This window comes from Bradyrhizobium sp. USDA 376 (genome assembly GCF_054063675.1).
Genome location: NZ_JBSSGN010000001.1, coordinates 7335388 through 7390081, shown reverse-complemented (window position 1 = coordinate 7390081; position 54694 = coordinate 7335388). Strand labels below are relative to the sequence as shown.

General features: G+C 64.0%; 56 protein-coding genes and 1 tRNA gene (2 of these 57 running past the window's edge). 29 read left to right on the top strand and 28 right to left on the bottom strand.

The window, feature by feature from the left end:
* The 5 genes from gmd to ACVJ19_RS34635 all read left to right on the top strand — a co-directional run.
* Window positions 1-633 carry the 3' portion of a GDP-mannose 4,6-dehydratase gene (gene gmd, locus ACVJ19_RS34655; RefSeq protein WP_453953540.1) on the top strand. 438 nt of this gene lie to the left of the window's left edge, so 633 of the gene's 1071 nt are visible here — the last part of the coding sequence; its start codon lies off the left edge, out of view; the stop codon is at window positions 631-633.
* Window positions 614-1558 (top strand): GDP-L-fucose synthase, encoded by a 945-nt coding sequence (gene fcl, locus ACVJ19_RS34650; protein WP_453953539.1) that lies wholly within the window; start codon window positions 614-616, stop codon window positions 1556-1558. The genes gmd and fcl overlap by 20 nt, the downstream gene beginning before the upstream one ends.
* A gap of 75 nt (window positions 1559-1633) precedes the next feature.
* On the top strand, window positions 1634-2086 hold the full coding sequence (locus tag ACVJ19_RS34645) for a DUF2231 domain-containing protein (protein ID WP_453953537.1): 453 nt from the start codon (window positions 1634-1636) through the stop codon (window positions 2084-2086).
* Window positions 2083-3417, top strand: a complete 1335-nt coding sequence (locus ACVJ19_RS34640) for a PQQ-dependent sugar dehydrogenase (RefSeq protein WP_456739485.1) — start codon at window positions 2083-2085, stop codon at window positions 3415-3417. Before ACVJ19_RS34645 ends, ACVJ19_RS34640 begins: the two co-directional genes overlap by 4 nt.
* 32 nt (window positions 3418-3449) lie before the next feature.
* On the top strand, window positions 3450-3653 hold the full coding sequence (locus tag ACVJ19_RS34635) for a hypothetical protein (RefSeq protein ID WP_453953536.1): 204 nt from the start codon (window positions 3450-3452) through the stop codon (window positions 3651-3653).
* Between the two features lie 5 nt (window positions 3654-3658).
* On the opposite strand, the gene ACVJ19_RS34630 is transcribed toward ACVJ19_RS34635, so the two are convergent.
* The gene (locus ACVJ19_RS34630) at window positions 3659-4594 is read right to left on the bottom strand and encodes a sugar kinase (protein ID WP_453953535.1); all 936 of its coding nucleotides are present in this window, start codon (window positions 4592-4594) and stop codon (window positions 3659-3661) included.
* On the bottom strand, window positions 4578-5624 hold the full coding sequence (locus tag ACVJ19_RS34625; RefSeq protein ID WP_453953534.1) for an SPFH domain-containing protein: 1047 nt from the start codon (window positions 5622-5624) through the stop codon (window positions 4578-4580). Before ACVJ19_RS34625 ends, ACVJ19_RS34630 begins: the two co-directional genes overlap by 17 nt.
* 112 nt (window positions 5625-5736) lie before the next feature.
* Between ACVJ19_RS34625 and ACVJ19_RS34620 the strand changes: the two genes are divergently transcribed.
* Window positions 5737-6489: an NUDIX hydrolase gene (locus ACVJ19_RS34620; RefSeq protein ID WP_453953533.1), complete on the top strand. Its 753-nt coding sequence runs from the start codon at window positions 5737-5739 to the stop codon at window positions 6487-6489.
* 219 nt (window positions 6490-6708) lie between these two features.
* Here ACVJ19_RS34620 and ACVJ19_RS34615 read toward each other — a convergent pair whose 3' ends face one another.
* The 3 genes from ACVJ19_RS34615 to ACVJ19_RS34605 form a co-directional block, all read right to left on the bottom strand.
* Window positions 6709-7221, bottom strand: a complete 513-nt coding sequence (locus ACVJ19_RS34615) for a methyltransferase family protein (RefSeq protein WP_453953532.1) — start codon at window positions 7219-7221, stop codon at window positions 6709-6711.
* Between the two features lie 277 nt (window positions 7222-7498).
* A complete protein-coding gene (locus tag ACVJ19_RS34610) occupies window positions 7499-8044 on the bottom strand; it encodes an RNA polymerase sigma factor (protein ID WP_453953530.1) in 546 nt (181 codons plus the stop codon).
* A 5-nt stretch (window positions 8045-8049) separates the two neighbouring features.
* Complete coding sequence (locus tag ACVJ19_RS34605; RefSeq protein WP_453953529.1) at window positions 8050-8256, bottom strand: YgaP family membrane protein; 207 nt, start codon at window positions 8254-8256, stop codon at window positions 8050-8052.
* 550 nt (window positions 8257-8806) lie between these two features.
* On the opposite strand from ACVJ19_RS34605, the gene ACVJ19_RS34600 reads away from it, so the two are divergent.
* The 6 genes from ACVJ19_RS34600 to ACVJ19_RS34575 all read left to right on the top strand — a co-directional run bounded on the left by ACVJ19_RS34600 (window position 8807) and on the right by ACVJ19_RS34575 (window position 14834).
* On the top strand, window positions 8807-10204 hold the full coding sequence (locus ACVJ19_RS34600; RefSeq protein ID WP_453953528.1) for an MFS transporter: 1398 nt from the start codon (window positions 8807-8809) through the stop codon (window positions 10202-10204).
* A 122-nt stretch (window positions 10205-10326) separates the two neighbouring features.
* Window positions 10327-11154: a 3-keto-5-aminohexanoate cleavage protein gene (locus tag ACVJ19_RS34595; protein ID WP_453953527.1), complete on the top strand. Its 828-nt coding sequence runs from the start codon at window positions 10327-10329 to the stop codon at window positions 11152-11154.
* A 130-nt stretch (window positions 11155-11284) separates the two neighbouring features.
* The gene (locus ACVJ19_RS34590) at window positions 11285-12490 is read left to right on the top strand and encodes an MFS transporter (RefSeq protein WP_453953525.1); all 1206 of its coding nucleotides are present in this window, start codon (window positions 11285-11287) and stop codon (window positions 12488-12490) included.
* A 173-nt stretch (window positions 12491-12663) separates the two neighbouring features.
* Window positions 12664-13893: a CaiB/BaiF CoA transferase family protein gene (locus ACVJ19_RS34585; protein WP_453953524.1), complete on the top strand. Its 1230-nt coding sequence runs from the start codon at window positions 12664-12666 to the stop codon at window positions 13891-13893.
* A 238-nt stretch (window positions 13894-14131) separates the two neighbouring features.
* On the top strand, window positions 14132-14347 hold the full coding sequence (locus tag ACVJ19_RS34580) for a hypothetical protein (RefSeq protein WP_063682708.1): 216 nt from the start codon (window positions 14132-14134) through the stop codon (window positions 14345-14347).
* Between the two features lie 94 nt (window positions 14348-14441).
* Window positions 14442-14834, top strand: coding sequence for a RidA family protein (locus ACVJ19_RS34575; protein WP_453953523.1), 393 nt, complete (start codon window positions 14442-14444; stop codon window positions 14832-14834).
* A 188-nt stretch (window positions 14835-15022) separates the two neighbouring features.
* Here ACVJ19_RS34575 and ACVJ19_RS34570 read toward each other — a convergent pair whose 3' ends face one another.
* Window positions 15023-15694 carry a TetR/AcrR family transcriptional regulator gene (locus tag ACVJ19_RS34570; protein WP_453953522.1) on the bottom strand — a complete coding sequence of 224 codons (672 nt, stop codon included), beginning with the start codon at window positions 15692-15694 and terminating at the stop codon, window positions 15023-15025.
* A 315-nt stretch (window positions 15695-16009) separates the two neighbouring features.
* Here ACVJ19_RS34570 and ACVJ19_RS34565 point away from each other — a divergent pair, with 315 nt between their 5' ends.
* The 3 genes from ACVJ19_RS34565 (at window position 16010) to ACVJ19_RS34555 (ending at window position 20058) form a co-directional block, all read left to right on the top strand.
* Window positions 16010-17245 carry an acyl-CoA dehydrogenase family protein gene (locus tag ACVJ19_RS34565; protein WP_453953521.1) on the top strand — a complete coding sequence of 412 codons (1236 nt, stop codon included), beginning with the start codon at window positions 16010-16012 and terminating at the stop codon, window positions 17243-17245.
* A gap of 140 nt (window positions 17246-17385) precedes the next feature.
* Window positions 17386-18444, top strand: a complete 1059-nt coding sequence (locus tag ACVJ19_RS34560; protein ID WP_453953520.1) for a phosphotransferase family protein — start codon at window positions 17386-17388, stop codon at window positions 18442-18444.
* A 363-nt stretch (window positions 18445-18807) separates the two neighbouring features.
* Complete coding sequence (locus ACVJ19_RS34555) at window positions 18808-20058, top strand: IS110 family RNA-guided transposase (protein WP_453948482.1); 1251 nt, start codon at window positions 18808-18810, stop codon at window positions 20056-20058.
* A gap of 210 nt (window positions 20059-20268) precedes the next feature.
* Here ACVJ19_RS34555 and argE read toward each other — a convergent pair whose 3' ends face one another.
* From argE to ACVJ19_RS34540, 3 genes are all read right to left on the bottom strand, one after another.
* On the bottom strand, window positions 20269-21447 hold the full coding sequence (argE, locus tag ACVJ19_RS34550) for an acetylornithine deacetylase (RefSeq protein ID WP_453953518.1): 1179 nt from the start codon (window positions 21445-21447) through the stop codon (window positions 20269-20271).
* A gap of 1211 nt (window positions 21448-22658) precedes the next feature.
* Window positions 22659-23762: an IS4 family transposase gene (locus ACVJ19_RS34545; protein ID WP_453947895.1), complete on the bottom strand. Its 1104-nt coding sequence runs from the start codon at window positions 23760-23762 to the stop codon at window positions 22659-22661.
* Window positions 23763-23925: 163 nt separating this feature from the next.
* A complete protein-coding gene (locus ACVJ19_RS34540; protein WP_453953517.1) occupies window positions 23926-24711 on the bottom strand; it encodes an SDR family NAD(P)-dependent oxidoreductase in 786 nt (261 codons plus the stop codon).
* A gap of 134 nt (window positions 24712-24845) precedes the next feature.
* Here ACVJ19_RS34540 and ACVJ19_RS34535 point away from each other — a divergent pair, with 134 nt between their 5' ends.
* A complete protein-coding gene (locus ACVJ19_RS34535) occupies window positions 24846-25544 on the top strand; it encodes a histidine phosphatase family protein (RefSeq protein WP_453953516.1) in 699 nt (232 codons plus the stop codon).
* Between the two features lie 122 nt (window positions 25545-25666).
* The gene (locus ACVJ19_RS34530) at window positions 25667-26434 is read left to right on the top strand and encodes an SDR family NAD(P)-dependent oxidoreductase (RefSeq protein WP_130369636.1); all 768 of its coding nucleotides are present in this window, start codon (window positions 25667-25669) and stop codon (window positions 26432-26434) included.
* Between the two features lie 199 nt (window positions 26435-26633).
* Here ACVJ19_RS34530 and ACVJ19_RS34525 read toward each other — a convergent pair whose 3' ends face one another.
* A complete protein-coding gene (locus tag ACVJ19_RS34525) occupies window positions 26634-27860 on the bottom strand; it encodes a serine hydrolase domain-containing protein (RefSeq protein WP_453953515.1) in 1227 nt (408 codons plus the stop codon).
* Window positions 27861-28008: 148 nt separating this feature from the next.
* Here ACVJ19_RS34525 and ACVJ19_RS34520 point away from each other — a divergent pair.
* Window positions 28009-28084: transfer RNA gene (locus ACVJ19_RS34520), tRNA-Trp, on the top strand.
* A 93-nt stretch (window positions 28085-28177) separates the two neighbouring features.
* On the opposite strand, the gene ACVJ19_RS34515 is transcribed toward ACVJ19_RS34520, so the two are convergent.
* Complete coding sequence (locus tag ACVJ19_RS34515; protein ID WP_453955266.1) at window positions 28178-28900, bottom strand: glycosyltransferase family 2 protein; 723 nt, start codon at window positions 28898-28900, stop codon at window positions 28178-28180.
* A gap of 102 nt (window positions 28901-29002) precedes the next feature.
* On the opposite strand from ACVJ19_RS34515, the gene ACVJ19_RS34510 reads away from it, so the two are divergent.
* Window positions 29003-29743 (top strand): hypothetical protein, encoded by a 741-nt coding sequence (locus ACVJ19_RS34510; RefSeq protein WP_453953514.1) that lies wholly within the window; start codon window positions 29003-29005, stop codon window positions 29741-29743.
* On the opposite strand, the gene ACVJ19_RS34505 is transcribed toward ACVJ19_RS34510, so the two are convergent.
* The 16 genes from ACVJ19_RS34505 to ACVJ19_RS34430 all read right to left on the bottom strand — a co-directional run bounded on the left by ACVJ19_RS34505 (window position 29733) and on the right by ACVJ19_RS34430 (window position 45259).
* Entirely contained in the window at window positions 29733-30767 is a 1035-nt protein-coding gene (locus ACVJ19_RS34505; RefSeq protein WP_453953513.1) for a Gfo/Idh/MocA family protein, read from the bottom strand. The two genes, ACVJ19_RS34510 and ACVJ19_RS34505, sit on opposite strands and share 11 nt — an antisense overlap.
* 3 nt (window positions 30768-30770) lie before the next feature.
* A complete protein-coding gene (locus tag ACVJ19_RS34500) occupies window positions 30771-31976 on the bottom strand; it encodes a class I SAM-dependent methyltransferase (protein WP_453953511.1) in 1206 nt (401 codons plus the stop codon).
* A complete protein-coding gene (locus ACVJ19_RS34495) occupies window positions 31969-33186 on the bottom strand; it encodes a class I SAM-dependent methyltransferase (RefSeq protein WP_453953510.1) in 1218 nt (405 codons plus the stop codon). Before ACVJ19_RS34495 ends, ACVJ19_RS34500 begins: the two co-directional genes overlap by 8 nt.
* 264 nt (window positions 33187-33450) lie before the next feature.
* The gene (locus ACVJ19_RS34490) at window positions 33451-34029 is read right to left on the bottom strand and encodes a WbuC family cupin fold metalloprotein (protein ID WP_453953509.1); all 579 of its coding nucleotides are present in this window, start codon (window positions 34027-34029) and stop codon (window positions 33451-33453) included.
* Window positions 34007-34672, bottom strand: coding sequence for a class I SAM-dependent methyltransferase (locus tag ACVJ19_RS34485; protein WP_453953508.1), 666 nt, complete (start codon window positions 34670-34672; stop codon window positions 34007-34009). Before ACVJ19_RS34485 ends, ACVJ19_RS34490 begins: the two co-directional genes overlap by 23 nt.
* Before the next feature lie 25 nt (window positions 34673-34697).
* On the bottom strand, window positions 34698-35090 hold the full coding sequence (locus ACVJ19_RS34480; RefSeq protein WP_453953507.1) for an LIC12192 family sporadic carbohydrate cluster protein: 393 nt from the start codon (window positions 35088-35090) through the stop codon (window positions 34698-34700).
* The gene (locus ACVJ19_RS34475; protein ID WP_453953506.1) at window positions 35083-35889 is read right to left on the bottom strand and encodes a sporadic carbohydrate cluster 2OG-Fe(II) oxygenase; all 807 of its coding nucleotides are present in this window, start codon (window positions 35887-35889) and stop codon (window positions 35083-35085) included. The genes ACVJ19_RS34480 and ACVJ19_RS34475 overlap by 8 nt, the downstream gene beginning before the upstream one ends.
* The gene (locus ACVJ19_RS34470; RefSeq protein WP_453953505.1) at window positions 35886-37004 is read right to left on the bottom strand and encodes a DegT/DnrJ/EryC1/StrS family aminotransferase; all 1119 of its coding nucleotides are present in this window, start codon (window positions 37002-37004) and stop codon (window positions 35886-35888) included. Before ACVJ19_RS34470 ends, ACVJ19_RS34475 begins: the two co-directional genes overlap by 4 nt.
* Window positions 36994-38100 carry a DegT/DnrJ/EryC1/StrS family aminotransferase gene (locus ACVJ19_RS34465; protein WP_453953504.1) on the bottom strand — a complete coding sequence of 369 codons (1107 nt, stop codon included), beginning with the start codon at window positions 38098-38100 and terminating at the stop codon, window positions 36994-36996. Before ACVJ19_RS34465 ends, ACVJ19_RS34470 begins: the two co-directional genes overlap by 11 nt.
* 8 nt (window positions 38101-38108) lie before the next feature.
* Window positions 38109-39068: a transketolase family protein gene (locus ACVJ19_RS34460; RefSeq protein ID WP_453953503.1), complete on the bottom strand. Its 960-nt coding sequence runs from the start codon at window positions 39066-39068 to the stop codon at window positions 38109-38111.
* Window positions 39069-39078: 10 nt separating this feature from the next.
* Window positions 39079-39927 carry a transketolase gene (locus tag ACVJ19_RS34455; RefSeq protein ID WP_453953502.1) on the bottom strand — a complete coding sequence of 283 codons (849 nt, stop codon included), beginning with the start codon at window positions 39925-39927 and terminating at the stop codon, window positions 39079-39081.
* Window positions 39902-40939, bottom strand: coding sequence for an aminoglycoside phosphotransferase family protein (locus ACVJ19_RS34450; RefSeq protein WP_453953501.1), 1038 nt, complete (start codon window positions 40937-40939; stop codon window positions 39902-39904). Before ACVJ19_RS34450 ends, ACVJ19_RS34455 begins: the two co-directional genes overlap by 26 nt.
* Window positions 40936-41547, bottom strand: coding sequence for a hypothetical protein (locus ACVJ19_RS34445; RefSeq protein WP_453953500.1), 612 nt, complete (start codon window positions 41545-41547; stop codon window positions 40936-40938). The genes ACVJ19_RS34450 and ACVJ19_RS34445 overlap by 4 nt, the downstream gene beginning before the upstream one ends.
* A gap of 5 nt (window positions 41548-41552) precedes the next feature.
* A complete protein-coding gene (locus tag ACVJ19_RS34440) occupies window positions 41553-42554 on the bottom strand; it encodes an NAD-dependent epimerase/dehydratase family protein (RefSeq protein ID WP_453953499.1) in 1002 nt (333 codons plus the stop codon).
* A 27-nt stretch (window positions 42555-42581) separates the two neighbouring features.
* Window positions 42582-44147, bottom strand: coding sequence for a PfkB family carbohydrate kinase (locus ACVJ19_RS34435; protein WP_453953498.1), 1566 nt, complete (start codon window positions 44145-44147; stop codon window positions 42582-42584).
* An 83-nt stretch (window positions 44148-44230) separates the two neighbouring features.
* On the bottom strand, window positions 44231-45259 hold the full coding sequence (locus ACVJ19_RS34430; RefSeq protein ID WP_453953497.1) for an SDR family oxidoreductase: 1029 nt from the start codon (window positions 45257-45259) through the stop codon (window positions 44231-44233).
* Window positions 45260-45421: 162 nt separating this feature from the next.
* Here ACVJ19_RS34430 and ACVJ19_RS34425 point away from each other — a divergent pair, with 162 nt between their 5' ends.
* The 7 genes from ACVJ19_RS34425 to ACVJ19_RS34395 all read left to right on the top strand — a co-directional run bounded on the left by ACVJ19_RS34425 (window position 45422) and on the right by ACVJ19_RS34395 (window position 50808).
* Window positions 45422-46009: an SIS domain-containing protein gene (locus ACVJ19_RS34425; RefSeq protein WP_453953496.1), complete on the top strand. Its 588-nt coding sequence runs from the start codon at window positions 45422-45424 to the stop codon at window positions 46007-46009.
* 134 nt (window positions 46010-46143) lie between these two features.
* Window positions 46144-47436 (top strand): methyltransferase domain-containing protein, encoded by a 1293-nt coding sequence (locus ACVJ19_RS34420; protein ID WP_453953495.1) that lies wholly within the window; start codon window positions 46144-46146, stop codon window positions 47434-47436.
* A 326-nt stretch (window positions 47437-47762) separates the two neighbouring features.
* The gene (gene secE, locus ACVJ19_RS34415) at window positions 47763-47954 is read left to right on the top strand and encodes a preprotein translocase subunit SecE (protein WP_007602984.1); all 192 of its coding nucleotides are present in this window, start codon (window positions 47763-47765) and stop codon (window positions 47952-47954) included.
* Complete coding sequence (gene nusG, locus ACVJ19_RS34410; protein WP_018647229.1) at window positions 47954-48508, top strand: transcription termination/antitermination protein NusG; 555 nt, start codon at window positions 47954-47956, stop codon at window positions 48506-48508. The genes secE and nusG overlap by 1 nt, the downstream gene beginning before the upstream one ends.
* Before the next feature lie 132 nt (window positions 48509-48640).
* The gene (gene rplK, locus ACVJ19_RS34405) at window positions 48641-49069 is read left to right on the top strand and encodes a 50S ribosomal protein L11 (RefSeq protein ID WP_011088164.1); all 429 of its coding nucleotides are present in this window, start codon (window positions 48641-48643) and stop codon (window positions 49067-49069) included.
* A 6-nt stretch (window positions 49070-49075) separates the two neighbouring features.
* Entirely contained in the window at window positions 49076-49768 is a 693-nt protein-coding gene (gene rplA / locus ACVJ19_RS34400) for a 50S ribosomal protein L1 (RefSeq protein ID WP_018647230.1), read from the top strand.
* An 89-nt stretch (window positions 49769-49857) separates the two neighbouring features.
* The gene (locus ACVJ19_RS34395; protein WP_453953494.1) at window positions 49858-50808 is read left to right on the top strand and encodes a 2-hydroxyacid dehydrogenase; all 951 of its coding nucleotides are present in this window, start codon (window positions 49858-49860) and stop codon (window positions 50806-50808) included.
* On the opposite strand, the gene ACVJ19_RS34390 is transcribed toward ACVJ19_RS34395, so the two are convergent.
* On the bottom strand, window positions 50805-52436 hold the full coding sequence (locus ACVJ19_RS34390; RefSeq protein WP_453953493.1) for a hypothetical protein: 1632 nt from the start codon (window positions 52434-52436) through the stop codon (window positions 50805-50807). The genes ACVJ19_RS34395 and ACVJ19_RS34390 overlap by 4 nt on opposite strands.
* 724 nt (window positions 52437-53160) lie before the next feature.
* Between ACVJ19_RS34390 and rplJ the strand changes: the two genes are divergently transcribed.
* The 3 genes from rplJ to rpoB form a co-directional block, all read left to right on the top strand.
* Window positions 53161-53679 carry a 50S ribosomal protein L10 gene (gene rplJ / locus ACVJ19_RS34385; protein ID WP_025037001.1) on the top strand — a complete coding sequence of 173 codons (519 nt, stop codon included), beginning with the start codon at window positions 53161-53163 and terminating at the stop codon, window positions 53677-53679.
* A gap of 54 nt (window positions 53680-53733) precedes the next feature.
* Window positions 53734-54111 (top strand): 50S ribosomal protein L7/L12, encoded by a 378-nt coding sequence (gene rplL / locus ACVJ19_RS34380; RefSeq protein WP_018647233.1) that lies wholly within the window; start codon window positions 53734-53736, stop codon window positions 54109-54111.
* Window positions 54112-54595: 484 nt separating this feature from the next.
* Window positions 54596-54694, top strand: the beginning of a protein-coding gene (gene rpoB / locus ACVJ19_RS34375; protein WP_453953492.1) for a DNA-directed RNA polymerase subunit beta. It continues 4020 nt past the right edge of the window; 99 of the gene's 4119 nt are visible here — the first part of the coding sequence; its start codon is at window positions 54596-54598; its stop codon lies beyond the right edge, outside the window.

The window sequence follows — 54694 nt, the reverse complement described above, 5'->3', positions numbered from 1 at the left end:
AAGGAGACGACGCCGTTCTATCCGCGCTCGCCTTACGGTGTCGCCAAACTCTACGGCTACTGGATCACGGTGAACTACCGCGAGGCCTACGGCATGTTCGCCAGCAACGGCATCCTGTTCAACCATGAGAGCCCGATCCGCGGCGAGACCTTCGTCACCCGCAAGATCACCCGTGGCGTGTCGCGCATCGAGGTCGGGCTCGAGGACACGCTCTATCTCGGCAATCTCGAGGCCAGGCGCGACTGGGGTCATGCCAGGGACTACGTCGAGGGCATGCACAAGATCCTGCAGGCCGACAAGGCGGATGATTTCGTGCTCGCCACCGGCGAGATGCATTCGGTGCGCGAGATGGTCGAGCTGTCGTTTGCGCAGGTCGGCCGCCGCATCGAATGGCGGGGGGCGGGTGTCGAGGAGACCGGCATCGATGCGAAGAGCGGCAAGGCGGTCGTAAAAATCGATCCGACCTATTTTCGCCCGACCGAGGTCGATCTCCTGATCGGCGATGCCAGCAAGGCGCGCGAGGTGCTCGGCTGGACGCCGAAGCGGACGTTCACAGAGCTCGTCGCGGAGATGATGAGAAGCGATCTGGCCGAGGCGAAGCGGGATGCAGGCCATGGCCAACGCAGCGTTTGAGCTGAAGGGCAAAAGCGTCTACGTCGCCGGCCATCGCGGCATGGTCGGCAGCGCGATCGTGCGCCGGCTCGGAGCGGAGGGCGTCCAGCTCGTCACGGTGGCTAGGGGCGAGGTCGATCTGCGCAACCAGGCCGCGGTGTTCGACTGGTTCGCGAAGGTGCGTCCGCAGGTGGTGTTTCTCGCCGCGGCCAAGGTCGGCGGCATCGTCGCCAACGACACGCTGCGCGCCGAGTTCATCTACGACAACATCGCGATCGCCGCGAACGTGATCCACGCCGCGCATCAGAGCGGCGCAGAGAAATTGATGTTCCTCGGCTCCTCCTGCATCTATCCGAAGCTGGCGCCGCAGCCTCTGCGCGAGGACTCCGTGCTGGCAGGCCCGCTGGAGCCGACCAACGAGCCCTATGCGATTGCCAAGATCGCAGGGATCAAGATGGTCGAGGCCTATCGCAGCCAGTATGGCTGCGACTTCATCAGCGTGATGCCGACCAATCTCTACGGCCCCGGCGACAATTATCATCCGGAAATGAGCCACGTCGTCGCCGCCCTGATCCGCCGCTTCCACGAGGCGAAGCAGTCGGGCGCCGGGCGCGTCGTCGTCTGGGGCACCGGCACGCCGCGGCGCGAGTTCCTCTATGTCGACGACATGGCGGATGCCTGCGTGCACCTGATGAAGACCTATTCCGCTGCGGAACTGGTCAATATCGGCACCGGCGAGGACATCACCATCGCCGAATTCGCGCGGCTCGTCGCCGGCATCGTCGGGTACAACGGAGAGATCTTTTTCGACACCTCGCGCCCCGACGGCACCCCGCGCAAGCTGCTCGACGTCAGCCGCCTCGACAAGCTCGGCTGGCGCGCGACGACGTCGCTTCACGATGGCTTGAAGCGTGCATACGCGGCGTATCAGGCGGGCGCGCAGTGACCGCGCTGCAGTAGGAACCTTCGCCGCAAGCGCGAGTTGGCCGGTCGGGCGGGCGAAAGTCATGCGAGGCCGACCGTGCAACAAGACGTGCGTGTGCGCAGCACCGCGCAAATCGCGGGCCATCCGATTCATCCGATGCTGGTGCCGATCCCGATCGCATGCTTCATCGGCGCGCTGCTGACCGACATTGCCTATGTCGCCAGTGCCGAGATCATGTGGGCGAATTTCTCCGCCTGGCTTCTGCTCATTGGCGTCATCTTCGGCGTGCTGGCGGCGATTGCGGGCCTGACCGATTTCCTCGGCAACCGCCTGGTGCGCGCGCAGCCGCCGGCCTGGCCGCATCTGCTCGGCAACGCAGTGGTGCTGGTTCTCGCCATCCTCAATGCGCTGATTCACACGCGCGATGCCTGGACCTCGGTGTGGCCGACCGGGCTCATCCTTTCGGTGCTCACCGTGCTGATCCTGCAGGTCACCGGATGGCTCGGCTGGGCCATGGTCTATCGCCACGGCGTTGGAGTTGCGCGATGACGTCCATGCTTGCCCGCGCGCTGTTGTGCTCCTCGCTGCTGTGCCTTGCCGGCTGCAATGACGGCAGCGGCGATCCCAATGCGCAGATCGGCGCCAACCCGAAACTTCCCGAGATCCAGCAATACCTGCTGCCGCCGATGCACATCGCGCGCATCGTCGGCTGGAAGAAGGACGAGACGCCCTCGGTCGCACAGGGCTTGCAGGCCAAGGCCTTCGCAACGGGCTTGCAGCATCCGCGCTTCCTCTACGTGCTTCCCAACGGCGACGTGCTGGTGGTGGAATCCAAGGCGCCGAAGGGCGCTCCGATCAAGCGACCCAAGGAAATCGCGATTGGCTATGTCGAGTCCTGGGCGACGTCGGGCGGCGATACCGGACCTAGCAATCGCATCACGCTGCTGCGTGACACCAACGGCGACGGTGTGCCCGATACGCAGAGCGTGTTCCTCGACCATCTCAACTCGCCGTTCGGCGTCGCGCTGGTCGGCAACGATCTCTATGTCGCCAACACCGACGCCATCGTCAAATATCCCTACACCGAAGGTGATACCAAGATCACCGCGCCGGGCACGGTGCTGACGCCGCTGCCGGGCGGCCCGATCGATCATCACTGGACCAAGAGCCTCGTCGCCAGCCCCGACGGTTCAAAGCTCTATGCGGGCGTCGGCTCCAACAGCAACATCACCGAGAACGGCATGGAGGCCGAGCACAATCGCGCCGCGATCCTCGAGGTCGACCGCGACAGCGGCCGCTGGCGCATCTTTGCAAGCGGCTTGCGCAATCCGAACGGCCTTAGCTTCGAGCCGCAGACCGGCGCGCTGTGGACGGTGGTGAACGAGCGCGATGAGCTCGGCCCCGACCTCGTGCCCGACTACATGACATCGGTGAAGGACGGCGGCTTCTATGGCTGGCCCTACAGCTATTACGGCCAGCACGTCGATCCCCGCGTCAAGCCGGAGCGGCCCGATCTCGTCGCCAAGGCAATCGTGCCCGACTACGCCCTGAGCTCGCATGTCGCCCCGCTCGGAATGGCCTTCTATACCGGGACCAGCCTGCCAAGCGCCTATCGCGGCGGCGCCTTCGTCGGCGAGCACGGCAGCTGGAACAGGCAGGTGCTGAACGGCTACAAGGTCGTGTTCGTGCCGTTCAGCGAGGGCAAGCCGAGCGGACCGGCGCAGGACGTCGTCACCGGCTTCCTCAACAGCGACAATCACGCGCGCGGCCGTCCTGTCGGCGTCGCCATCGACAAGACCGGCGCGCTGCTGGTCGCCGACGACAGCGGCAACACGGTGTGGCGGGTGAGCGCGGCGCATCCGCAGCTCACGCAGCAATAGAGCATGGATTGAGAGAGCTGGAGGAGGAGACCATGGGCCTTGCTCAATACGCGGTCGTGCCGGTGCAGGACGAATGGGGCGTGCTGCACGACGGCGACGTCAAGAGCAGATACGCCACCAAGGAAGCCGCCTTCGAGTCGGCGGTCGCGGCAGCCTCTCTGGCCCTACGCGAGGGCCACGAAGTCCATGTCAGCGTGCCCGGCCGCGAGGCCGGCGAGAGCGCGCTTGGCAGCTGACATCATCACACGATCAATCGCCCACGCCGCGCGGCAATTGCGATCGTGACCTCGGCGCCGGCATTGAAATCGAGCCGGTCGGCTTCGACGCCGTCGCTGAAGATGACGCCGTTTTCCGCCATCAGCGAGCGGATGCGCAATTGCTCGGCGCCAGCGAGCCGGCCGCAGACGAGATTGGTCTGCGAATGGCGGCTGGGGAAGGGCTCGCGCACGGCGAAGCGCAACTCTGCTGCGTCCCAGGGCAGGGCGTCGTAACTCGCCGGCGGGGAGGGCTGGCCGAAACTGCCGGCGATCGCCAGCGAGCCCGTGACGATGCTTTTGAACCAGGCGGTCGATCCGAGCCCGGTCGAGACGATCAGCCCGCTCGAGGACTGCCGTTCGGTCAATTCGCCGGCCGCGATCTCGTAGACCGCGGAGACATGCGTGCGTGCGCCGACGAACAGGTCGTTGACGGCGTGCAGCACCTGGCCGTCGCTGAGCCGCGCCTCTGCCATCGTCACGGCCTGGCTGCCGCGCTTGTCTGCGGCGACCTCCGGCAGGAGCTTTGCGAGGTCGCGGGGCGCGAAGGGCAGGAGAATGCCGTCATAGCGCGCAGGGTCCGGATTGACCCCGATCAGCGGATGGCCGTCGAGATATTTCATCGTGTTGGCGACGACACCGTCCTGGCCGAGCGCAACCACGATGTCATCGGGCGCGAAGATGAAGTTGGGCAGGAAGCTGCGCTCGATGACCTGGTACCGCCCCCATTGCTCCAGCACCTGCAGCGTCGTGTGACGCTGCGCCTGATAGACCTCGTGCTCGCGCTCATAGTCGGAGAAGTCGGCGCCGAGATGCTCGACATAGAAGCGCGCCTGCGCCGGCGTCAGGTAACGCGCGATCAGGTCTTCAAGCCTGGTCTTGCGCGTCACCAGCACGATCTTGCGGTCATTGGCGGCGGGCACTGCCGGCCTCCATCGGCTTCGGCTTCTCCATCAACTGGCTGAGGAGGTCCGGAGAGACGTTGAGCTGGCCGATCTTCTCTGCCTTTTCGGCGATGCCGGAGAAGGCTTGCGCGATCAGCTGGCCCGGCTGCATGCCGGCAGCCGCGAGTGCCTGGATCACGCGGGTGTCGACGCCCTCGAAGATCTTCATCAGCGCGCCGACCCGATAGGCTTCCGCGTCGGCCAGCGTCCTGGTGTTCTCGGCGTTGAGACCGACGAAATCCTTGCGCTTGCCTTCCAGCACGATGTCCGCGGCCATGCCGGCCTGGCGCAGTTCGTTGCGCTTGGCGGCGACGCTCGCCTCGGCGTCCATCTGGGTCTCGCGGATCGACCGCTTCTTCTGCTCGACCGCGATCTCGGTGTCGAGTTCGCTTTCGCGAATGGCGCGCTCCTGCTCGACGGCAAAATTGCGCCGGGCGAAGATCGCCTCGTCGGCATTCTTCAGGATCGCCTCGCGCGCTTCCGCTTCCAGCGCCTTTGCGGTGTCGGGCGTCGGCTTGATGCCGCGAATGGACACGCCGAGGATTTCGAGGCCGAGAGCGGCGATGTCGGCGCGCCCTCTGAGCCCCGCCTCGATGATGCCAGCGATGCGGTCAGAGGACTGTAGCGCGTCCTTCAGCGTCAGTTCCTTGATCGCCTGCTGGGCGAGGACCTCGACCGTGCCGAGGATGCGCTGCGGCAGCTTCTCGGGATCGTCGGTCTCGTAGGTCTTGCCGTCGGCCTTCAGCGTGAAGTCGAGCATCGAGGCCGCCTTCTTCGGCTCGCTGATGCGATAGGTGACGTGGCCCTGCACCGTCAGCGTCTGAAAGTCGCGCGCGATCTGCTGGAAGATGAAGGAGGCGTCGCGGCTGCCGATGGGCACGGCGACGAGCATGGTCACCGGCGCGTAATAGAGCGCGGAAAGTCCGGCGCCTTCGGCGATAACAGCGCCGGCGCGATACTTCATCAGATAGGTGGTGGGCTGAGCCTTGATGAACCTGACGCCGAACATGGCCTTCTCCATGGGTCTTAGTATGGGTCTTAGTAAGTGTGCCTGAGCAACTAAGTAAGTTGGACTGTACAACTAACTATGCTACTGTCAAGGCTGAACAGCGGAGTTGGCGATGGCAGGCGAGGCCCGGAGCAAAGACCTTGGCAAAGACCTTGGCAAAAACCTTGGAAAGTCTGGACAATTGGACTTTCCGCGGCCCCTGACCACGGTCGACGTCGTGATCTTTGCGATCCTGGGCGACAGCCTCCAGGTGTTGCTGGTGCAACGTCCGAACGGTGAGGGCGAGCCGTTTCCGCTGGCGTGGGCGCTGCCGGGCGGCTTCGTCGACGTCACGAAGGACCGCGATCTTGCGGCCTGCGCGGCCCGCAAGCTCAGGGAGAAGACCGGGGTTGCCAGCCCTTATCTCGAGCAGCTCGGAAGCTGGGGCAGCGCGACGCGCGATCCGCGCGGCTGGTCGGCAACGCACGCTTATTTCGCGCTGATCCCGGACCAGGCGGGCGAGCTCGCGCCCGATGCACGCTGGTTTCCGCTTCCAGAGGGCAGGCTCAAGGACAAGCTCGCCTTCGATCACGGCGACATCCTGGCAACCGCAATCCAGCGCCTGCGCAACAAGGTCGAGTACACCTCGCTGCCGGCCTATCTGATGCCGGCGGAATTCACGCTGCCGGACCTGCAGCGGGTCTACGAGATCGTGCTCGAACGTCCCCTCGAGAAAAGTGCCTTCCGGACGCGGATCCTGTCGGCCGACATGATCGAGCCGGTTGCGAAGATGCGGCGCGGCCCGAACCGTCCGGCGCAGCTCTATCGCCTGAAGAAGGGCAGGGAGCCGGTGTATTTCGTGCGGACGTTCAACCCGCCGGAGTGATCTCGCGCGGCGCCATGCCGAGCCGACGTGCTGCGAGCATGACCGCCGCTCGGAGTAGGGCTATCGCATATGAAGAAAAAACGTGGCGGGCAGCTTGCCTGCGGCCCATCCTTCGAGACGCCCGCCTAAGGCGGGCCCTCAGGATGAGGTCGCGTTTGCAGCGGCGTTTTTCAGGCGAGGCGAGCCCAAACTTGCCGCAGGGAACACAACCGCCCGACCTCATTGCTTTGCGGGCTGTCGCCAAGGGGCCACCCGCGGAACCCAGCGGCGGACGTTCGCGCGATATGCCTCGTACTCTGAACCAAACGTGCTCCGCAAAGTCGGCTCTTCATAGGCAACGACGAACAGGTGGAAGAAGAGCCAGAGCAATGCCCCCCACAGAACTAGGCGCCAATCGCCAAACAACATAGCCTGACCAAGGATGATTGCGACGACAGCGAGGTAGATCGGATTGCGCACATGCCGGTAGAGACCTGTGACCACCAGGTTCTTGGTTGGCGCAACGGGCGCAGGTGTGCCTAGTCCTTGAAGCGCAAATCGTGCAAAGGAGTCCACGAGTCCGGGCAAACCGACCAAGATGAGGAGGACGCCGACTGATCGCGCGCCCTCAAGACCGAAAAAAGCAGGCCTGAACTCCCAGCGAGTCATCGACCACGGGATCAGCCCTGCGAGCACACACGGCGCGACCAAGAAGAATAGTGCAGAGCCCAAGACGGCACTCACCCTTTGCATGGTCCCCCCCTGATGCTTTCGCTGGCGGCGCTATTTATTGAAAGAGCATCTGTTGAATCGCGACGGCCTTGCGAAAGCGTCTCGACCAAGCCCACAGTCCAGCACATCGGGCATCCGCGTAACGCGACGAGGGCGGCAACGCCCGCGCCCAAGGATAGCCAAGGGTGCGCGGTCTGGTGGACGATGGCCCAAGCGAGTAGCGCCGCCGCAGCTGCGCCGCGCATCAGGTGTGCGCCCAGGAAAGCGCTCCCGAACATGCCGACTCCACGAAAGTAATTCATGTGCTCTCTCGTCCGCTGTCCTTTGTGCCGAGCAGGTATTCGCGCACCAATGTGCGGGCGCGGCGCAGGCGGCTTTTGGCCGCTTCGCGCGTCACGCCGAGCCGCCCGGCGATTTCCCCAATCGTCAGATCTTCGAGATCTCGCAGCAGCAGCACTTCGCGATGCGACGGCGAAAGCGACTCGATCGCATTGACCAAATCTATGCGTAACTCGTCCGGCGGGACCTTTGCGAGCTCGCGTGACTCTTCCAGGCTGGCGAGTTCCTCGACTCCGCGCATCAGCATCAGCGCCGGCAGCATGCAAAGGCGCGCGATGACGGTTAGCAGCCAGCCAGCGAGTGCGGCTGGACTGCGGATCGTGCCCACGCGCCGGTACACGACGATGAGTGCTTCTTGCACCACATCTTCGATGACCGAGGTGCGGTGGCAAAGGCGCCGGGCGTAGCGTCGAATGTTCGGCTGCAGCGCCACCAAGAGCTGTGTGAGCGCGTGCCGATCGCCCGACTGTGCCGCGAGCAAGAGATCGTCTGATACGCGCGCCAAGGCGGTCACCCCTTCAGTGGCCCGCGCCCGGCGACGGCGCAAGCAGGACAATAGCCGAACACGCCAGTGACCAGCGTCACCACACCTGCACCGCTGAGCAGTAGCCCGAGCGGCGAAGCGTGCAGCGCAACCACGCCGCAGATGAGCATCAAGCCCCCGCCGATCAGCCTAGCCGCGCGCTCCCACCCGCCAACGTTCTTCCTATACCACATGGCTCTGTGCTCAGGTTCGTGACACGCCGCTATGGCGCCTTCATCTAGACAGGAGGGCGCAAACCCGGCGCCGGGGTCGCGGCCCAAAAAATAATTTTAGGGGGTGGCAGCTTCAGGAGGCTGGCGTGGGCGTCGGGCGCGGGCTCCGCGAAATTCGGAAGGCGGCCGCCCATGAGGCGTAGCGCAAAATCGCAGTCTGTCGCAGGTCATCCGGCCGGATCGCATCGGCGGGCCGCTGCATCATAGCGCCACGGCAAAGCAGTAGTGCCCATCTTCATCGGCCGTGATGCCCGTCTCGGCCCTTCGGTTCGATCCAAGTTCCTACCGCCCGGAGGGGAGACGCTCCGGCCTAGATAACATCATGTTAGGTTTATCGCATAACTGGGTAATTGTGTTAGCCCGGCGAAAGCCTATTGTTGCGACCAATCAGACAGCCATCGGCAATGACAAGCGCTCCGCGAAGCTTCGCAGAGCGCGTGGAGAGTGCTGTCCGATTTCGAACGAAGCCCGCCAACGGGACGTCGATAAACCCAGAGGAGGAATTTCTGAGATGACCACGACTCGCGCGATCCACGACATGGGTCAGTCCAAGAAGGCTGCAGCGAGCGGCTGGATTGGGTCGGCTCTCGAATATTATGATTTCTTCATCTACGCGACTGCCGCTTCGCTGATCTTCCCGCAAATCTTCTTTCCGTCCGACAATCCGACCGTCGCAATCGTCGCATCTCTGGCCACCTATGGCGTCGGCTATGTGGCTCGTCCCATCGGCGCCTTCGTGCTCGGACATTGGGGCGACACGCATGGGCGCAAGACGGTGCTCATCGTCTGCATGTTCCTGATGGGCATCTCGACCATGGCCGTTGGCCTTCTGCCGACCTATCAGCAGGTCGGCATCCTCGCGCCGATCCTCCTCGTCATGCTGCGTCTCGTTCAGGGATTTGCCGTTGCCGGTGAAATCTCCGGCGCGAGCTCGATGATTCTGGAGCATGCGCCGTTCGGCCGGCGCGGCTTCTACGCGAGCTTCGCGCTTCAGGGCGTTCAGGCCGGACAGATTCTCGCAGCAGCCGTCTTCCTGCCGCTGGCGGCCTATATGCCGACCGAGGCCTTCAACAGCTGGGGCTGGCGGATTCCCTTCCTGCTCAGCTTCTTCGTCATCGTCGCCGGCTACATCATTCGCCGCGAAGTCGACGAAACCCCGGCCTTCACCCGCGAGGGCGAGCAGGGGGAAACGCCGCGGGCGCCCATCGTCCAGGCCATCAAGCTGAGCTGGCGCGACATGCTCAGGGTCATCTGCATGGCCCTGATGAACGTCATCCCCGTCGTTGCGACCATCTTCGGTGCGGCCTACGCGGTCCAGCCGGCCTATGGCATCGGCTTTGCCAAGGACGTCTATCTCTGGATCCCGGTGCTCGGAAACATGCTGGCGGTGTTCGTCATTCCCTTCGTCGGCCATCTCTCCGACAAGATCGGCCGCAAGCCTCCGATCATCGTGGGCGCGCTGCTCTCCGGCCTGCTCGCGTTCGGCTATCTCTACGCCATCAGCATCCGGAACGTGCCGCTGGCGATCCTCTTGTCGCTCCTGATGTGGGGCGTCGTCTATCAGGGCTACAACGCGATCTTTCCGAGCTTCTATCCGGAGCTGTTTCCGACCCGCACCCGGGTGTCGGCGATGGCGATCTCGCAGAACATCGGAACGACCATCACCGCGTTGCTTCCGGCCGTGTTTGCGACCGTGGCGCCTCCCGGCTCGGCCAACATTCCCTTGACGGTCGGGGCGATCGCCTTCGGCATCACGGTCATCGCGGCGCTGGCGGCCGTCTCGGCGCGGGAGACCTATCGGATCCGCATCGACGATCTCGGCAATCCCAAGGCCGTTCCGATGGCGCGGGACGACTATGAGCGGCAGCGCGCGGGGGCGGCCAGCGGTGCGGCCGCAGTTCAGACCTGACGCTGACGTAAGAAAGCCGTGCCGCTGCGATCGATGATGTTTGCAGCGGCAGGGCTCGACTTGTTATGTAACCGCCCAGTCGAACCCGGCGCGCGCGAGCGCGATCATCATGAGGTCCAGGGATGAACCCCGTCGTCGTTGCAGTCGCTATCACCGGCTCCGTTCCGCGCAAGAAGGACAATCCGGCAGTGCCCATCCTGCCGTCCGAACAGATCGAATCGACCCATCAGGCCTTCGAGGCCGGCGCCACGCTCGCCCATATCCATGTTCGCAACGATGACGAGACGCCGTCCTCGGATCCCGAGCGCTTTGCCCTGGTGCAGGAGGGCATCAGGATACATTGTCCGGGGATGATCGTTCAGTTCTCGACCGGCGGGCGAGGGCGCGATCCCTCGGCGCGTGGCTCATCGCTCTATCTGAAGCCGGACATGGCCTCGCTGTCCACGGGCTCGGTGAACTTTCCGACCATCGTCTACGAGAACAGCGCCGCTCTCGTCGAGACGCTCGCCACCGGCATGAAGGCGAATAACGTCCGGCCGGAAATCGAGATCTTCGATTTGTCGCATCTGCATGGCGCCCGCCGCCTGATCGAGTCGGGACTGATGGATGCGCGTCCGCATGTGCAGTTCGTCATGGGCGTCAAGAACGCGATGCCCGCGGACGAGCACGTCCTCGACATCCTGCTGGGAGAGCTCAAGCGCCTGATCCCGAAAGCGACGTGGACGGCTGCCGGGATCGGGCGGCACCAGGCCGAGGTCATGGGCTGGGCGCTCGCGCGGGGCGCCGACGCAGTCCGCACCGGGCTCGAGGACAATATCAGGATCGACAAGACGCGCCTGGCCGCCAGCAACGCGGAGCTCGTGACCGTCGCCTGCGAGGCTGTCACGCGCCACGGCCGGCGCGTCGCGACCGCGGCCGAGGCGCGATCCCTGCTCGGGCTCGCGGGATAGGGGCTACTGCCTCCTCCTGACATGCTCCCGGCTGCCTTCTGCCATTCGGCGGCCGGCGTTCCGCTGCGCCAAGACTCCCGCTATGACGGGTCTGTGCACAGGCACGCAGCTGGGGCAGGCGACGTTTGGAATGCAATTCTTGAAATCTGACGGCAGGCTCATCGGGGTCCTGCTGGTTCTTGCAATCACCCAGCTCATTGGATGGGGAACGATCGGCCTTCCGCCCATCATCGGCCGCGACCTTGCCGCCGATCTCGGCATGAGCCTGCCGATGGTGTTTGCGGGCACCTCCACGCTGTATGTCACCATGGGGCTGTGCGCGCCCTGGCTCGCCAAGGCTTTTGCGCGGCACGGTGCCCGCAAGGTGATGATGGTGGGCACCGTCGTGGCCGTGCCAGGTTACGTCGCTCTGTCTCTTGCCCACGAGCCGATGCTCTATTTCGTGGCATGGGTCATTCTCGGCATGGGCGGAGCCGCGACGCTGTCGACGGGCTCCTATATCATGCTCAACGAGGTCGCCGGCCGGCAGGCCAAGAGCGCGATCGGCGCGCTTATGCTGGTGACGGGACTGTCCGGCAGCATCTTCTGGCCGACCACCTCGTTCCTGAGCGGCCATTTCGGCTGGCGCGGCACCTGCCTCGTCTACGCCGCCATGCTGATTCTTGTTTCGCTTCCGCTGTATGCTTTCGCGACTCCGCGCCGGGCCGTCGCGAAGGAAGGGGACACCGCTCCCGCAAGGCGAACCAATGCGCTGTCAATTCCGCGGAGCACGTTCGGCCTCGTCGTCGCGGCGATCACCGTCAATGCCTTCGTCACTTTCGGCCTGAGTGCCGTTTTCATCGAATTGCTGCGCGCCGAGGGGCTGGCGCCCGCCCAGGCCATCGCCTTCGGCTCGATGCTCGGCGTGATCCAGGTCAGCGCCCGCGGGCTCGACTTCCTCGGCGGCGGGCGCTGGGACGGCATCACGACGGGCCTTGTCGCCGGCACGGCGCTGCCCGTGGCCATGCTGCTGTTGATGCTGAGCGAGGGGGCGACCTGGGCGGTCGCTGTCTTCATCCTGCTCTATGGCGCCGGCAGCGGTGCGATGGCGGTGGCGCGGGCGACCATCCCGCTGGTGTTCTACGACCAGGCCGAGTTCGCCAAGGCGTCGTCGATGATCGCGCTGCCGCTCAATCTGGCCTCCGCCATCTCGCCGCCCGTTCTTGCCGGCCTGCTCACCCAGTTCGGCAGCCGCGGTGCGCTCGGTCTCACCTTCGTCTGTTCCTGCGCGGCGGTGCTGATCCTGGTTCTGCTCAGTCGCCGCCGTCCGCAGGCGGCCGCGGCTGCTGCGACCTGACCGGCTAATATTCGCAGAGCGGAAATTGGCCGGTGCCGGCGGCGTCGCTCACGGCCAGGGGATGGCCGTATGCCCCAGGTGCAGTGCTCAGAACGCCAAAATGGTGTATCCGCAAGAAGCGCAGCCCGCGATCTCGCCGCCGCGCCAACACCAGTTCCCCGGAGGAAACCGACATGTCGGCCTTGCCGCTCTCAGGCATCAAGATCCTTGACCTCACCCGTGTGCTCGCCGGGCCCTTGTCGGCCCAGATGCTGGGCGATCTGGGTGCGGAGGTCATCAAGATCGAGCGGCCGGGCACCGGCGACGACGCGCGCGCCTTCGGCCCGCCTTACCTGAACGATCCCGAGGGCAAGGCGAACAACAACAACTCGTTCTATCTCTGCGCCAACCGCAACAAGAAGTCGGTCACGGTCAACATCGCCAAGCCCGAGGGGCAGGCGATCATCCGCGAGCTCGCCAAGGACGTCGACGTCTTCATGGAGAACTACAAGGTCGGCGATCTCAAGCGCTACGGCCTCGACTACGAGACGATCAAGGCGATCAACCCCGGCATCATCTATTGCTCGGTGACCGGCTTCGGCCAGACCGGGCCGTACGCGCCGCGCGCCGGCTATGACGCCATCCTGCAGGCGATGGGCGGCCTGATGAGCGTCACCGGCCATATGGACGGCGAGCCCGGCGAGGGCCCGATGAAGGTCGGCCCGTCGATCGTCGACTACATGACCGGCATGAACACCTCGATCGGGATTCTCTCGGCGCTCTACCATCGCGACGCCAATGACGGGCAGGGCCAGCACATCGACGTCTGCCTGTTCGACACCGTGATCGCATCGCTGTCGCACTGGCTGCAGATCTACCTCGTCAACGGCAAGACCCCGCCGCGCCGCGGCACCTGGGGCAATGGCGGCATGCCGGCCGGCGTGTTCCGCTGCACCGACGGCGAATTGATGCTGGTGGTCGGCAATGACGGTCAGTTCCAGCGCACCTGCGCCGTGCTCGGCGAGCCCGAGCTCGCCAATGACAAGCGCTTCATCAAGAACAACGACCGCGTCGTGCACGGCAAGGAGATCATGGCAATCTTCGCCGGCCTGTTCCTGAAGAAGCCGGTGGCCTACTGGCTGGACAAGCTGGAGGAGGCCGGCGTGCCGTCAGGCCCGATCAACAATTTCGAGCAGGTGTTCTCCGATCCGCACGTCCAGTCGCGCGGCATGCGGGTGAAGACCGCGCACAAGTTCGAGCCGGAGCTGTCGCTCATCCGCAACGCGCTGACCTTCTCGGAAACCCCGATCGAGACTTACCGCGCCCCGCCGCTGCTGGGCGAGCACACGCAGGAAATTCTCGGCGGCAAGCTCGGCTACGATGCCGGGAAGATCGAGGAGTTGAAGAAGCAGGGGATTATTTAGCTTCGACGAAGCGGCGAGTTGCGGGAGAGGGCGGCTCGCCGGCAAGCGAAGAAGTGAATCCAGCCAGTGCCCGGCACCGGATCGCTGAGCATAGACTGGTGACGACAAATTGGCGCTCGCGCGGCCTTGCGTGGAGCTTGCGCGCAATCCCCAGATAATCGCGGTCCGTAGTCGCACCGGCTTTCACTCTGCGCGCGACTCTGATTCGATCTCTCCACGTGAGCGCGGGAGGGAATGAATGTCCTACACCATCGGGTTCCAGTCCAAGAACCAGAAGTCCATTCTGGCAACCGAGGCGGCAACCGCCAATCAGGCCGTCGCCATCATTGCCGCGCTGCGGCAAAGCGCCGACGAAATAAAGTTCATCCGCTCGCCGCAGGAAGGCGAGATGGGCATCGAGATGCTGCTGCTGCTCGCCAAGGAAGAGGCCGAGGAGATGCCGCAGCGGGCGTAACGGGCCACCACCACACTTCGGTCAGAAGCGAAGCATGCCGGCTGCAGAATAGTGTAGCAAGGCGCCAGTCTCGCTCGAACCGAAGGTGGCCGCCATGAAACGCGAAGCGCTCCGCGTCGAACCGATCTCGTCGTATCTCGATCGCTGGAAGGCGCCGACCTCGCCGGTGACGCGCGCCGGCAACATGATCTTCGTCGCCGGCCTGCCGCCGTTCGACCCCGAGACCGGCGAAATCGCCGCCGCGCCGATCGAGCGCCAGAGCGAAATCATCATGGAGCAGATGAAGCTGTGCCTCGAGACGGCCGGCGCCTCCCTCGACAACGTCATGAAGTGCAACGTCTACTGCACCTCGACCAAACACTTCGCCGCCTTCAACGCGGTCTATGCGCGCTACTTCCCGCATGATCCGCCGGCGCGGATCTTCGTCTGCACGCCGGAATGGTTCGCCCCCTTCGACGTCGAGATCGACTGTATCGCGATGATGTGAGGTGGTGGCTGCTCTCGGGTTTTCCCTGTGGCCATCCTTCGAGACGCCCGCTTGGGCGGGCTCCTCAGGATGAGGTGGAGAGTGCGGTTGCAGACTTAACGGGCAACGATGCCGATTAGCCTCAACCTGACCGCGAAGCGGTCGTCTCGAAGGACGAGGCGTTCACTCGATTTGATCGCGCTCATTCGTCAGCGCACATCCCGCGCTAATGCGCGTGCGGGCGCCTTCGTCTCCGTCCGTCCCGCCGTCAGCGCCATCGTCGCCACGCTGACGACGCGCGCGACCACGTCCTCGACGTCGTCGAGGTCGCATTTGCCTTCCGACAGCTTTGTCAGCCGCTCACTCTCGCGGATGGTGTGGTGGGCCATGGCGAGCGCGAAGTTGAGGCCCCAATAGATATCGACGTCGCTGCGGTCGGGCAGGGACCTGCGCATCGCGCCGGCGAATTTGCGCAAGTGGTCGATCTCGCGGTTCTTGATGCGGCGGATCGGCGGCACGGATTCGATCGAGGCGCGGATCATGAAGCGCGCCGCGGTCGAGCGCTGGTTCTCCGGCCCCAGGCAGCCCCGCAAGGTCGGCCCGACCAGCGCGCGCAGGATCACCTCGATCGGCGCGCGGCCGCCGCCTTGCTCCTCCGCCGCCTTCAACTCGCGCAGGCGCTCGCGGTTGGTGGCGATGGAGCGGGTGACAAACAGTTCCGCGATCAGCTCATCCTTGGAGCCGAAATGATAGTTCACCGCCGCGAGGTTGACGCCGGCCTCCGCGACGATGTCGCGCAGCGTCACGTCGCCGAAGCCGCGATCGGCATAGAGCCGTTCGGCGGCGGCGAGAATGGCAGACCTCGTATGATCGCTGGCCATGACTCTTGTCCCATCATTCCGGGGCGACGCGCCAGCGTCGAACCCGGAATCTCGCGCCACATTTCGGGATTCCGGGTTCAGCCCTGCGGGCTGCCCCGGAATGACGTCGTGAGCGAGGGAGTTGCAATTCAAACAGTTGTATGAAACTATCGTTTGAAGGCCGGGAAAAGTCAATCCGCAATCGGGACCCGTTCGCAACTGCGATGGGTTCCGCAAGCGCCTCGCAAGGCCAGCGCATTCGCGCTTGCGAGCCGTGCGCAGCGGGAGGACAGTCCGGCGCAAAACGACCAGCGAGAGAGAAACGAGGAGCGTCCCATGGATTTCGACCTGTCCCCCAAGCAGAAGGAATGGCTCGACCGCGTGCGGTCCTTCATGGCCAAGCACGTGCGCCCGGCGGTGCCTGTTTATGACGAGCAGGATCGCAGCGGCGAGCGCTGGAAGGTCATCCCGGTGCTGGAGGACCTCAAGAAGAAGGCGAAGGCCGAAGGCCTCTGGAACATGTTCATGCCGCCGAACGAGCATGAAGATGATGAATTCCGTGGCGCGGGATTGACCAATCTGGAATACGCGCTGCTGTCGGAAGAGATGGGCCGCATCACCTGGGCCTCGGAAGTGTTCAACTGTTCCGCGCCCGATACCGGCAACATGGAAGTGTTCATGCGGTACGGCACCAAGGAGCAGAAGCGCAAATGGCTGCGTCCGCTGATGGACGGCGAGATCCGCTCGGCGTTCCTGATGACGGAACCCGCGGTCGCTTCGTCCGACGCCACCAACATCGAGACCCGCATCGAGAAGGACGGTGATCACTACGTCATCAACGGCCGCAAATGGTGGTCGTCGGGCGTCGGCGATCCCCGCTGCAAGATCGCGATCCTGATGGGCAAGACGGACCCTTCGGCCGCCAAGCACCAGCAGCAGTCGCAGATCCTGGTTCCGCTCGACACATCAGGCATCAAGGTCGAGAAGATGCTTCCCGTGTTCGGCTTCGACGACGCGCCGCACGGCCACGCGCAGGTGCTGCTCGAGAACGTGCGTGTGCCGAAGGAGAACATGTTGCTCGGCGAAGGCCGCGGCTTCGAGATCGCGCAGGGCCGCCTCGGCCCCGGCCGTATCCACCACTGCATGCGCACCATCGGCAAAGCCGAGGAAGCGCTGGAAAAGATGGTGAAGCGGCTCGCCTCGCGCACTGCGTTCGGCAAGAAGATCATCGAGCATTCGGTGTGGGAGCAGCGCATCGGGGAGGCTCGCACCGACATCGAGATGAACCGCCTGCTGTGCCTCAAGGCCGCCGACATGATGGACAAGGTCGGCAACAAGACCGCGCAGCTCGAGATCGCCATGATCAAGGTCGCCGGTCCCAACATGGCCTTGAAGATCATCGATCAGGCGATCCAGGCTTTTGGCGGCGCCGGCGTTTCGGACGAGGCGGGCCTTGCCAAGGACTATGCCCACATCCGCACGCTTCGTCTCGCCGACGGTCCGGACGAGGTGCACAATCGCGCCATTGCCAGACTTGAACTTCGGAAGTATGCAAACTCTCCCAGTCGTTAAGAGGGAGAGCCGGGAGGCGCTCCCGATCTGAAGAAAAGATAGGGCATGATTGGGTGACCGCTTGACGCAAGTGCGTCAGCGGTTACCGATTAGGATCGTGCTCGACCTGAAATGGTCAGGACTGAAGAGGGAGCGTCACCGTGGCTGACGGCGTCAGGAAAGACGAGGAGTTCTCGGGCACCAAGCCGGTCGAGGAGCGGCATCGTTTCGACGAGCTGCGCCTCGAGGCGTGGATGCGCGAGAACGTCGAAGGTTTTGAAGGCCCGCTGGTCGTCCTGCAGTTCAAGGGCGGCCAGTCCAATCCCACCTACCGCCTCAACACGCCGAAGCGTTCCTACGTGATGCGCCGCAAGCCGTTCGGCAAGCTGCTGCCCTCGGCGCACGCGGTCGATCGCGAATATCGCGTCATCGCAGCCCTCGGAAAGCAAGGCTTTCCGGTCGCGCGCGCTTACGCGCTATGCCAGGACGACAGCGTCATTGGTGCGGCCTTCTACATCATGTCGATGGAGGAGGGCCGCGTGTTCTGGGATCCGACGCTGCCGAGCCAGGATGCCGACGCGCGCCGAAAAATCTTCACCAGCAAGATCGAGACGCTGGCCAAGCTGCACATGTTCGATCCCGTCGCGATCGGCCTCGGCGACTTCGGCAAGCCCGGCAACTATTTTGCCCGGCAGATCGACCGCTGGACCAAGCAGTACCGGGCGTCCGAGACCCAGCACATTCCGGAGTTCGAGAAGGTCGCGGACTGGCTGCCCAGGACGGTGCCGGAGCAGGCGCGCGTCTCGATCGTTCACGGTGACTACCGCCTCGACAACATGATTTTCCACGCAACGGAACCGCGTGTGCAGGCCGTACTGGACTGGGAGCTGTCGACGCTCGGCGATCCCATGGCCGACTTCACCTATCTGCTCATGCAGTGGATCATGCCGGGCCTGCACGGCGTCGACCTCAAGGCGCTCAACATCCCGAGCCTGGAAGAGGCGGCGCAGATCTATTGCAACGTCACCAGGATGAGCGTCCCGGACCTCAACTGGTACTTCTCCTACAATCTGTTCCGCCTCGCGGGTATCACCCAAGGTATCGCCGGCCGCATCCGCGACGGCACCGCCGCCAACGCCAAGGCGCTCGAATCCGCCAAGCGCACCGTGCCGCTGTCGCGGGCCTCATGGGAATACGCGCAGAAGGCGGGCGCGGTTTAGGACCAGCGAGCGCGCGGCCGATGGCCGCGCCTTTTTCTTCGCACAGCTCGTAGGGTGGGCAAAAGCGCGTAGCGCCGTGCCCACCATCTCTCTGCGATCGCGGTAACAGTGGTGGGCACGCTTCCGCTTTGCCCACCCTGTACCCTTTTGGGGTTCGCATCCAGTCGAAGGTGTAGACTGGAACACGGGCCGATCCGCCGGGAGCAGCCTTGCCCACCTGTGTCTTGAACACCGACGTAGGAGCCGCGCCCCGGCAGAGCGGCCGCGGTCGAGATCCAGTAGGAGGTTCGCGCCGAGAGCGCCAGTACAGGGATCGATCAGGATCGCGGTGGCCCGCTTTTTGAGAGCAAGGAGGTCCCAACAATGCTCGAAGATGTACGCTGGTTCGTCGGGATCGATTGGGCAACGCAGAGCCATAGCGTTTGCCTGCTGGATACCGAAGGAAGACAGGTTGCTCACTGCGAGTTCGCCCATGAGGGTGCGGGCCTGACGGAGTTGCGCGACTGGCTGCTGCAGAAGACCAACGCCGCACCGGGGCAGATCGCCGTGGCGATCGAGATGCCGCACGGCCCGGTGGTGGAGGTGTTGCTCGAACACGGGTTTGCGGTGTTCGCGATCAATCCCAAGCAGCTTGACCGCTTCCGTGATCGCTTCACGGTGGCTGGTGCCAAGGATGACCGCCGCGATGCCCATGTGCTCGGAGCTTCGCTCCGCACGGATCGCGCGGCGTTCCGTCGGCTTGTGGTCGACGATCCCACGATGATCGAGCTGCGCGAGTGGTCGCGCTTGGCCGACGAACTGCAGCAGGAGCGCACACGTCTTGCCAACCGGCTGCGCAAGCAGTTGTGGCGATATTATCCGCAGGCCACCAAGCTGACCGACGATGTCGCTGACGAATGGTTCCTGGCGCTTTGGCAGATGGTGCCGACGCCGGCCCGTGCGGCCAAGGCCAGCGAGAAGGCAATTGCACGCGTTCTGAAAGCCCATCGCATCCGCCGCCTTGATGCGGCGGGGGTGCTTGAAACTTTACGCGAGGCCCCGCTGTTCGTGGCACCCGGCACCACCGAGGCCGCCTGCGCACACATCCGCAGCTTGGCGGCACGACTGCACCTGGTCAATCAGCAGATCAAGGAGGCGCATCAGAACCTGGACCGTCTGTGCGTCGCAATCGAAGGCGAGGAGAAGGCCTCGGGGCAGAGCTCGGAGCAGTGCGACGTGACGATCCTTCGCTCCTGGCCAGGAATCGGCAGGATCCATCTCGCCACACTGCTCGCCGAGGCCGCAGAGCCTCTGCGCAGGCGAGATTATCATGCTCTGCGCGCCTTGGCAGGGGCCGCGCCGGTGACGCGGCAAAGCGGCAAGCAACGCTTCGTGATCCGTCGCCTCGCCTGCAACAGGCGGCTACAGAGCGCCGTCCATCACTGGTCGCGGGTCGCCATCCAACACGATGAGGCCAGCAGGCGACGCTATGATGCCTTGCGACAGCGAGGACATGGCCACGCGCGTGCTCTGCGCACTGTAGGGGATCGCTTGCTCTTTGCCTTGTGCACGACGCTCAAGCGACACACCCCATACGAGGCGGACTATAGCGCAAGGACCTCCACTAAAGCCTGAGCCTCATTCCTTTGTTCGGCCGGTGTGACCATTCCTTCGTCCCGACCTGCCGATCGCCACAGCGCCGCGCGCAGACGCTGTCCAGGAGGCCGTCGGCACCGGCAACGCCGGCGCGAAGCGTCCTGGACGGCGGCGAGCACGGCGCTATGCTCGCCCATCAAGGACGTCTACCTCTTGACCACGGGTAGGAGGTCCTACGGCAGCGTCGCTTTACGATGCCGCCTTCGCACAATGCGCAATCAGCCTCTCCACGAAGCCCGCGCATTTCTCCAGCTCGGCCATCTCCACGAACTCGTCCGGCGTGTGCGCCTGCGCGATCGATCCCGGACCGATCACGACCGACGGGATATCGGCCATGCTGGCGAACAGGCTGGCCTCGGTGCCAAACGCGACCTTGGCGTGGTCGTTGCGCCCCGCAAGGCTCTTGGCGAGGGTGACGATGGCGGCATCGGCCGCGGTGTCGAGCGCGGGATAGTCGAGGATCTCCTCGAAATCGATGCCGCAGTCCGGATGCCTTGCCTTCATCGCCGGCTCGATCTCGGCCTTGGCCCAGGCGACGATCGCATCCGTGACCTCGCGCGACTCGGTGATGCCGATGCCGCGGCATTCGAAATCCACCGTGCAGGTGTCAGGCACGATGTTCAGCGCGGCGCCGCCATGCACGATGCTCGTGAGCAGGGTCGAATGCGGAACGTCGTAGAGACTGTCCTTTGATCTCACGGCTGCGAGTTGCACCGCACGGCGGCGGATCTCGACGATCAGCTCGGCGGCATATTCGATCGCGTTGACGCCGTCGGGCGCGATCGAGGAGTGGCGGGCGAGCCCGCGGAACGTCGCGCGCACGCCGTGCTTGCCCTTGTGGCCGATGATGACCTTCATCTCGGTCGGCTCGCCGATGAAGGCGCCGAGCGGTTTTATCCGTTTCTTCGCGACCTCGCCGAGCATCGGCCGCACGCCGACGCAGCCGATCTCCTCGTCATAGGAGATCGCGAGATGAATCGGCGTTGCCAGCTTCGCTTCCACCATCTCCGGCACCATGGCAAGGCACACCGCGACGAAGCCCTTCATGTCGGTGGTGCCGCGGCCAAAGAGCCGGCCCTCGCGCTCCACCAGCTTGAACGGATCATGGCTCCAGTCCTGGCCGACGACAGGCACCACGTCGGTATGGCCCGACAGCACGAAGCCCGGCTGGTCCTGCGGCCCGATCGTGACCCAAAGCGAAGCCTTCTGCCCGGTCTCGTCGGTGATGCGCTCGCCCTTGATGCCGAACGAGGCGAGATAGCTTTCGATATGGGCAATCAGCGGAAGGTTGGTGCGGTCGCTGACGGTGTCGAAGCCGATGAGGTCGGCGAGAAGTTTTCGGATACGGTCGGGTCTTGAGCTTGGCATGGTCACGGTCTTGTCAGGGAATGGAGGCTGGACTGCCTGCAGGAACCATACCAAGCTGACGGCCGGTGGCGCAAATCAACACGAGAGCTTCGTAGGGTGGGTTAGCCCTGCAGATGCGCGAAGCGCGTCTGCGGGGCGTAACCCACCACTTCCGTCTCCGCGGACGCAGAAGAGGTGGGTTACGCTAGCGGACCGCGCTTTGCGCGACCGCGAGCTAACCCACCCTACGCATCCACAATTCCTTGTGTTGCCCGTCAGGCAAAACACCCAAACGATCGGTCAATCCACGTCGCCAAAAATATTCCACTTTACCGAAATTCGGAAACGGCGTATGTGTCGCCGCAACCCGGCCCAAGGAAGAGGGGCGTATCGCGATCGTCACGAACGCGGGCCGGGCGGCGGTGGACGTGGGCCCCATCGGCGCGAAAAGCTTCGCAGGGCAGGCGACTGTGAGCGAAGACCTCGCGCCAACGACGGGTGCGGCTCGCGTACGGCAAAATCGTGTGGTCCTGACGCCCGGGGTCTGTGCGTCAAGTCTTGCGGTGATGTGGCGGCCCGACCGGGTCCGCACGTCAGCCATCTGCAAGGCGACGGGGGCAATAGTGCATCGCTCCCCGGGGAGATCACGACATAAGCCGTAAACCACTGCGCAGGGAGGGCCGGGATGTCTCCGGTTGCCCTGTTACCCGCTGTGCATCGTAGCGCAATCTGCTCGTGGCATGGCGGTCAATGGGAGCCAACCGGCTCCCGGTCTTCCCTGCGCCCTCTTTCACGGGGGGTGAGGAGATGCAGCAAAGCTCGGGCGGAAGATGCCGCGAGGATGCGAAGGCGTGTCTGCAAGGAAGATGCAAGCCGTTGAAGCGGGCGCCGTCGCCTCTTGCTCCGTTATTGCGACAGGTCAGCAAGATATCTCCCCAGCGTCGTCCTGGCGAAAGCCAGGACCCATTACCCCGGTCAGCGTTTGTCTTGGCGCGATGTGGCCACCAGCGATCCCAACAACACAATTCGGTGGCTATGGGTCCTGGCTTTCGCCCATGGGCGCTAAAATAGTTGCATTGCTTGATAGCGACGTTTTCGTCTTGGTGGTTCGTGTAGATGCCGTCCGAGCGTGGAGCGAAGTCTGCGCAGGCAAGCAATCGCGGGTTGGGGCATGATTGCTTGTCGGAGCGAGGCGACGAGTTGGCGGAGCAGACGCCAGGTCCCTGGACGGGTCAGGCGGCCTCGGCCAAGCGGGGAGAGTCCTCGAGTTCGTCGACGAGTGGCTCGAGCAGGAGAATGATCAGCAGATGAGCGAGGATGTGGGGCCTGGCGGACCGCTCGTCAGTTCCGGGAGGGCCCTTCAGGCCAATCAAACTCTTGAGCCGCTTGAAGCCGAGTTCAATGCGCCATCGCAGCCGATAGAGGGCAAGGACATCGCTCGTTGAGAAGTCCTCCGGTGCGAGCGAGGTCACCAGGATCACCCAATCTGCAGCGTCAAGTGTTTGCCTGGAGAGCTGGTGGCCTCCCTTTTGGGCCGTTCGGCGCGCCTTGCGTCGTGCGACCGCGGCCGCTTGCGCCGGCTTCTTGACGGCAACCAGACGCAGAGCGAGCAGCGGTGCGCCAGACTTGCGTTTTATCCAGATCGGTCGATCGATCAGGCCACATGCCGAAGCCTTGCGCAGTTCGGCCGTCAGATCGACCAGACCACCTTTGGCATCAACCCAACGCGCGCTCTTCCAGCCGGACCGGATCACGAAGTCCGCGCCGGCATCGACGAGACGTGCCATGCGCTCCGGTTGCAGATAAGCGCGGTCGCCAAGACGGATTTCGCCGGCAATCACCGGTATCCGGTCCAGCGTCTCGCCCGCTCGCTGATCGGTCAGCTCGAAGTGACCAAAGCGCTCCTGCGGAAGATCGAACGCGCTGTGTATGCGCCACACCGCGTTCTTGTTCCTGCCGCTCGTCCCAGCCTTCGGGACCGTCGTGGCGTCAACAATGCGGATCAGGCGGCCGTGGCTCGCCTTCGGCGCACCGCTCGCCAGTGCTTGGCCTATCAACTTCGCCAGCCAATCTCCGCACTGACGCAACCGATACAACAGAGCCACGTTGGAGATATCGACAAGGCCCACCGACGTGGCCCATGCCGCCGTCAACCGCAGACCTCGCTCGCCAAGGCAATACGCCAGGATCAAGCGCAGCAAATCCACCGCATTGCTGATTTCCCGCGGGCGGACAAACGCCTTCGTCTCGCGCGCGCTAACGTTGAGCGCTTCGGCGCCGCCAAGCCGGGCGACAACACGCGCCCAGTCCTCGTTCACAAGCGATTCGTGTGCCATCCCAATTTGGAATCACAAGCCAATCCAATGCGCAAATCCTATTTTAGCGCCCATGGGCTTTCGCCAGGACGACAGCGAGGGTGTTGCCGCGGCCTCGCGCAAAACGCCGGCTCGAAAACGGCCGGGACAAGCCCGGCCATTATCAATGGCGAGAACCGACGTGTTAAACCGGTTTCCCCGTATACGGCATCGATGCCGTCAAACCGCCGTCCACCGGGAACGCTTGCCCGTTGACATACGACGCCTCGTCGCTTGCCAAAAAGAGTCCCATCGCCGCGAGCTCGTGCGGCTGGCCGGGGCGCTTGAGTGGATTGAGCTGGCCGATCTTGTCGTGGGTGCCGCGCTCCTTGGCGCGGTCGAAGATCGGCTTGGTCATTCCCGTTTCGATCAGGCCCGGGCACACCGCGTTGATGCGCACGCCGGTGCCGGTGAGCGAATAGGCGGTGGTCTGCACCAGGGAGATCACGCCGGCCTTGCTCGCGGCATAGGGATGCCCGCTCGCGCCGGCCTTGAGGCCCGCGACAGAGGCGGTCAGCACGATCGCGCCCGACTGCTGCTTCACCATGTGCGGCATCGCATACTTCACCGCGAGGAACGGCCCGATCAGATTGACGCGCAAGATCTCCTGCCAGTGCTCGACTGTCTGCTCGGCCAGCGGAACGAGTCCGCCGGAGACGCCGGCATTGGCCCAGATCACGTCGAGCCGGCCATGCGTCTTCACCGCCTTGTCGATGACGGCGATCACGTCCTTCTCCGAGCCGGCATCCGCCACCATCGCTTCGGCGACACCGCCGGCCTTGTTGATCTCCGCGACGGTCTCGTTCACCGCCTCGGTGCGATCGACCGCGATCAGTTTTGCGCCTTCTTTGGTGAACAGCAGCGCGGCCGCACGGCCGATGCCGCTGCCGGCGCCGGTGATGATGACGGATTTGCCTTGCAGACGGCCCATGCGTTTCTCCCTCTGGTGCCTCGCGCGACGCTTGCCGCGCGACGGAATTTCAAACAAGATTTCAAACGGTAAAGTGTCTTGAGACACGTTCACACCTGACGTACAGCGACATCAGACGGGATGGAAGGGTTTCGATGGCAGCCGAAGACAAACCCAATGTAGTCACGACACGCTGGTGGTGGGTCCGCCACGCGCCGGTTCGTAATGATGGTGGCAACATCTACGGGCAGAGCGATATCGCCTGCGACACCAGCGATACCTACGTGTTCAATGCTGTTGCCAAGGTGCTGCCACGCAAGGCGGTCTGGTATTCGAGCAATCTGCAGCGCACGCATCAGACCGCCGAAGCGATCTGGGCGGCCGGCTTTCCGCGGCCCGCCGCGATGAAATGGGAAGCGGACCTCGCCGAGCAAAATCTCGGCCGCTGGCAGGGCATGAACCGCGCCCAGTTCGTCGCCAGCCGCCCCGTCGGCACGAGCTGGTTTGCCGATGTCAACGAGCCCGCGCCCGGCGGCGAGAGTTTCATGGATCTTTACAACCGCACGCGCCGCACCATCGAGCGCATCAACGTGGAGGCGGCCGGGCAGGACATCATCGCGGTCGCACATGGCGGCACCATCAAGGCCGCGATCGGCCTCGCACTCGACGGCCAGGTGGAGCGAGCACTGTCCTTCGACATCGACAATGTCTCGATCACGCGGCTCGACTATTTCGCAAGCCCGGAGCGCACCGTCTGGCGGCTGCCGATGGTCAATCAGCAGCCGTGGATCGCGGACGACGCGCACGCGGCGATGCATCAGCCGGCAGGACCGGAAGTCAAGAAGCTCGCGTGATTTAAGTTGTCATTCCGGGGCGATGCAAAGCATCGAACCCGGAATCTCGAGATTCCGGGTCCGGTCCTACGGACCGTCCCGGAATGACATCGCCTACGAAAATCAAAATCTGGGAGAGAAACATGACCTTGTTCGACATGAAGGGGAAAGTCGCCGTCATCACGGGATCGACGCGCGGCATCGGGCTTGCGATCGCCGAGCGCATGGCCGAGCACGGCGCCAAGGTGGTGATCTCCTCGCGCAAGGCCGATGTGTGCGAGCAGGTCGCGAAGGGCATCAACGACAAGTTCGGCAAGGGGACTGCCGTCGCGGTTGCCGCGAACATCTCCTCGAAGGAGAATCTGCAAAACCTCGTCGACGAGAGCAACCGCGCCTTCGGCAAGATCGACGTGCTGGTCTGTAATGCGGCGTCCAACCCGTATTACGGTCCGCTCGCGGGCATCTCCGACGATCAGTTCAGGAAGATTCTCGACAACAACATCGTCGCCAACAACTGGCTGATCTCGATGGTGGTGCCGCAGATGATCGAACGCAAGGACGGCTCGGTCATCATCGTCTCCTCGATCGGCGGCCTCAAGGGCTCGACCATCCTCGGCGCCTACGCGATCTCGAAAGCCGCCGACATGCAGCTCGCGCGCAACCTCGCTTGTGAATACGGCAAGCACAACATCCGCGTGAACTGCATCGCGCCCGGCCTGATCAAGACCGACTTTGCGAAAGCGCTGTGGGACAATCCGGAGAACCTGAAAGCCTCGACCTCGCGCTCGCCGCTGCTGCGCATCGGCATTCCCGACGAGATCGCCGGCGCGGCGGTGTTCCTGGGTTCGAAGGCCGGCGACTTCATGACCGGCCAGACCATGGTGATCGACGGCGGCGCGACGATCAGCTGAGAAAGTGCAGGCCGAGGTGTGGCCGTAACGGACAGTGCGCTCCCTCTCCCGCTTGCGGGAGAGGGCTGGGGCGAGGGTGCCTCCGCAGAGAGGCTCCCAACGAGGAGAAAGCCCTCACCCGGCGCTACGCGCCGACCTCTCCCGCAAGCGGGAGAGGTTGCACCGAACTCGCCGCCCGATCATTCGATTCTACCAGCGTTCACTCCACCGCCGCGTAAACCAGATCCCGCACCAAGGTCCGCGTGTAATCGCGCTGGCCCGGGCCCTGGCTCATGAACACCGCGAACAGGTCTTCCTTCGGGTCGATCCAGAAGAACGTGCCCGCAATGCCGCTCCAGAAATACTGGCCGACGCTGCCGGGGAAGGGCGCGATGCCGGCCTCGCGACGGACGGCGAAGCCCAGGCCGAAACCGTGTCCGGGCGACAGCAGCGTGCCGTTGGTCTTCACCTCAGGCCCGAGGTGATCGGACGCCATCAGCTCCAGCGTCTTGCGGCCGATGATCCTGTTGCCGTCGAGCGTGCCGCCGTTGCGCAGCATCAGCGCGAAGCGGGCGTAGTCCATCGTGGTCGAAACGAGGCCGCCACCGCCGGACTCCATCACGGGCTGCTCGAGCATGTTGAAGAGAGCGACCTTGTCGCCGGTCCAGGGATCGGCCGCGAACGGCTCGGCGAGCCGGTTGGCATTGGCCTCGGCGGTCGCAAAGCCGGTCTCGGCCATCTGCAGCGGCGCAAGCACGCGCTCGGAGAGGAATGTGCCGAGCGACTTGCCGCTGACGACCTCGATGATGCGGCCGAGGATGTCGGTGGAGCGGCTGTAGTTGAACTCGTCGCCGGGATGGCAGACCAGCGGGAAGCTCGCCACCAGGGCCGCGTGCTCGGCATTGGTGATCTTGCGGCTGCGGACGCGGGACTCCTGGTAGAGCTTGTGCACCGGACCGTCGCCCTGGTGCTCGTAGGTGAGGCCGGAGGTGTGGCGGAGCAGGTCCTGCACCGTCATCACCCGCCTGGGCGGAACCAGCTCCAGCCGGCCGCCGCTGACCACGCCGACCTTCTGGTCGGCGAACTCCGGAATGAACTTGGCCACGGGATCGCCCAGCAGGAGGTGGCCGTCCTCGACCAGTGCCATGACCGCAACCGAGACGATCGGCTTGGTCATCGAGAAGATCCGGAAGATCGAATCGCGCGCCATCGGTGTCGCGCCCGCCGGGCTCTGCCTGCCGAGCGCCTCGAACCAGCCGACCTGGCCGCGCCGAGCCACCAGCACGGTGACGCCGGGGACGGTCCCCTTGTCGATCTCGCGCTTGAAGGCGTCCGACATGGCCTGGAGGCGGGGGCGGGACAGCCCCAGCGCCTCGGGCCTGGCTTCCGGCAAAGGCGGCGTCTGGGCTGCGGCGGCGGGATTAAGGGCGGCTTGGGCGGCGTTCATGAGGGCTCCCGGGTTGTTCTTGTCGTTCGGGGCGAACTGTCGCCCAGAAGTCGCGGTGTGAACAAGCGGCCCTTGTGCGCTTCTCCCTTGCAATCCGGTCGCCCCCTGTGCTTGAAAGCGGCCCTGAGCCGCGGCGACGCAGGTTCGTAGGAGTGTAGCTCAATTGGTAGAGCACCGGTCTCCAAAACCGGGGGTCGCAGGTTCGAGCCCTGCCACTCCTGCCAGCAAAATCAATCACTTAAATCGGATTTCGGCGGGGCAGGGATAAGGCTGCCCGGCGGCCGCTGTTGGCCGCCACGATCGGCTGTGCCCATGGATCAGCGTGCGGAGGTCCGGCCGGCTTCGACGGGAATCTGGCTGAGATCGACGTGGCGGATGGGAACGCGACGGAGCAGCGAGAAGATCGTCCCGCCGAGCTCGAAACAGGTGCGCAGCCGCAGCGCACGGGAAGAGCCTTTCAGTTCCGCGTTCAGGCTGACCGGCACCTGCACGTAGGTGAGGCCGAGCTGGAGCAGTGAGATCAACCCACAGATCTGATAGCCGTAGCCGTCGGCCTTCACCGCGATCTGGCGCAGCCATTTCACGGGGTAGACGATCATGCTGTGGTAGTCGGACAGCCAGAAGCCGAACATGCAGTTCAGGATGAAGCGCAGCGAATGCGATTGGATCGAGCGGTTGACGGAACGGTCCGATTGATTGTCGCGGTAGGTGATCACCATGTCGGCGGCGCCGACTGCCTTCAACATCCTGGCAATGCCTTCGTTCTGAAAGGCGTGATCGCCGGGGATCAGCGTAATGGAATCGAATTTCGCGCGCGCCAGGGCGTATTCGAAGCCGGCGCCGACGCCCCGCCGCTCGGCGTTGTGATGAACGGTGATCCGCCGGTCTCTGGCCGCGAATTCGTCCATGATCGCGCCGGTGGCGTCGGTGCTGCCGTCGTCGATCAGAAAGATCTCGAAATCGTCCAGCAGCTCACATGCGAGCGGCAGCACGCCGTCGATGGTGTCGGCGATCATGTCCTGCTCGTTCAGAGCAGGGATGACGATCCGGCGCCGCTCGTCGTGGCCGCGCTCCTAGTCGGCGCCGCCTTGTTGCTGTGGTGGTCCGAGGCGAGGCCGACCACCGCGAAATATGCGGTTGCCGTGCCGCTCTTGCTCGCCGTGGTGCTGTTTCTCGCCTTGTCGTTTCCCTATCTGGTCGCCGGCTTGCGGCCTTCCAGCTTGCACTTCTATGAGAGCCGTCATCTGCTGATGTTCGGCCTGCCATTGGCGTTGCTCCTTCTCGGTCTCAAGCGATGGGTCGAACACGCGATCGGTCCGAAGGCAGCGTTCGCGCTCGTGCTCGGAGTTGGATCGGTGCTGTCGATCGGCCTGCTATGGAACACATACATCTTCATGCAGGCGAGAACCCTTAAGCAGGAGGCTCTTGCGACCGATCTTGCGGACCGACCACAGCCGGCAGCAACGGTCTTTGCGCTCGACGACGGTTTTGTCGATTACCCGTCACGCCACGTCCCGTTCGGCTTCGCTGAAGTCAATGGCGTGCTTCGCCTTGCCTGGGGCAGCCAGCCCCTCGTCGGATTTGCCTTGCGCGCCGAGCGGCCGAGCGTGCTCCAGGACATCGAACTGGCCCGAACTGCGCCAAGCAGTGCGTTTGCTCGTTTTGATCCGTCGGGCCCGCAGGCGACGATTTCATTCCAGCCGGGGCCCGGCGCGGTGCCGAACCAGGCCCTGGTGCGCAAATACTACGCATGCCGTCTGCTGTCGCGCTGCGACGTATCACAGCTTCTGCGCGAACTTGCGGAGGTGACCATAAAGCCGGGTCCGATCGCCGGAATCGTGCCGCTCGATCGCCCGAAAGCGAATGCGATGCCTAGCCGCTGACCTGCCGCTTCCAGATCGCCTCTGCAAGCGCGATGTCGGTCACCGAATCTGCGCCGGACGCAAGCGGCGTCTTTCGTTCGACGATGTCGGCGACGAATGCACTGGCTTGACGCCGAAATGCCCAGCTGCCTTCGCCCGTCAGGCGCGTGCTTTGTCCGCCCTGGTCGATGATGACCTCCGCCTCCTGCTCCGCAAAAGGCGGGGGCAGTTCGATGGTCACCGCGCCCCGCTCGAAATCGATCGTTAGCCCCTCGCGCCACGCACCTTCGGACCCGTTCGCAAGCTGCAGCGCGCAGGGAGCGCCTCCGAAGTCGAGCGTCACCGTTGCAGTGCCAGAGATCTCGACCATGCTTTCGGTGACTGTCGGCGACGGTCCAAGCACGTAGCGCGCGAGGTTGATGATATGGCTGAACACGTTCAGATAGTTGTCGTAGCCGGGCCGTAACGTGCCCGGCATCCAGTCGGGACCATCCTGCCAGAGCTCGAGCCCGTCCGGCCGGGTTTCGCCGGTCATGACGAAGTTGTCGTGCGATCGGCCGGTGTCGCCGCCGAAGCACCAGCCTCTTGCTCCGATGATGTGTCCGAGCGAGCCGTCTGCGCGCAAGCGCGCCAGCTCGTCCAGCGCGCGCGCTACGCCGGCGTCATGACGCTTCATGTAGCCGATGCTGTAGACGAGGTGCCGGCGCCGCGCAGCTTCGACCAGCGATGCGGCCTGAACCGTCGTGTAGGCCATCGGCTTCTCCGACAGCACGTGCCGGCCACTGTTCAACGCGTCCAGCACGATCGGGCCGGTGGCGCGACGCTTCGTCACGACGACGACGGCGGACACCTCGCTATCCGCAAGCAGCTCCCGGTGCGTGCCGTAGACCCGCGAGATGCCGAATTTCTGTGCGGCGGCGGCCGCCAGATCGGGCCGGAGATCGGCGATCGCGACGACGCGGCAGGCGGGATTGGCCGCGAAATTGGCGAGGTGGCACATCTGGCCGACCATGCCTGTTCCGATGATGCCAATACCCGGCCTCACGGGCTACGATCCCTCGAGGCGCTTCCGGACGACGAGGAAATGCGCCGGCTGACCCCAGGTGTTGATGAACGCCGGGTCTGACTGGGTGAGGGCGGTGATCGCGGACGCATCGCGCCGCCCGATCGCGCCGAAGATGCGATGGAAACTGTCGAGCGTCGCGGTGATGGCTTCGATGTCGGAAGCATCGTCGGCGAGAATGTCCGTCGTCAGGATCGTCTCGCGTAACGAAGCGAGGCTCGCGATCACGCGGGGCAGGCTATCGCCGAAGGGCTCGTCGATCATTCTGTCGACATCGAGCACCAGCGCTTCGATCGAGGCCGAGATCGCGGTTGCCGCATCGGCTTGGCCGACCAGATAAAGCTTTCGTCCGCCGAGGAAGCTCAGGCGGCTGCGGTCGAGGTGGCGCGTCGCACGACGCAGCTTCTCGTCCGCCGACAGCACCTTCTTGTGCCAGTAGACGTCCAGGCTGTCACGATAGGCGGGCCATGCCGAATGGATGTCGAACCCCTGCTCATGCGCCGCCGTACAGAGGGCGCCCGAATCGAGGAAATACCGGTGTCGGACGAACGGATTTTCGAGCACGTCCATCAGCCAGGATTCGAAGCTGCGGGTGTGCGGAATGCTGTTCCATTTCGCCTCGAACAGCGACGTCGCCGTCTCCAGCGCCGGGCGGCCCGTCAGAGCCTTGCCGGCGGCATGGATCGCCTTGAGTGCGAGCTCGAAGAAGCCGCCATACCGTTCGTAATAGGAAACGACGGCATAACCGTCAGGATTGAGCAGCCGGTGAAAGATGCCGAGCCATTTTTCGCTCGGCTGCACCGTGTAGATGAACCCCTCGGCATCGATGATGTCGTAGCGGCGCTCGCTGCGAAACCCCTCGACATCGGCCAATGCGAGTTCGCGCAGGCGCTCGGTCAGGCCGAAATGCGCGAAATAGGCCTCAATTTTCGGATGCGCATGCCGGTTCGGTTCGGCGAGCGTCATGTTCGCGCCCCAGCCGGCAAACACGAGGGCGTTCTCCCCGGAATCAGGGCCGAATTCGAGCACCTCGGCGTCGCGGAACAGCCGCGGCGGCAGCACGAGCTTGTCCAGAAACAGCTCGCGCCGCTGGCTGGCATATGCGTCGAGTTCGGCGGCCGATTTGAAATTCCCGAACGTCGGCAGGACGTCCTGACGTTCGTAGTAGTTGAAGAGCTTGTCGTCAGCCATGCCGCGACCCTGCGGCCGCTTCGAGGCGATCGAGCTCGCTCCAGATGTCAGAGGGCGCGAAGATGGAGACGATGTGCAGCGGGCGCTTCACGTTCTCGCGCAGCCGGCTGCTCACCTTGGCCTCGTTCTCCTGGTTCACGGCAAGAAGACAGACGAGCGCGTTCGACTTGCCGGTCAGGTCCTCCGGCGAGCGGATCGGGATCCCGGTGCCCGGCAGGAACAGGCCCTGGCGTTCCTTCTGGTCGTCGACCGAGAGGTCGATGAGATCCGCCAGTTCGTGCGCATTGGTGAAGGTGCAGGCGCGGCAGCCAGCGCCGTAGATGGCAATCTCGGCGCCGCTGGCGCGGGCCTTGGCGAGGATCGGTCGCAGGCGCGCGCCATACTCCCTCGCGCGCTGACCGAATTTCTCGCCGACGCCGGCTGGAGCGGGCGGGGGTGTCACCTTGTGCGCGGCTCGGCGGGCCGCGATCGCGAGGCTGCCGCCACTAAAATTATACTTCTTGACGGACACCGCTTCGAAGCCGTGGCGCGCCAGCAGGGCGAGCAGGGTCGGCTCGGTGAAATAGCTGACGTGCTCCTCCCAGAGGACGGAGAGGTCACCCGCAGTTGAGCCAGGATCAAAGTCGGGCACGTCGATGAACAGCAGCCCGTCGTCCTTGAGCGCGATCTTCACGCAATCGAAAAAGTTCTCGAAATCGACGATGTGCTCCAGCACCTGGCGCGAGACGACGAGATCGAACTTGCCGGCCTGCGCCACGGCGTCGTGACACATCGCCGGGCTGATCATGTCGGCATAGACCTTGATGCCGCGCTCGCGGGCGATCTTGCCTGACACCGGGTTGGGCTCCACGCCGACCAGGACCTTCGCGCCGCGCTCGCGCAGCTTGTCCATGAACAGGCCGTCGTTGCAGCCGATCTCGAACACGGATTGATGCTTCGAGAATTTCGCGATGGTATCGAGCTCGTCGACCTGATGCGGTTCAGGCTTCCAGCTGCTGAAATTGTAGTTGAACTGCCGATACAGGATGTCGGGATCGATCGGCTTGACGATCTGGGGCAGACCGCACTCGCCGCAGGCGAGCACCTCGAACGGGTACCGTTCCTCCTGCTCGTTCCGGCTGTGTCGAAGCCGATGCGCAATCGGCATCAATCCAAGGTCGATGACCGGTCGCAGGTCGGTCGAATGGCAGAGGCGGCAATGGTCGGTCACGGGTTGGGCTCTTTGCAAGAGTAGTACGAAATCAGCACCTTTGAGTCGCACCCAGCTTAGCCGAAGCTAATATCGCGGCACAGGCCGTGCCACAATTCTTAAGTTGTTCGGCCTGATTCACAGGGCGATCGGCCACGATGCTGCCGATCGTCTGCGACCATTGCACGCCATGCTGCTGCAGGGCTTTCGTACCAGGTAGCTTCATCGGTTAGTTCGTCCTCGAACATTCGCGGCGTGATAATCGACCAGCAACAGCATTCGAGTCTAGGGTCCCGCCAGATGCTCAGCGGCGAGCGCACCAATCCTCGTCACATAGTCCTGCACCTCGGCAGCGTCGCTGCCGTCAGGCGCCCAATCGGGGAATGCCGTACGAGCCGGGTCGAACGGGCCGGCGGTGGTTTCGTGAAACACCAGCCATTCCGAGGTGATCAGGATCGAGTGGAAGACCTTTTCCGGCATGCGGTAATAGCAGCGCTTGCCCTGGCCGTAGGGCGCCATCTCGAGCACCTCGCGAATGCGGCCGTCATCCTCGAAGATCACGACCTGCGCGGTGCCCTCGATCACGTGAAACGATTCCGGTTTGCCAAGATGCTTGTGGGGCCGCACATAGGCCTCGCGGTGATGCACGATCAGCATCTCGTGCAGGCCGGAGGCGGGATCGGGATGCGTGCACAGCCGGCTGCGCAGGCGCGGGTTGCCGGCGGCAATGCGCTTCAGCTCCGCGATCGTGGCATCGTCCGCGGTGACGATGGCGTCGTCGGAATAGTAGACTTCCGGATTTTGCGCACGCAGCGAAGTCGGCGGGCGCGGACGCGCCGTCTCATTCGAAGAAGATGAACCCATGATCGCCCCGATAGCCGCATTTGTCATAGATCCAGGCCCATGTTTCCGGACCATGGAAGCTCAGGCAGGTGAGCTGCCAGTAGAGGAGGTTCGCCTTCTCGCGCTCGTTGCGGAACGATTCCACCATCAGATATTTCGAGGCGCCGCGTCCGACGCGCTCGATCTCAGGCACCGCGCGGAAGACGTCCTCGAGCGGAAGGTTGTGCAGCACGCCGAGCGACACCACGAGGTCGAAGCCGTGGTCGGGGTAGGGGAGCTCGACGGCGCTGCCGACCTTCAGGTGCGGCCGCACCTCCTCTTTGGCGTTGGCGACGCCGTAGTCGGAGATGTCGATGCCGGCGATCGTGAGGTCGGGGACGAGCTGGGTGAACTCGTAGAGCAGATAACCCTTGCCGCAGCCGACATCGAGCACGCTCATGCCGGGCTTGATGCCATAGCGGTCGATCAGGGTCTGGGCGAGCGGGCGCCACCTTCCGTCATAGCGATAACCGCCATAGCCATAGCGCCGGTCGCCGTCCCAGTAGTCCCGTCCCCATTGCCGGGCGACGGTCGCCGATTCCGCCTTGTCATGCTCGACCACGCGCTGAACGTAGTTCCGCTTGGTCGAGGCGTGCATCGGCTGGAGCAGGTTGACCTCGGCCATGGTCGTTAACCGGATCGCGGCATCGTCAGAGGATCGTCGCGAATTTGTTGACGAGCAGGATGTCCTCGACGGCCTGGATGTCCTTCTGCGACGAGAGCGTGATCTCCTCCACGGCCGCGTGGAGATCGCAGCCCTCGCGCAGCACGCGATTGTAGATCTCGCGCCGCCGTGCCTCGTCGGGCGGCAGCATGAAGATACTGTAGAGAATCAGGCCACGCAGCTGCGGCAGCTCGTCCAGGATGTCCTCGAGCACCATGTAGCTGCCGGGCATGGTGTGCTCGGCGGCGCTCAGCAGATAGTGCAGGTTCTTCCGCCGCGCATAGTCACGGATCACGATGTTCTGGACGTGCTGCGGGGTGCGGCTGCCGTTCAGTGGCCGGGCGCCGATATAGCCGCGATGACCGGCTCGCTCAGCCATGGAAGCCTCCCGGCAGCTTGTATTGCATACCCACCCGCGTCGCCGGACGCAGCAGGATCGGCTCGAAGAACTCGCCGAAGCGCTTGTCCGCGTAGGGCGACATGATGCTCTTGAAGCGGCAGTTCATGCTCCAGCGCGTGCCGGCTTCCTCGTTGACGCGATTGCCGTGCATCAGGGTCTGGTTGAACAGCATGACGTGACCGTAGGGGATCTCGATGAAGGTCGCGTGCGGCTTGATGGTCTTGTACAGCTCCTCGGCGCTGCGCAGGCTGGCCATCCGGTCCTGCATCTCGCCGTTCAGGGACGGCGGCAGCAGGTACATCGATTTGGTGCGGCGGACGTCGACCAGCGGCACCCACACCACGACCTCGAACGGCGAGTCGCCCGACCAGACGTCGGAATGGGTGGCGAGCAGCGACGAGCTGTCGCCGGGAAGCTGGATGCTGAGATTGACGCGGCGCTGCATGCAGAGCTCGTTGCCGACGATGGTCTCGATCGTCGAGCGCGCCAGACGGAAGTAGGTCGGCCGGAACCAGGGCTCGGCATTGAGGCCGTTGAAGACGTGCAGCCGCAATCCGTTGAGATCATCCACGCTCACGCGCGTGTGGATGGTGTCGAGCATCGCATAGGGATCGTTGCTGTGCGGCAGCTTGAGATAGTCCGCCGCGAGCTCGGCGGCGCGCCGCTGGATGCGGTCGAGCCCGGCGCGGTCGTCAGCCGGCGTGGTGACAAAGCCGTCATCGATGAAGCGCTGCGCCAGCGCCTGCTCATCGGCCTCGAGGAAGTCGGTATCCGTCATGCAAAGTACTCCCGGGCGGTCGCGCAGATATGGCTGATATCGGCGGCCGAGAGGAACTGGTTGATGGGAAGGGTGAGGATCTGGTCGGCCTGCCGCTCGGTCACGGGAAATGCGCCGCGACCATGACCCAGATGCGCTGCCGCCGGCTGCAGATGGATCGGGACCGGATAGTGGATCGCAGTCTCGATGCCCCTGTCGGCGAGATATTTCTGGAAATCGTTGCGACGGTCGGTCTGCACGACGAAGGTGTGGAAGGTGTTGAACTCGATGTTGCGGCAGGGCGGAATGAACAGGGGCACGCCCGCGAGCTCGGCGCGGTATTGCGCGGCGTTGCGCCGCCGGCGTTCGATCACCGAGGGCAGGTGGCGCAGGCGGATGCGAAGCACCTCGGCCTGCAGCGTGTCGAGCCGTGACACGAGGCCCCATTCCTGCACGTCGCTGCGGTTGATCAGGCCGTGATTGCGCAGCCGGCGGATTCTTGCGGCAAGCTCTGCATCGGCGGTGACGACGAAGCCGGCATCGCCCGCGGCATTGAGATTCTTCAGCGGATGCGCGGAGAAGCAGCCGAACGTTCCGATGGTGCCGCTCATGCGACCGTCATAGGTCGAGCCGACGGCCTGCGCGCTGTCCTCGATCACGGCGAGAGCGTACTTGCTCGCGATCGCCATCAGCGGGTTCATGTCGGCCATGCGCCCGGTCAGATGCACCGGCATGATTGCCTTGGTGCGCGGGGTGACGGCGGCCTCGACCGCGGCCGGATCGATGTTCTGGTCCGGCAGCACGTCCGCGAAGACCGGCGTGGCGCCGACCGCGATGATCGCGGCGGTCGAGGCCACGAACGAATTCGGCGGGGTGATGACCTCGTCGCCGGGACCGATGTTCAGCGCCCGCATGGCGAGGATCAGCGCATCGGTGCCGGAATTCAGCGTCACTACATGCGGCGAGCCGAGATAGGCCGACAATTCCTCCTCGAGCTTTGCGACCGCCGCCCCGCCGATGAAATCGCCGCGCTGGAATACGCCTTCCACCGCCTGCATGATCTCGCCGCGCTCTTCCTCGAACTGCGCGGGAAGATTGACGTAACCGATGCGCCGGCGGCCGGTGTCAGCGTCCATGGCAGAACTTCCTGACGGTCTCGATGACGCGGTCCTGCTGGGCGCGCGTCAGGTGCTGATCGACGGGGAAGCTGATGACTTCCTTGGCATGGCGGTCGGTGACCGGGAACGTGCCCGGCGCGTAACCCAGATGCTTGAGGCCCTCCTGCTGATACAGCGGGATCGGATAGTGGATCTTGGCCTCGATGCCGCTGTCCAGGCAGTACTTGTAGAGCTCGTCGCGGCGTTCGGCGAACACCATGTAGAGATGATAGACGTGCTTCACGTTGGGACGGCGCGGCGGAATGCGCAGGCCGGGCAGGCCGGCGAGACCCGCATCGTAATAGGCCGCATTCTCGATCCGGCGGCGCGTGATCTCGCTGGTCTGGCCGATCAGCCAGTTGCCGACCACGGCCTGCAAGGAATCGAGCCGCGAGTTGCAGCCGAGGATCGCGATCTCGTCGCGGTTCTTCATGCCGTGGTTGCGGATCAGGCGGAGCTTCTCGTTCATGCCGTCGTCATTGGTGACGACGACACCGGCATCGCCCCAGACATTGAGGTTCTTGAGCGGATGTAGCGAAAAGCCCGCCGCGATGCCGTGGGTGCCGGAGCGCTTTCCGGCGAACTCCGACAGGATGCCCTGGCAGGCATCCTCGACCACGGGGATGTTGTGGCGCTGGGCGATCGCCATCAGCTTGCCCATGTCGGTGACCTCGCCGGTCAACTGGACCGGCATGATCGCCTTGGTCTTCTCAGTGATCGCCGCCTCGACATAGTCGACATTCATGCAGAAGGAATCGTCGCAGTCGACCAGCACCGGCGTCGCGCCGGTCTCCGCGATGGCGCCGACCGTGGCGATGAAGGTGTTGGCGGCGGTGATGACCTCGTCGCCATGGCCGATGCCGAGCGCCTTGAGCGGCAGCTTGAGCGCATCGGTGCCTGATCCGACGCCGATGGCGTGACGCACGCCGATCAGCTCGGCAAAGCGCTTCTCGAATTCGGCGACCGGCTTGCCAAGGGTGAAGTCACCGGTCGCCACCAGGCGGCCGATCTCGGCGAGGATCGGTGCGGGATCGGCGAATTGCTCGAGCAGATAGGAATATCGAACGTCGTACATGTGGCCCGTCAGGTGGAATGAAGTTGGGGAGCGGAGGTGCGCGACGCCGCGAGCGCATGCTCGATCGAGGTCGCAATGGCGTTGGCGGAGAGCCCGTGCTTCTTCAGCAGCGAGTCCTGCGAACCGTAATTGTGCATGAAGCGGTCCGGCAGCGACAGCCGAAGCATCGCAGGCAGGCCTGAACCGAGCTTGTCGATCAGCGTCTCCGCGACCGCGCTGCCGAGGCCGCCGGAGGGGACATGCTCCTCGAGCGTCGCCACGAGCCTGGTGCCGCGGATGGCCTGCAGCAGCGCCTCGGTGTCGAGCGGCTTGACCGTGTGCATGTGCAGGATGCCGCAGCGAACGCCTTGCGCGGCCAGCAGGTCGGCCGCGGCGAGGGCGCGCTGGAGCATGATGCCGGTGGTCACCATGAGGACGTCGCCGGGTGGCCGCATCAGGATGGCCTTGCCGATCTCGAAGCCGTGCTCGGCCTTGGAGACGATGGCATCGCCGCCCTTTCCGAGCCGGATGTAGATCGGGCCCTTCCAGTCCAGCGTCTGCTCCATCATGCGCGCGGCCTCGTCGGCGTCACACGGGCAGATCACCGCCATGTTCGGCAGCGCCCGCATGATGGCGATGTCCTCGATCGCCTGGTGGGTGGGGCCGAGCGGCGCATAGACGAGGCCGCCGCCGTTGGCGATCAGGCGCACCGGCAGATTGTGCAGGCACAGATCGACCGCCACCTGCTCGTAGCAGCGCCGTGTCAGGAATGTCGCGATGGTGTTGACGTAGGGCACGAAGCCCTCCATCGCAAGGCCGGCCGACATGCCGATGATGTGGGCTTCCGAGATGCCCTCGATCAGGTGGCGCTTGGGAAACTCCTTGCTCATCGCGCGTAGCGTGCCGGCGCCGGGATCGGAGCCGATGTAAAGCACACGCTCGTCGCGCGCGGCGAGCTTGTGGACCATGTTCATCGCGGTGTTGCGCATGGGGAGCCGATCAAAAATCGCCGACAGCAACGCGAATGGCGTCGAGCTCGCTGTCGGTCAGCTTGTTCTTGTGATGCCAATCGGCGTTGGACTCCGCAGCCGGAAGACCCTTGCCCTTGACGGTATGGCAGATGATGGCGGTGGGTTTGCCCGCAACGGCCGGGACCTGCTTCAGGACGGTGCGCAGGGTGCCGACGTCGTGGCCGTTGACCTCCTGCACGGCGAAGCCGAAGCTGCGCCACTTGTCCGCAAGCGGCTCCAGCGGCAGCACGTAGTCGGTGGGCCCGTAGCTCTGGAGCTTGTTGTAGTCGATCAGCGCGACCAGGTTGTCGAGCCCATGCTTGGCCGCACCCATCGCAGCTTCCCACACCGATCCTTCATTGATCTCGCCGTCGCCGAGCAGGACGAAGGTCCGGTAGTTGCGCTCGCGCATGCGTGCGGCAAGCGCAAGGCCGACACCAATCGAGAGGCCGTGTCCGAGCGCGCCGGTCGACGCCTCGACCCCCGGCACCATGCCGTATTCGGGATGCCCGCCCAGGATGCTGTCGGGGCCGCAAAAGCCGTCCAATTCCGACAGCGGGAAGAAGCCGCGATCGGCCAGGAGCGCGTAGAGCGCGAGACAACCGTGTCCCTTGCTGAGAATGGCGCGGTCGCGATTGGGATCGCGCGGATTCTTCGGATCGATCCGCAGCACATCGTCGTAGAGCACGCGGACCATCTCGATCAGCGACAAGGCCGGACCGACATGTCCGCGTCCCGCGGAACGGACGGAACCGAGGACAAGGCGACGCAAATACAGGCTGCGCTCGTCCAGCGAGCAGGTGAGGGCGGCTTCAGCGTGGGGTGAGATCTGGATCACGTTGGCAAATCGCTTGATGGAGCCGGCGGGCTTTGTCTGACTGACCGGCTAGGCGCACCGTCAGGTCGCCACCTTGCGCAGCCAAGGCGCGCCGGGAGCGGCTTTCCGGCAAGTAGGCGTTCAGGACAATCAGGCACCAAATCGCTCCGAACACAGGATACAGTACGTCACGGCGGACCGCAAACGAGTCATCCCTAGCCGCGAAAGCTTGCGTGAGGCGTTCGGTCAACCGGTTTGCTTTGGCTTCGGGCAGATCGCTACCGGGATGAAGCGCGGTGTCGGACACGAGTTTGACCGGATCGTCCCAGCCGAAATATTCGAAGTCGATGAAGCGCAGCCGGCCGTCTTCGCTGCGCAGCGCATTGTGTAATCCGAAATCGGACGGGCTCAATGCGCGATGCGCGAGCGCAAGATCCGCTGCGGGATCCCGGCCGAATTCCGCATAGCGCAGGCGCAGCTTTCGAATCGCGAGGGACGTGCTGGGCACCAGGCTGCCGTCGATGAATGCGCGCAGGTCCGGATGATCGTCCGAGGCCCGCCTCAGTCCGTCCAGGCGCTGCTCGTACTGGGCGATGGCTTCCTCGGGCGAAAAGATGCTGGCTGACGCGTTCCGCAAAGTCTGCGCGCCGTCGGCGTCGCGCAGTTTCTGCAGCTCGATCAGGAAGTCGGCCAGCTGATCGGCATCGCCGTCCTGCGGACGCAGCACCGCCGCCTCGCCGTCGAACCATTGATACAGCGCGCAGAACGCATCAGAATCCTTCGCGATCGGGCGCGGTGTCGACATGATGCCGTGGCGCGACAGGAACGACAGCGCGTCATATTCCTGTCCCAGGCGGTCGCGCCCGTCGGAGGGATAATGCTTGAGGGCGAGGGCCGGTCCCTTTGCCATTTCAAGCCGAAACACCCTGTTGTTGCCGCCGGATCGCGCCGGCTGGGCGGCCGTGACCGGGGCGCCTGCCAGACGGCTGCCGATCGCCATTGCATCCGCTGCGCTGATGTCGGGCTCGCTCATGCCGCAAACACTTCGTTGCGGATGCCGGCCCATGTCGCGATCGGCCTGCAATGTTCGGGGTGCGGGGGCTGCGAACGCGTGAACAGGATCGAGCGCGTGCCCTTCGGGAAATGCGGTTGCTCGAAGACCTCGGCGAGATCGTCGATGAAGATGTCGAGCTCCAGGCTTACGAGTCGCTCGACCTTGGCGGACATCGTGTCCTCGAAATAAATGTCGCCGGCGGCCACCGCCGCATCCGCAGCGTCGATCAGGCCGGCACCACGCAGCCAGCCGCGTGCGGCTTCACGCAGGTCGGTGTGGTCGGGGTCCTGATGACCGAATCGGGTCTTGTGGCTGACGATGTAAACCTTCGCGCCGGCCTGTCTGCACGCCGCCAGGAATTCCCGCACCCCCGAATAGATTTCGGCGCCGCCAATGCCCTTGCCGTAGACGAAGCCCTGTAGGCCTTGCCAGGCGAGCTCGCCGCCAGTGCGGGATCGCAAGTAATCCCGCACATCGGTCTTCAGCCCCTCCCAGCCCTCCGGCACCAGCCCACGCTGACGTGCCGCGGCGGCAAAGACCTTGTCGTAGCAGATGATCGTGTTGTCGAAATCGATGCCGATCCGCACGCCGCTCACTTCAGGCTGATGTTCTGCATCATCTTGATGTTGAAGTACCTGGGGTCGTTGAGCGAGTTCGGCAGACGGCCGGTCTTGAAGGCGTCCACCAGACCCGACACGGCCTGCTCGATCGTATGTGTCGGCGCAAATCCGAGCTCGCGGCGGATCTTCTCCGAAGAGACGTGATACGAGCGCAGATCGTCGGTCGGCTCGACCGCGATGTCGACGTTATTGCCGACCACCGACTTGACGATGTCGGCGATCTTCATCAGCGAGTGGTTCTCGTAGCCGATGTTGTAGGTCTTGCCGTCGATCTTCGTGTCGTCCTGCTGGAGCAGGAACAGATAGGCTGCCGACATGTCCTGGATGTGCAGGTTAGGCCGGCGCTGCGTTCCGCCGAACACGCGGATGCGGCCGGTGTTGACCGCAAGGTTGGTCAGGATGTTGACGACGACGTCGAGCCGCTGCCGCGGTGCGTAGCCGCAGACGGTGGCGGGACGAACGGTGCAGGTCACGAACCCGGACGCAGCTTCGTCGGCAAGGTCGGTCTCGCACATCGCCTTGAACTTGGAATAGTCCGTGAGCGGTTCGCAGGACAGATCCTCGGTCACCTCGGCTTCGTCCTTGATGCCGTAGACGCTGGACGAGGACGCATAGATGAAACGCTTGATGCCGGCCTTCTTCGCCGCGCGCACCATCGGCCGGAAGCAGTCGTAGTTGATGGACTTGCCGAGCGTCGGGTCGAGCTCGAACGAGGGATCGTTGGAAATACAGGCGAGGTGGATCACCGCATTGTTGCCGCGCAGGGCCTCGTTGATCGCGGCCTCGTCGCGGATGTCGCCCTTGATCAGGCGCAGGTTGGGGTTGTCACGGACGGCGTCGAAGACGTCTTCACCGTACATGAACAGGTCGAGCACGGTGACCTTGTGGCCCGCCGCCAACAGCTGGGGCACCAGCACGCTGCCGACATAACCGGCGCCACCGGTGACCATCACGTTCCATTTTTGATCAATCACTGCCGTTCTCCAGATTCTTCGTTCGCGCTATTTCAACAACGCGGTCACGAACTTGACCAGCGGCGGCTTTTCGACCGAGCTGCGGTGGCCCACGATACCGACTTTGATCGCGCCGGCCGCGTTACCTATGAAGGCGACGTCCTCGATATTGCCGCCTGCGGCGACCAGCGGCGCCGTAATCGTCAGGAATGCATCGCCCGCGCCGACGGTGTCGACTACGGTCTTGGTGAAGGCGGGAACGCGCGCCACACCGGTCTTCGACGAGAAGGGGTAGCAGCCGAAGGAGCCGTGCGTGATGATCATGTTGTCGCAGGCGATCTTGCCGTGCAGGCCGTCTTCGATCACCGACGCAATGTCGCTGAACTTGTCGGTGGCGGCCAGGCGCGCTTCCGGTGCGTCGATGCAGATGTAGTCGGCGCGCGGATACTTCGTGATCAGATTGTAGCCGTGGTTGCCGCTGTTGCTCTGGGCATTGACCGCCAGGAACTTGGAGTTCGCGATCAAAGTGTCGATCGTGCTCGATGCGATCATGCCGTGACCGAAATCGGTGACGATGACCACGTCCGCGCCGCGCACGCGCTCCGCGGTGACCCTGTCGATCTCCTCCCGCTGCGCCGCGCTGACCGGCGTGTCGTTCATGGTGTAGACCTCGAACAACTTGTGCAGGTAGCCAAGCTCGACATAACGCAGCTTGCGGGTCGTCGGGCGGTTCTCGACGCGGATCGGCGTCAGCTTGACGTTCGGGCGGATATGCGCCCGGAGGAATGCTTCGGGGTAGTCCTCGCCGCCCAGCGTCGTGACGATCTCGACCGACTTGCAGAAGCTCGCGACATGGTTCGCCGCGGCGATCACGCCGCCTGCGAATTGCTCGCGGTTCTTGAACAGGGTCGCGACGATGTTCTCCTTCGAGGCCTTTCCGAGCGCCGTGACGTACTGGTACTCGTCGATGATCGTATCTCCGACCAGCACGACGTGCATGTCCTGGATCTTGTCGATCAGCTTCAGCAGGCGTTCGGCGCCGCCGCTTTCGCGCACCTTCCGGAGGTAGTCGCGCAGAGGGGGGTCGTAGATGTCGAAGTAGCGGTTCAGCAGCGACGACGAGCTGAAGGTCACGTCGCGCGTGAAGACGAGGCGCCCGCCGTGGCGCTCGACGGCCTCGCGCTCGGTGGCGATCTTGCCGGTGACGTCATCCTCGGGATTTTCGTAGTCCGAGCCCTTCACGTAGATGTCGGGGCGCACGGTATCGAGGACCGGCTCGGCGCTGGAGGTCCGGTTTATGCCGACCCAGTCGACCGTGCCGAGTGCGGCCAGCATCTCGGCGCGCATGCTCTCCGGAAAGATCGGCCGTCCCGGGCCCTTGTTGACGAAACAGTCGGCGGTGATGGTCACGATGACCACGTCGGCCTCGTTGCGCGCAGCCAGGATGTGCCGGACGTGGCCGAGATGCACGAGATCGAACACGCCGTGACAGAGCGCAACGGTGCGGCCCTCGGCCTGCGCGGCCCGCGCGATCTCGCCCAGTTGCTCGATCGTCTTGATCTTCTCGTGCGGTGCCGGATGGACCGCCGACTTGTCTGTCAGAATGTTACCCATGTGAGTTACCCAAAGCGCCGGCCGGCCTCAGCCGGCCGCTCCGAAATTAATCGACCCGGGGCAACAATATTCGGCGAAGCTGTTCAGTAGCTTGCCTTCTGCGACGGGCCTGACGCCGCATCGTTGTCGTCACCGAGATATTTGAACCAGTCCTTGGTGGCGTCGGCGATCTTGTCCACCGTCCACAGGGGGGCGTCCTTGTACTGGTCCATGGACTTCAGCATCGTCGCGACGCCGTCCTCGAATTTCACCTTCGGTGCCCAATTCAGGACCCGCTTGATCTTGGTGATGTCGGCGTAGGTGCAGTCGGGCTCGCCGGGACGCTTGGGAATGTGGACCTTGTCGCCGCCGAGCAGTTCGACCAGCCGGTTGACGCTGTAGGTGTTGTCCGAGCCGACGTTGAAAATCTCGTGCGAGACGTCGGAGCGTGCGGCCGTGACGAAGGCGTCGGCGACATCGCTGACGAAGGTGAAATCGCGGGTCTGCTCGCCGTCGCCGACCACAGTGAAGGGCTTGCCCGCAAGCTTCTGCGCCATGAACACGCCGAACACGGCGCCGTAGGTCCCCGTGGTGCGATGGCGTGGCCCGAACACGTTGAACAGGCGGAGCGCTACTGCCGGAAGCTTGTAGACCTGGCACCAGTGCATGACGCACTGCTCGCCGAGATTCTTGGTGAGAGCGTAGGGATACATCGGCCGGATCTCGGCGCTCTCCGGTGTCGGGTAGACATCGGGGAGGCCGTAGCAGGACGACGACGCCGCATACACGAAGCGGCTGACGCCCGCCTGGCGCGCGGCCTCGAGAACGTTGACCGTGCCGTCGACGTTGGCGCGGTGATACGGGATCGGCGATTCGATCGAGGGAACGATGTCGGCGAGTGCCGCGAGGTGGAACACCCAGTCGATACCGTTGAAATACGGGCTGATCGATTCGCGGTCAGTGACGTCGGCCCGGACGATCTTCAGCCGGCTCGAATCGGCGTGCGACGACAGATTTTCGGAACGCCCAATGACGAAATTGTCGAGCGCGATCACCTCATGGCCGTCATGGAGGAGGCGATCAACGAGGTGACTGCCGATGAAGCCGGCGCCGCCAGTGACGATGCATTTCATGAGGAACATCCGTAGCGCGAATGCCCTGCGGGCGTCGCCAATGTTGAGTGAAACCCCGAAGCCGACTAACAGTCGAATCGCACCTTCTGCAAGTAATATACCTTTGCAATCCCTAGTAATAGCCGGTATCAGGGCGTGATGTTGCAGTCGAGCCGTCACACCATGCCCGCTGAGTCTCTCGATCCCGATCACAAGGCTTTCCTCGACGACTACATGGGGCGCCTGCATCGCGCGACCGCGATTGACGATGGTATTTTTGCCAGCATCTCCGCCACCCGCACAGCCTGGTTGCGCACGCGCGAGCAGGGCGGTCGCGTCATCTTCATCGGTAATGGTGGTTCGGCCGGCATCGCCTCGCATCTGGCGATCGACCTCGCAAAGAACGCATCGGTGCCTGCGCTCTGCTTCAGCGATGCAAGCATGATGTCGTGCCTTGCCAACGACTACGGTTTCGAGGACTGGATCGCACACGCCGTGCGGCTGAGCGCCCGTGCCGGCGACTGCCTCGTCGCGATCAGTTCGTCGGGCCGCTCGAAGAACATCCTGAATGCGATTGCGCAGGCGCGCACGATGAAGCTCGGCGTGATCACGCTGTCGGGCATGAATGCGGACAATCCGCTGCGCAATCTCGGCGACGTCAATTTCTGGGTGGACAGCCGCAGCTACAACATTGTCGAGACCACGCACCAGTTCTGGATGATGGCCGCGATCGACCTCGTCATCGGTCGAGCGGAATACCCGGCATCCTGAGGCGGGCATCCGATGCAGGCGCGGTTCAAACAGGCGGCCCTGTTCTCGGTGAAGCTGCTGCTGTCCATCGCTGTGCTTATCTACCATTACCGTCGATCTGATCTTCACAGGGCGGGATTGTCCCGCTCGCTCGCATGTCTCCGTTTTCCGGTTCTATGATGCAAAACCTATTCTACGTCCGCCATACCTGCCGCCTCTGTCATTCGGACAAGCAAGAGCTGGTCGTTCCGATGGCCGGCATGCCGATTGGCACGCCGAACTTCCAGGTGCCGAACGCCAGCGTCGACGATCCCGTCTTCCGGGCCGCGGTGCCGATGGCGCTGCACCTGTGCAGGGATTGCGGCCATCTCCAGATCCTCCATGTCGGCAATCCGGAGGTGCAGTACCGCAACTACGTCTACACCACCTCGCTCTCGCTCGGCCTGCGGGAGCATTTCGCCGGTTATGCCAACGACGTCGTCAGCCGCTTCGGGATCGCGCCGGGCTCGCTGGTCGTCGAGCTCGGCAGCAATGACGGATCGCTGCTCGGCTTCTTCAAGGAGCGGGGCATGCGGGTGCTGGGCGTCGACCCCGCCGTCGACATTGCGCGGCGCGCAACGGAAGCTGGGATCGAGACCGTCGGTGATTTCTTCACCGACGTGATCGGTCGCCGCATCCTTCAGAGCCACGGTGCCGCCAGCGTCGTGATCGCCAACAACATGATCGCCAATGTCGACAATCTCGACCCGCTGGTGATCGGGGTTCGCGACGTGCTGGCGCCGGACGGATTGTTCGTGTTCGAAACGCAGTATGGCGTCGACGTCACCGAGAAGAACCTTCTCGACACCGTCTATCACGAGCATCTGTCGTATTTTAACATCAAGCCGCTGATCCGTTTCTTTGCCCGGCTCGGCATGGAGCTGATCGACGTTCAGCACATCTGGACCAAGGGCGGCTCGATTCGCGTGACCGTGCAGCGCGCCGGCGGCGCCAAGAAGCCGTCGGCGGAAGTCGCGCGGTTCGTTGCCGAAGAGGAGCGGCTCGGTGTCGATCAGCCGGCTTATTATGCGCCCTATGTGAAGAGGATCGCCGCGATCCGCGACGAGCTGGTCGCGATGGCCGATGCCGCCCATGCGCGCGGTCAGCTGGTTGCCGGCTATGGCGTCTCCGTGGGCACCACGACTCTGCTGCCGCAGTTCGGCCTGGAGAACAAGATCGACTTCCTGGTGGACGATGATCCCAAAAAGGCGAATGTGATGGCCGGCCCGGGTTACGACATCCCGATCCTGCCGCCCACGGCGCTGTACGAGCGCAAGCCGGCCTTCGTCGTCGTCTTCGCCTGGCGCTATATCGATCCGATCCGGGCCAAGCACGCCCGCTATTTCGCCGAGGGCGGAAAGTTCATGGTGCCGCTGCCGGGCATTTCCATGGTGGACCGGGCCGACTGACGCTGCCGGGCTGCGGAAGGCCGCCCCGGATGGCGCCTTGCGGGCAGTGGATAAGTCCTTGATCCACATGGCCTCTGCACGGCCGTCCGGGGGAGGGCGGCTTGCCCGTACAAGCCCTCTCTATCTTGACGTTTGGTCCCAACCGCAGTAGATACCCCGCACTCGCAGCCGGCCCGTTAGACGCGGATCTCCGGCGCGGCTTTAAATCCCCGAACAATCGAGCCCGGTTCCCGGCTCATCCTTCGAGACAGAGGGCTGGGCCAACGGCGGCTGTTCGGATCCCTGAAATTCATGTGCGTCTGTCGACGGACGCTGGACCTCAAACGATGGCAGTCAGCCCGTTCAAGTTCTTGCAGGAAGTGCGCTCGGAGACCGCCAAGGTCACCTGGCCGACCCGCCGCGAGACCACGATCACCACCATCATGGTGTTCGTCATGGTCGCGGTGGCCTCGATCTTCTTCTTCGCCGCCGACCAGATCATCCGTGTTCTCATCACCTTCCTTTTGGGCATCCACTGATGGCTACAGCAACCGCTCAAGTGTCCGACAAGCGCTGGTACATCGTCCACGCCTACTCGAACTTCGAGAAGAAGGTCGCCGAATCGATCCGCGAGCAGGCCAAGCAGCGCGGGCTCGAGGAGCTGTTCGAGCTGGTGCTGGTTCCGACCGAGAAGGTCACGGAAGTGCGCCGCGGCCGCAAGATTGACGCCGAGCGCAAGTTCTTCCCGGGCTACGTGCTGGTGAAGATGAAGCTGACCGACGAGGCGTTCCATCTGATCAAGAACACGCCGAAGGTCACGGGCTTCCTCGGCGCTGAAAACAAGCCGATGCCGATCTCGGAAGCCGAGGCCATGCGCATCCTGCACCAGGTGCAGGAGGGCGTGGAACGGCCGAAGGCGTCGGTGTCGTTCGAGATCGGCGAGAACGTGCGCGTGGCCGACGGCCCGTTCGCCTCGTTCTCGGGTGTGGTCGAGGAAATCGACGAGGCTCGCTCGCGCGTGAAGGTCGCGGTGTCGATCTTCGGTCGCGCTACGCCCGTCGAACTGGAATTCGGTCAGGTCGAGAAAGTCTGATCGGGTAGCGCGTGAAGCCGAAAGGCTTCGCGCAAAGAGAGGCCGTGGGAGGACGAGGGCGGTTGCCAGCCGCTCGAGATCCCGACCACGAACCTGAAACCGCCGGCTCCGCCGGCACAACAGGAGTGATACATGGCAAAGAAAGTGACCGGATACCTGAAGCTTCAGGTCCCGGCCGGTGCGGCGAATCCTTCGCCCCCGATCGGTCCCGCGCTCGGTCAGCGCGGTCTCAACATCATGGAGTTCTGCAAGGCGTTCAACGCCCAGACCCAGAAGGAAGAGAAGAACACCCCGATCCCGGTGATCATCACCATCTATGCGGACCGTTCCTTCACCTTCGAGATGAAGACGCCGCCGATGTCCTACTTCCTCAAGCAGGCCGCCAAGATCCAGTCCGGCTCGAAGGCGCCGGGCCGTGACAAGGCCGGCAAGGTGACCAAGGCGCAGGTGCGCGAGATCGCCGAGAAGAAGATGAAGGACTTGAATTGCGACACCATCGAATCGGCCATGAAGATGGTCGAGGGCTCTGCCCGTTCGATGGGTCTGGAAGTTGCGGGGTAAGCGGCCATGGCAATCGGAAAGCGTTTGAACAAAGCCCGCGAAGGCATTGACCGCGAAAAGCTTTACCCGCTCGCGGATGCCATCAAGATGGTCAAGGAGCGCGCGAAAGCGAAGTTCGACGAGACCATCGAGGTCGCGATCAATCTCGGCGTCGATCCCCGTCACGCCGACCAGATGGTCCGCGGCGTCGTGACCCTGCCGAACGGCACCGGCCGTACCCTCCGCGTCGGCGTGTTCGCCCGCGGCGCCAAGGCCGACGAGGCCAAGGCTGCGGGTGCCGACGTCGTCGGCGCCGAGGACCTGGTCGAGAAGGTGCAGAACGGCTCGATCGATTTCGACCGCTGCATCGCCACCCCCGACATGATGCCGCTGGTCGGCCGCCTCGGTAAGGTGCTCGGCCCGCGCGGCCTGATGCCGAACCCGAAGATCGGCACCGTGACCATGGACGTCACCGGTGCGGTGAAGGGTGCCAAGGGCGGCTCGGTCGAGTTCCGCGTCGAGAAGGCCGGCATCCTGCAGGCCGGCGTCGGCAAGGCTTCCTTCTCCGAGGAGAAGCTGGTCGAGAACATCAAGGCTCTCGCTGACGCTGTCTCCAAGGCGAAGCCGGCTGGCTCCAAGGGCACCTACATCCAGCGCGTTGCGGTGTCCTCGACGATGGGCCCCGGCGTGAAGGTCGAGCCGGGCACCATTCTCGGCTAAGTCTGGAAATTGCATGAGGCGAGGGGCGGAATTGGGCAACCGATTCCGCCCCTCGTCGTTTGTGGCGGCGTTGAGCGGAAACAAGAACAATGGCTGACAAGGTCCTGATCTACTCGCGCTTTCCCAAGACGATGATGGCGCGCTTCGCCGAACGGTTCGAACTGCTCGACACCGGCGGCAAGCCCGCGCGCGAGGTGTTTTCGGCCGACGAGCTCGGCGGCATCCGCGCGCTGCTCACCGCGGGCGGCTCGCCGCTGGAGGCAGAGGCGATGGACCTGTTTCCAAAGCTCGGCGCCATCGTCTGCTACGGCACCGGCTATGACGGCGTCGACCTGAAGGCGGCCGCCGCTCGCAACATCGCGGTGGGCCACAGCCCCGGGGCCAATGCAGCCTCCGTCGCCGATATCGCGATGACCCTGATGCTGGCGACGACGCGGCGGATCCTGGTTGCCGACCAGTATGTCCGCAGCGGCGATTGGGCTGCGTCAAAACAGTCGCCAATGATGCGTCCCCAGGCCGGCATGCCCGGCCGCCGTATCGGCGTCTATGGCATGGGCGAGATCGGCCGCAAGATCGCCGCGCGCTGCGCCGCCTTCGAGAGCGAGGTCGGCTATTTCAGCCGCACCAAATACGATCTGCCCTATCAATATTTCCCGTCGCTGGAAGCGCTCGCCGACTGGTGCGGCGTGCTGATGGTCGCCGTGCGGGCAGGGGCCGAGACCCAGCACGCCGTCAATGCCGATATCCTCAGGCGACTCGGGGCGGACGGCTATGTCGTCAACATCTCCCGCGGCTCTGTCATCGACGAGAAAGCCCTGGTCGCGGCGCTCACCGGCAAGACCATAGCCGGCGCCGGCCTCGACGTCTTCGAGAAGGAACCGCACGCGCCCGACGCGCTGACCGCGCTGCCGAACGTCGTGTTCGCCCCGCATATCGGCGGCCACACCCTGGACTCGCACGTCGCCATGCAGAACTGCGTGCTGGCGAACCTGACCGCGTTTTTCGAAGGCAAACCGCTGCCTTACGCGGTCAAATCCTAGCTGGCGCGATCGAGGCGGAATCTGTCCTGCAGCTCGCGCCGGAGCTTGTCGTCTTTCACCATGGCAATGCGCGCTGCCGCACGTTCGCGCAGCATCCGGGTCATGGGCGTCAGGGCCGGATAGGGGCTGTTCCAGCCGGCCGCCTGCAGGAACTGCTCGAGTCGTCCATCGGGGACGCGATCGAGCTGCCGAGCAAGAAATTCACGCTCTTCATCATTGCGGATGAGATAGACTCGTTTGAACGCCAGCATGCGGTTGACGAAGGCGTCGCTGGCGTCATCCCGTATCAAACGAAATCGCTGGCGCTGCTCGTCCACATATTGATCCGATTGGTAGGCTGTTTTGCTGGCGAGTCGCAGTGCCAGCTCGTATTCCCAGGTCTTCAGGTCGCGCCGTTCCTCGAAGATTTGCAGGGCCTGGTCCGCAATGCCGGGGAATTTCTCGGCGTCCCAGTGAAACGGCAGAGCTACCTCGTTGTAATCGAAGCCAATGGCGGGGTCCTGCATACGCGCCACGATTAGGTCGATGAACTTGCGCTGCCGACCAGGATCGAGCTTGTACCAGAATTTCTGGATCGACTCGCGGGCGTTACTGGTAAGGCTCGACAGCTCAATGAAGGAAGCCATCACGCCAAGCAGGTCGTCATCGACGCCACCCTTGGCCTGGACCGTCAGGGCGATGTCGAGCGCGGCAGTGCGGGTCGGACCTCTTGAAATTTCGGCTGCACGGCGGATCAACTCGGCAGTGCTGATATCGGGCATCTTCGGTGGTGCGGCCCAGTCGATGCCGTAGGCTGCGGCCGCGAGGTCCTCACCGGTAAAGCTGGGCCCTCCGATCCAGACCATTTGCGATGGGCCGCCGGAGAATCCCTCCCACAGCGACAATGTTGGGTCCGGCAGGTTGGGCCGCCCGAACAGCGGGGCGTAGCTGAGTACGACACGACGGCCAGAGTGCCAGGTCGCCGCCACGCGTTCCTCGCCGTTGTGCCGGACATTGAGCATACCGACGGTGCAGCAACCCACCATGGGGTGGTAGGGCCTGACCTTCATTCGAACCACGAGGCCGTCGGGAATGCTGTCGATCATCGTCGTCTTTAGGCATTCGCCGATGCGCCCAGCACGCTGCAATAGTTCCGAGTTGCGCAACTCGTCCGCGCTGCAGTCCTTGGCGGCCGCAAGCTCGGTCATCCGGATCGGTCCGATATGGCCTTTCTCGTCGTCAGTGGCGTGGACATAGCGGTCGATCAGGCCGTTGGCGAGGAGAGAGACCTGGCCGCAGCAACCCCGGACGCCGTTGGTTACCAGAGTGACGGTCCGAATGGACTTCAACTCGGTCGGGATCGTGCGGACGGCGAGGGAGGGATCGGTTGTCGCCTCGACCTGATACCGGCTCCAGACCGAAGCGCCGAACCAGATTGCGAAGAACAACGGCGGAGCCGCGATCAGGCCGGGCTGTTTCCGGATCGCGCCGAACGTCATCATGCCAATGACGACCGTCATCCAGACTACGTTGAGGCCGCCCGCGATGATGTGCATGAACTGGACGGGGAACGAGCTGGTTCCCAGCAAGCCATAGACGGCCGCGAGGATCACCAGACCGACGATCAGGGTGATGGTGTGCCGGATCATCTGGTCGATCCTTGTCGACTTGCCGCTGGGGAGGTAAGAGGGCGCGCGACTCAACCCTTAGCTGAGAAGTCTTGCCCGATCCGTAAGGCGTGTGCGCCGATGAGCCATCGTGGGAAAAGGGTTCGCTAACCTTCGGCGGCTACGTGCTTTTTGCAGGCGTTCAAGCCCGGCCGGCAATCGATTGGAACTGGTGTGAATTTTGCTCTTGGCAAGCAGGCCCGGAGCGGTTAAAGAACCGCCTCCGGACGTGCCGGCCTCGGCTGGCGCGTTCGTGCACGCATTCCGAAAACCCGACACGGCAGGAGATCATTCCTTTTCAGGACGTCCGCAAGGATTTGCCGGAAAAGGAAGGGAAACCGTCGGTTGGCTGGGATGCGGGCAGAGGTCGGGCGGTTCGCCGGCTGACCTTGTCCTGTCCAAGACTGCAGGCGCCCGCGGGAAATTTCGATTTCTCAACGGCTTAATCGCATGGCCTGCATAGACGGGTGAAGACCGGATTTCACTTCGCACCCAGCTTTGAGGGCTGGCTTTGCGAATCGGGTCTGGTTCGGACCTCGACACGCCGTGGGCCTTTGAGGGGCTCCCGGAGGGCAGGCTTTGAATTGTCGTCTTGCCCGGCGTGTCCGATGGGTTTTTGACCCGGAGGTTCAGGTTTGGGCGGGACGATGGGTGCAACCCGGCGGTCCCGCTTCTCGCGATGACCGCCAACCGGAGAGAGCTTGCTGTGGAACGAGCGGCAAAAAAAGAAGCGGTCGAACAGCTCAATGAGGTCTTCAAGACCACGAGCGTCGCGGTCGTTGCTCAATATTCCGGCCTCACCGTCGCCCAGATGCAGAAGCTGCGCCAGCAGATGAAGCAGGCGGGCGCTGCGGTGAAGGTCTCGAAGAACCGTCTCGCCAAAATTGCTCTTGAAGGCACTGACGTCGTTGCCATCGGCCCCATGCTGAAGGGACCGACCGTGATCGCGACTTCCAACGATCCGGTAGCGGCGCCAAAGGTCGCCATCGAATTCGCCAAGGCGAACGAAAAGTTCGTCATCGTCGGCGGCTCGATGGGGAAGACCGTCCTGAATGTCGACGGCGTGAAGGCGCTTGCCTCGCTGCCGTCGCTTGACGAACTGCGCGGCAAGATCGTCGGCCTCATCGTGGCCCCGGCGACCAAGCTGGCCCAGCTCGCCAACGCGCCCGCGGGCAAGCTCGCGCGCGTCATCCAGGCTCATGCCTCAAAGGGCGAAGCGGCCTGACGCCCTTCGCAAAACTCAAACCCGAACCAGACTTACACCTAAGGAAACTGAACAATGGCTGACTTGCAGAAGATCGTTGACGACCTCTCGAGCCTCACCGTGCTCGAAGCCGCTGAATTGGCGAAGCTCCTCGAAGAGAAGTGGGGCGTTTCGGCTGCCGCGGCTGTCGCCGTGGCCGGCCCGGCTGGTGGTGGTGCTGCTGCCGCTCCGGCGGAAGAGAAGACCGAGTTCACGGTCGTTCTCGCCTCTGCCGGCGAGAAGAAGATCGAGGTCATCAAGGAAGTCCGCGCCATCACCGGTCTCGGCCTGAAGGAAGCAAAGGACCTCGTCGAGGGTGCTCCGAAGCCGCTGAAGGAAGGCGTGAACAAGGAAGAAGCCGAGAAGATCAAGGCCCAGATCGAGAAGGCTGGCGCCAAGGTCGAGCTCAAGTAAGCACCGCTTACTGGTGCGGGATCCCGGGCGGGCATCGGCTCGGCCCGGGATCCTGGTCCCCCCGAGAGGGTGGGCTGGATGCAAAAGGCGTGCGACGGAACGATCCGACGCAGGCCGAACACGAAAAAGTGTGGGGATTTGCGGGTTTAACCCTCGAATCTGCACTATTGTCGCCCCATATCGGGTCGACAGCACGAAAGCGCGGTGGGCAGGGAGGCCGGATTTCCCTGTAAGCCGTTGGGAGAGCAGGCTATTTCGGGCTTTTGCAGTCCGTGAAGACGATCGTTGTGACGGGCGGGCGCGCACACCAGCGCCCCGCGCGTCGTTTTGCGTTTTGAAGGTCTGAAGAACAGATTCAGGACATTCCCGCCTGAACCTGAGTTTCCGACCCCCCAAAACGGGTTCGAAAAATTCAACCCGGGGAGCGGTGGCAGCCGCGTTCCGGACGGCGCGCCCAGAGCGGGCGACGAAATGAGAGGCCACGATGGCGCAGCAGACATTCACCGGTCGCAAACGCGTTCGCAAGTTCTTCGGACATATCAAGGAAGTCGCCGAGATGCCGAACCTCATCGAGGTTCAGAAG

What these genes read in the sequence shown, in the direction of transcription:
- ACVJ19_RS34420 (WP_453953495.1), top strand. Translation starts at nt 46,144, where the DNA reads ATGTCTCCGTTTTCCGGTTCTATGATGCAAAACCTATTCTACGTCCGC.
- secE (WP_007602984.1), top strand. Translation starts at nt 47,763, where the DNA reads ATGGCAGTCAGCCCGTTCAAGTTCTTGCAGGAAGTGCGCTCGGAGACC.
- ACVJ19_RS34435 (WP_453953498.1), bottom strand. Translation starts at nt 44,147, where the DNA reads ATGGGTAACATTCTGACAGACAAGTCGGCGGTCCATCCGGCACCGCAC.
- ACVJ19_RS34500 (WP_453953511.1), bottom strand. Translation starts at nt 31,976, where the DNA reads ATGGCTGACGACAAGCTCTTCAACTACTACGAACGTCAGGACGTCCTG.
- ACVJ19_RS34635 (WP_453953536.1), top strand. Translation starts at nt 3,450, where the DNA reads ATGGGCCTTGCTCAATACGCGGTCGTGCCGGTGCAGGACGAATGGGGC.
- ACVJ19_RS34465 (WP_453953504.1), bottom strand. Translation starts at nt 38,100, where the DNA reads ATGTACGACGTTCGATATTCCTATCTGCTCGAGCAATTCGCCGATCCC.
- ACVJ19_RS34595 (WP_453953527.1), top strand. Translation starts at nt 10,327, where the DNA reads ATGAACCCCGTCGTCGTTGCAGTCGCTATCACCGGCTCCGTTCCGCGC.
- ACVJ19_RS34430 (WP_453953497.1), bottom strand. Translation starts at nt 45,259, where the DNA reads ATGAAATGCATCGTCACTGGCGGCGCCGGCTTCATCGGCAGTCACCTC.
- rplL (WP_018647233.1), top strand. Translation starts at nt 53,734, where the DNA reads ATGGCTGACTTGCAGAAGATCGTTGACGACCTCTCGAGCCTCACCGTG.
- ACVJ19_RS34640 (WP_456739485.1), top strand. Translation starts at nt 2,083, where the DNA reads ATGACGTCCATGCTTGCCCGCGCGCTGTTGTGCTCCTCGCTGCTGTGC.
- ACVJ19_RS34525 (WP_453953515.1), bottom strand. Translation starts at nt 27,860, where the DNA reads ATGAACGCCGCCCAAGCCGCCCTTAATCCCGCCGCCGCAGCCCAGACG.
- ACVJ19_RS34590 (WP_453953525.1), top strand. Translation starts at nt 11,285, where the DNA reads ATGCAATTCTTGAAATCTGACGGCAGGCTCATCGGGGTCCTGCTGGTT.
- rplK (WP_011088164.1), top strand. Translation starts at nt 48,641, where the DNA reads ATGGCAAAGAAAGTGACCGGATACCTGAAGCTTCAGGTCCCGGCCGGT.
- ACVJ19_RS34625 (WP_453953534.1), bottom strand. Translation starts at nt 5,624, where the DNA reads ATGTTCGGCGTCAGGTTCATCAAGGCTCAGCCCACCACCTATCTGATG.
- ACVJ19_RS34480 (WP_453953507.1), bottom strand. Translation starts at nt 35,090, where the DNA reads ATGGCTGAGCGAGCCGGTCATCGCGGCTATATCGGCGCCCGGCCACTG.
- ACVJ19_RS34485 (WP_453953508.1), bottom strand. Translation starts at nt 34,672, where the DNA reads ATGGCCGAGGTCAACCTGCTCCAGCCGATGCACGCCTCGACCAAGCGG.
- fcl (WP_453953539.1), top strand. Translation starts at nt 614, where the DNA reads ATGGCCAACGCAGCGTTTGAGCTGAAGGGCAAAAGCGTCTACGTCGCC.
- ACVJ19_RS34460 (WP_453953503.1), bottom strand. Translation starts at nt 39,068, where the DNA reads ATGCGCAACACCGCGATGAACATGGTCCACAAGCTCGCCGCGCGCGAC.
- ACVJ19_RS34575 (WP_453953523.1), top strand. Translation starts at nt 14,442, where the DNA reads ATGAAACGCGAAGCGCTCCGCGTCGAACCGATCTCGTCGTATCTCGAT.
- ACVJ19_RS34580 (WP_063682708.1), top strand. Translation starts at nt 14,132, where the DNA reads ATGTCCTACACCATCGGGTTCCAGTCCAAGAACCAGAAGTCCATTCTG.
- ACVJ19_RS34470 (WP_453953505.1), bottom strand. Translation starts at nt 37,004, where the DNA reads ATGGACGCTGACACCGGCCGCCGGCGCATCGGTTACGTCAATCTTCCC.
- ACVJ19_RS34600 (WP_453953528.1), top strand. Translation starts at nt 8,807, where the DNA reads ATGACCACGACTCGCGCGATCCACGACATGGGTCAGTCCAAGAAGGCT.
- argE (WP_453953518.1), bottom strand. Translation starts at nt 21,447, where the DNA reads ATGCCAAGCTCAAGACCCGACCGTATCCGAAAACTTCTCGCCGACCTC.
- ACVJ19_RS34395 (WP_453953494.1), top strand. Translation starts at nt 49,858, where the DNA reads ATGGCTGACAAGGTCCTGATCTACTCGCGCTTTCCCAAGACGATGATG.
- ACVJ19_RS34545 (WP_453947895.1), bottom strand. Translation starts at nt 23,762, where the DNA reads ATGGCACACGAATCGCTTGTGAACGAGGACTGGGCGCGTGTTGTCGCC.
- ACVJ19_RS34490 (WP_453953509.1), bottom strand. Translation starts at nt 34,029, where the DNA reads ATGGGTTCATCTTCTTCGAATGAGACGGCGCGTCCGCGCCCGCCGACT.
- ACVJ19_RS34390 (WP_453953493.1), bottom strand. Translation starts at nt 52,436, where the DNA reads ATGATCCGGCACACCATCACCCTGATCGTCGGTCTGGTGATCCTCGCG.
- ACVJ19_RS34620 (WP_453953533.1), top strand. Translation starts at nt 5,737, where the DNA reads ATGGCAGGCGAGGCCCGGAGCAAAGACCTTGGCAAAGACCTTGGCAAA.
- ACVJ19_RS34425 (WP_453953496.1), top strand. Translation starts at nt 45,422, where the DNA reads ATGCCCGCTGAGTCTCTCGATCCCGATCACAAGGCTTTCCTCGACGAC.
- nusG (WP_018647229.1), top strand. Translation starts at nt 47,954, where the DNA reads ATGGCTACAGCAACCGCTCAAGTGTCCGACAAGCGCTGGTACATCGTC.
- ACVJ19_RS34535 (WP_453953516.1), top strand. Translation starts at nt 24,846, where the DNA reads ATGGCAGCCGAAGACAAACCCAATGTAGTCACGACACGCTGGTGGTGG.
- ACVJ19_RS34570 (WP_453953522.1), bottom strand. Translation starts at nt 15,694, where the DNA reads ATGGCCAGCGATCATACGAGGTCTGCCATTCTCGCCGCCGCCGAACGG.
- ACVJ19_RS34565 (WP_453953521.1), top strand. Translation starts at nt 16,010, where the DNA reads ATGGATTTCGACCTGTCCCCCAAGCAGAAGGAATGGCTCGACCGCGTG.
- rplA (WP_018647230.1), top strand. Translation starts at nt 49,076, where the DNA reads ATGGCAATCGGAAAGCGTTTGAACAAAGCCCGCGAAGGCATTGACCGC.
- ACVJ19_RS34530 (WP_130369636.1), top strand. Translation starts at nt 25,667, where the DNA reads ATGACCTTGTTCGACATGAAGGGGAAAGTCGCCGTCATCACGGGATCG.
- ACVJ19_RS34540 (WP_453953517.1), bottom strand. Translation starts at nt 24,711, where the DNA reads ATGGGCCGTCTGCAAGGCAAATCCGTCATCATCACCGGCGCCGGCAGC.
- ACVJ19_RS34585 (WP_453953524.1), top strand. Translation starts at nt 12,664, where the DNA reads ATGTCGGCCTTGCCGCTCTCAGGCATCAAGATCCTTGACCTCACCCGT.
- ACVJ19_RS34615 (WP_453953532.1), bottom strand. Translation starts at nt 7,221, where the DNA reads ATGCAAAGGGTGAGTGCCGTCTTGGGCTCTGCACTATTCTTCTTGGTC.
- ACVJ19_RS34555 (WP_453948482.1), top strand. Translation starts at nt 18,808, where the DNA reads ATGCTCGAAGATGTACGCTGGTTCGTCGGGATCGATTGGGCAACGCAG.
- ACVJ19_RS34475 (WP_453953506.1), bottom strand. Translation starts at nt 35,889, where the DNA reads ATGACGGATACCGACTTCCTCGAGGCCGATGAGCAGGCGCTGGCGCAG.
- ACVJ19_RS34450 (WP_453953501.1), bottom strand. Translation starts at nt 40,939, where the DNA reads ATGAGCGAGCCCGACATCAGCGCAGCGGATGCAATGGCGATCGGCAGC.
- ACVJ19_RS34605 (WP_453953529.1), bottom strand. Translation starts at nt 8,256, where the DNA reads ATGTGGTATAGGAAGAACGTTGGCGGGTGGGAGCGCGCGGCTAGGCTG.